Source organism: Hymenobacter nivis, from assembly GCF_006439025.1.
In the GTDB taxonomy this organism is placed as follows: Bacteria; Bacteroidota; Bacteroidia; order Cytophagales; family Hymenobacteraceae; genus Hymenobacter; species Hymenobacter nivis_A.
Genome location: NZ_RCYZ01000007.1, coordinates 1 through 56,413 on the forward strand (window position 1 = coordinate 1; position 56,413 = coordinate 56,413).

The 56,413-nt window shown below is 65.3% G+C and carries 49 protein-coding genes (1 of these 49 cut by a window edge); 17 read left to right on the forward strand and 32 right to left on the reverse strand.

Annotation, left to right across the window (positions count from 1 at the left end; all coding sequences use genetic code 11):
* From EAH73_RS15925 to EAH73_RS15950, 6 genes are all read right to left on the reverse strand, one after another.
* The coding region (locus tag EAH73_RS15925; RefSeq protein ID WP_140468316.1) for a DUF4249 family protein at positions 1-391 on the reverse strand (391 nt) is incomplete at its 3' end.
* Between the two features lie 43 nt (positions 392-434).
* Positions 435-1,571, reverse strand: coding sequence for a DUF4249 domain-containing protein (locus tag EAH73_RS15930; RefSeq protein ID WP_140468318.1), 1,137 nt, complete (start codon positions 1,569-1,571; stop codon positions 435-437).
* Between the two features lie 2 nt (positions 1,572-1,573).
* Positions 1,574-4,351: a carboxypeptidase-like regulatory domain-containing protein gene (locus tag EAH73_RS15935; RefSeq protein ID WP_140468320.1), complete on the reverse strand. Its 2,778-nt coding sequence runs from the start codon at positions 4,349-4,351 to the stop codon at positions 1,574-1,576.
* Between the two features lie 30 nt (positions 4,352-4,381).
* Positions 4,382-5,131: a hypothetical protein gene (locus EAH73_RS15940; RefSeq protein WP_140468321.1), complete on the reverse strand. Its 750-nt coding sequence runs from the start codon at positions 5,129-5,131 to the stop codon at positions 4,382-4,384.
* Positions 5,132-5,331: 200 nt separating this feature from the next.
* Entirely contained in the window at positions 5,332-5,922 is a 591-nt protein-coding gene (locus tag EAH73_RS15945; RefSeq protein WP_140468323.1) for a riboflavin synthase, read from the reverse strand.
* A 259-nt stretch (positions 5,923-6,181) separates the two neighbouring features.
* Positions 6,182-7,603, reverse strand: coding sequence for a sugar transferase (locus EAH73_RS15950; RefSeq protein WP_140468325.1), 1,422 nt, complete (start codon positions 7,601-7,603; stop codon positions 6,182-6,184).
* 123 nt (positions 7,604-7,726) lie between these two features.
* Here EAH73_RS15950 and EAH73_RS15955 point away from each other — a divergent pair, with 123 nt between their 5' ends.
* The 3 genes from EAH73_RS15955 (at position 7,727) to EAH73_RS23145 (ending at position 10,099) form a co-directional block, all read left to right on the forward strand.
* Positions 7,727-8,422, forward strand: coding sequence for a protein-L-isoaspartate(D-aspartate) O-methyltransferase (locus EAH73_RS15955; RefSeq protein WP_140468327.1), 696 nt, complete (start codon positions 7,727-7,729; stop codon positions 8,420-8,422).
* Positions 8,423-8,619: 197 nt separating this feature from the next.
* On the forward strand, positions 8,620-9,138 hold the full coding sequence (locus tag EAH73_RS15960) for an acyl-CoA thioesterase (protein ID WP_140468329.1): 519 nt from the start codon (positions 8,620-8,622) through the stop codon (positions 9,136-9,138).
* 31 nt (positions 9,139-9,169) lie between these two features.
* Positions 9,170-10,099 (forward strand): hypothetical protein, encoded by a 930-nt coding sequence (locus EAH73_RS23145; RefSeq protein WP_161599573.1) that lies wholly within the window; start codon positions 9,170-9,172, stop codon positions 10,097-10,099.
* Positions 10,100-10,244: 145 nt separating this feature from the next.
* On the opposite strand, the gene EAH73_RS15965 is transcribed toward EAH73_RS23145, so the two are convergent.
* The 8 genes from EAH73_RS15965 to alaS form a co-directional block, all read right to left on the reverse strand.
* Positions 10,245-11,369 (reverse strand): TlpA disulfide reductase family protein, encoded by a 1,125-nt coding sequence (locus tag EAH73_RS15965; protein WP_161599574.1) that lies wholly within the window; start codon positions 11,367-11,369, stop codon positions 10,245-10,247.
* A 129-nt stretch (positions 11,370-11,498) separates the two neighbouring features.
* Positions 11,499-12,956: an Asp-tRNA(Asn)/Glu-tRNA(Gln) amidotransferase subunit GatB gene (gene gatB / locus EAH73_RS15970; protein WP_140468333.1), complete on the reverse strand. Its 1,458-nt coding sequence runs from the start codon at positions 12,954-12,956 to the stop codon at positions 11,499-11,501.
* A 237-nt stretch (positions 12,957-13,193) separates the two neighbouring features.
* Complete coding sequence (locus EAH73_RS23990) at positions 13,194-14,825, reverse strand: OmpA family protein (RefSeq protein ID WP_140468335.1); 1,632 nt, start codon at positions 14,823-14,825, stop codon at positions 13,194-13,196.
* Between the two features lie 218 nt (positions 14,826-15,043).
* Positions 15,044-15,928, reverse strand: a complete 885-nt coding sequence (locus EAH73_RS15980) for an energy transducer TonB (protein ID WP_161599575.1) — start codon at positions 15,926-15,928, stop codon at positions 15,044-15,046.
* 480 nt (positions 15,929-16,408) lie between these two features.
* The gene (locus EAH73_RS15985) at positions 16,409-17,056 is read right to left on the reverse strand and encodes a gluconate 2-dehydrogenase subunit 3 family protein (protein ID WP_140468339.1); all 648 of its coding nucleotides are present in this window, start codon (positions 17,054-17,056) and stop codon (positions 16,409-16,411) included.
* 33 nt (positions 17,057-17,089) lie between these two features.
* Entirely contained in the window at positions 17,090-18,835 is a 1,746-nt protein-coding gene (locus EAH73_RS15990; RefSeq protein ID WP_140468341.1) for a GMC family oxidoreductase, read from the reverse strand.
* Positions 18,836-18,850: 15 nt separating this feature from the next.
* Positions 18,851-19,555 carry a DUF1080 domain-containing protein gene (locus EAH73_RS15995; protein ID WP_140468343.1) on the reverse strand — a complete coding sequence of 235 codons (705 nt, stop codon included), beginning with the start codon at positions 19,553-19,555 and terminating at the stop codon, positions 18,851-18,853.
* A 429-nt stretch (positions 19,556-19,984) separates the two neighbouring features.
* Positions 19,985-22,669: an alanine--tRNA ligase gene (gene alaS, locus EAH73_RS16000; RefSeq protein ID WP_140468345.1), complete on the reverse strand. Its 2,685-nt coding sequence runs from the start codon at positions 22,667-22,669 to the stop codon at positions 19,985-19,987.
* Between the two features lie 60 nt (positions 22,670-22,729).
* On the opposite strand from alaS, the gene EAH73_RS16005 reads away from it, so the two are divergent.
* The 3 genes from EAH73_RS16005 (at position 22,730) to EAH73_RS16015 (ending at position 25,383) form a co-directional block, all read left to right on the forward strand.
* The gene (locus EAH73_RS16005) at positions 22,730-23,083 is read left to right on the forward strand and encodes a MerR family transcriptional regulator (RefSeq protein ID WP_068232072.1); all 354 of its coding nucleotides are present in this window, start codon (positions 22,730-22,732) and stop codon (positions 23,081-23,083) included.
* A gap of 231 nt (positions 23,084-23,314) precedes the next feature.
* On the forward strand, positions 23,315-24,448 hold the full coding sequence (dprA, locus tag EAH73_RS16010; RefSeq protein WP_240047289.1) for a DNA-processing protein DprA: 1,134 nt from the start codon (positions 23,315-23,317) through the stop codon (positions 24,446-24,448).
* Positions 24,449-24,576: 128 nt separating this feature from the next.
* Positions 24,577-25,383, forward strand: coding sequence for an aminotransferase class IV (locus tag EAH73_RS16015; protein ID WP_140468347.1), 807 nt, complete (start codon positions 24,577-24,579; stop codon positions 25,381-25,383).
* Here EAH73_RS16015 and EAH73_RS16020 read toward each other — a convergent pair.
* From EAH73_RS16020 to EAH73_RS16040, 5 genes are all read right to left on the reverse strand, one after another.
* Positions 25,376-25,864: an energy transducer TonB gene (locus EAH73_RS16020; RefSeq protein ID WP_140468349.1), complete on the reverse strand. Its 489-nt coding sequence runs from the start codon at positions 25,862-25,864 to the stop codon at positions 25,376-25,378. The two genes, EAH73_RS16015 and EAH73_RS16020, sit on opposite strands and share 8 nt — an antisense overlap.
* 45 nt (positions 25,865-25,909) lie before the next feature.
* The gene (locus tag EAH73_RS16025) at positions 25,910-26,428 is read right to left on the reverse strand and encodes a hypothetical protein (protein WP_140468351.1); all 519 of its coding nucleotides are present in this window, start codon (positions 26,426-26,428) and stop codon (positions 25,910-25,912) included.
* 8 nt (positions 26,429-26,436) lie between these two features.
* Positions 26,437-27,231 carry a thymidylate synthase gene (locus tag EAH73_RS16030; RefSeq protein WP_140468353.1) on the reverse strand — a complete coding sequence of 265 codons (795 nt, stop codon included), beginning with the start codon at positions 27,229-27,231 and terminating at the stop codon, positions 26,437-26,439.
* Between the two features lie 155 nt (positions 27,232-27,386).
* Positions 27,387-28,496, reverse strand: coding sequence for a type I restriction endonuclease (locus EAH73_RS16035; protein WP_140468355.1), 1,110 nt, complete (start codon positions 28,494-28,496; stop codon positions 27,387-27,389).
* A gap of 156 nt (positions 28,497-28,652) precedes the next feature.
* On the reverse strand, positions 28,653-28,901 hold the full coding sequence (locus tag EAH73_RS16040) for a hypothetical protein (RefSeq protein WP_140468357.1): 249 nt from the start codon (positions 28,899-28,901) through the stop codon (positions 28,653-28,655).
* Between the two features lie 157 nt (positions 28,902-29,058).
* Between EAH73_RS16040 and EAH73_RS16045 the strand changes: the two genes are divergently transcribed.
* Positions 29,059-31,356: an efflux RND transporter permease subunit gene (locus EAH73_RS16045; protein WP_140468359.1), complete on the forward strand. Its 2,298-nt coding sequence runs from the start codon at positions 29,059-29,061 to the stop codon at positions 31,354-31,356.
* A gap of 83 nt (positions 31,357-31,439) precedes the next feature.
* Here the strand turns inward: EAH73_RS16045 and EAH73_RS16050 are convergent, their stop codons facing one another.
* The 3 genes from EAH73_RS16050 to EAH73_RS16060 all read right to left on the reverse strand — a co-directional run bounded on the left by EAH73_RS16050 (position 31,440) and on the right by EAH73_RS16060 (position 34,201).
* Entirely contained in the window at positions 31,440-32,297 is an 858-nt protein-coding gene (locus EAH73_RS16050) for a cupin-like domain-containing protein (RefSeq protein WP_140468361.1), read from the reverse strand.
* 151 nt (positions 32,298-32,448) lie between these two features.
* Positions 32,449-33,558, reverse strand: a complete 1,110-nt coding sequence (locus EAH73_RS16055; protein ID WP_140468362.1) for a Gfo/Idh/MocA family protein — start codon at positions 33,556-33,558, stop codon at positions 32,449-32,451.
* A 91-nt stretch (positions 33,559-33,649) separates the two neighbouring features.
* Positions 33,650-34,201 carry a 2OG-Fe(II) oxygenase gene (locus tag EAH73_RS16060; RefSeq protein WP_140468364.1) on the reverse strand — a complete coding sequence of 184 codons (552 nt, stop codon included), beginning with the start codon at positions 34,199-34,201 and terminating at the stop codon, positions 33,650-33,652.
* 123 nt (positions 34,202-34,324) lie between these two features.
* Here EAH73_RS16060 and EAH73_RS16065 point away from each other — a divergent pair, with 123 nt between their 5' ends.
* Both EAH73_RS16065 and EAH73_RS16070 read left to right on the forward strand, forming a co-directional pair.
* Positions 34,325-35,146, forward strand: coding sequence for an oxygenase MpaB family protein (locus EAH73_RS16065; RefSeq protein ID WP_140468366.1), 822 nt, complete (start codon positions 34,325-34,327; stop codon positions 35,144-35,146).
* Positions 35,147-35,355: 209 nt separating this feature from the next.
* Positions 35,356-35,988, forward strand: a complete 633-nt coding sequence (locus tag EAH73_RS16070; RefSeq protein WP_240047290.1) for a DUF1349 domain-containing protein — start codon at positions 35,356-35,358, stop codon at positions 35,986-35,988.
* A gap of 13 nt (positions 35,989-36,001) precedes the next feature.
* Here EAH73_RS16070 and EAH73_RS16075 read toward each other — a convergent pair whose 3' ends face one another.
* From EAH73_RS16075 to EAH73_RS23995, 3 genes are all read right to left on the reverse strand, one after another.
* The gene (locus EAH73_RS16075) at positions 36,002-36,562 is read right to left on the reverse strand and encodes a sugar O-acetyltransferase (protein ID WP_140468367.1); all 561 of its coding nucleotides are present in this window, start codon (positions 36,560-36,562) and stop codon (positions 36,002-36,004) included.
* Positions 36,563-36,707: 145 nt separating this feature from the next.
* Entirely contained in the window at positions 36,708-38,255 is a 1,548-nt protein-coding gene (locus EAH73_RS16080) for a M20/M25/M40 family metallo-hydrolase (protein ID WP_140468369.1), read from the reverse strand.
* A gap of 212 nt (positions 38,256-38,467) precedes the next feature.
* On the reverse strand, positions 38,468-40,543 hold the full coding sequence (locus EAH73_RS23995) for an alkaline phosphatase (protein ID WP_140468371.1): 2,076 nt from the start codon (positions 40,541-40,543) through the stop codon (positions 38,468-38,470).
* A 207-nt stretch (positions 40,544-40,750) separates the two neighbouring features.
* On the opposite strand from EAH73_RS23995, the gene EAH73_RS16090 reads away from it, so the two are divergent.
* Entirely contained in the window at positions 40,751-41,836 is a 1,086-nt protein-coding gene (locus EAH73_RS16090) for a hypothetical protein (protein ID WP_140468373.1), read from the forward strand.
* A gap of 170 nt (positions 41,837-42,006) precedes the next feature.
* On the opposite strand, the gene EAH73_RS16095 is transcribed toward EAH73_RS16090, so the two are convergent.
* On the reverse strand, positions 42,007-45,651 hold the full coding sequence (locus EAH73_RS16095; protein WP_140468375.1) for an AAA domain-containing protein: 3,645 nt from the start codon (positions 45,649-45,651) through the stop codon (positions 42,007-42,009).
* Positions 45,652-45,792: 141 nt separating this feature from the next.
* On the opposite strand from EAH73_RS16095, the gene EAH73_RS16100 reads away from it, so the two are divergent.
* The gene (locus EAH73_RS16100) at positions 45,793-46,341 is read left to right on the forward strand and encodes a hypothetical protein (RefSeq protein WP_140468377.1); all 549 of its coding nucleotides are present in this window, start codon (positions 45,793-45,795) and stop codon (positions 46,339-46,341) included.
* A gap of 13 nt (positions 46,342-46,354) precedes the next feature.
* Here the strand turns inward: EAH73_RS16100 and EAH73_RS16105 are convergent, their stop codons facing one another.
* Positions 46,355-46,768: a hypothetical protein gene (locus EAH73_RS16105; RefSeq protein WP_140468378.1), complete on the reverse strand. Its 414-nt coding sequence runs from the start codon at positions 46,766-46,768 to the stop codon at positions 46,355-46,357.
* A gap of 200 nt (positions 46,769-46,968) precedes the next feature.
* Here EAH73_RS16105 and EAH73_RS16110 point away from each other — a divergent pair, with 200 nt between their 5' ends.
* Positions 46,969-47,328 carry an Imm51 family immunity protein gene (locus tag EAH73_RS16110; protein ID WP_140468380.1) on the forward strand — a complete coding sequence of 120 codons (360 nt, stop codon included), beginning with the start codon at positions 46,969-46,971 and terminating at the stop codon, positions 47,326-47,328.
* A 95-nt stretch (positions 47,329-47,423) separates the two neighbouring features.
* On the opposite strand, the gene EAH73_RS16115 is transcribed toward EAH73_RS16110, so the two are convergent.
* Positions 47,424-48,578, reverse strand: a complete 1,155-nt coding sequence (locus EAH73_RS16115) for an L-dopachrome tautomerase-related protein (protein ID WP_161599576.1) — start codon at positions 48,576-48,578, stop codon at positions 47,424-47,426.
* A gap of 176 nt (positions 48,579-48,754) precedes the next feature.
* On the reverse strand, positions 48,755-49,411 hold the full coding sequence (locus tag EAH73_RS16120; RefSeq protein WP_140468384.1) for a hypothetical protein: 657 nt from the start codon (positions 49,409-49,411) through the stop codon (positions 48,755-48,757).
* Positions 49,412-49,650: 239 nt separating this feature from the next.
* Here EAH73_RS16120 and EAH73_RS16125 point away from each other — a divergent pair, with 239 nt between their 5' ends.
* The gene (locus EAH73_RS16125) at positions 49,651-51,633 is read left to right on the forward strand and encodes an AAA domain-containing protein (RefSeq protein ID WP_240047291.1); all 1,983 of its coding nucleotides are present in this window, start codon (positions 49,651-49,653) and stop codon (positions 51,631-51,633) included.
* 242 nt (positions 51,634-51,875) lie between these two features.
* Here EAH73_RS16125 and EAH73_RS16130 read toward each other — a convergent pair whose 3' ends face one another.
* Positions 51,876-52,301, reverse strand: coding sequence for a fasciclin domain-containing protein (locus EAH73_RS16130; protein WP_240047292.1), 426 nt, complete (start codon positions 52,299-52,301; stop codon positions 51,876-51,878).
* Between EAH73_RS16130 and EAH73_RS23740 the strand changes: the two genes are divergently transcribed.
* Positions 52,300-52,500 carry a hypothetical protein gene (locus EAH73_RS23740; RefSeq protein WP_240047293.1) on the forward strand — a complete coding sequence of 67 codons (201 nt, stop codon included), beginning with the start codon at positions 52,300-52,302 and terminating at the stop codon, positions 52,498-52,500. The genes EAH73_RS16130 and EAH73_RS23740 overlap by 2 nt on opposite strands.
* A 197-nt stretch (positions 52,501-52,697) precedes the next feature.
* On the opposite strand, the gene EAH73_RS16135 is transcribed toward EAH73_RS23740, so the two are convergent.
* Positions 52,698-53,882, reverse strand: a complete 1,185-nt coding sequence (locus EAH73_RS16135; RefSeq protein WP_140468387.1) for an SMP-30/gluconolactonase/LRE family protein — start codon at positions 53,880-53,882, stop codon at positions 52,698-52,700.
* Positions 53,883-54,322: 440 nt separating this feature from the next.
* Between EAH73_RS16135 and EAH73_RS16140 the strand changes: the two genes are divergently transcribed.
* Positions 54,323-54,838 carry a peptidylprolyl isomerase gene (locus EAH73_RS16140; RefSeq protein WP_140468389.1) on the forward strand — a complete coding sequence of 172 codons (516 nt, stop codon included), beginning with the start codon at positions 54,323-54,325 and terminating at the stop codon, positions 54,836-54,838.
* A 180-nt stretch (positions 54,839-55,018) separates the two neighbouring features.
* Here EAH73_RS16140 and EAH73_RS16145 read toward each other — a convergent pair whose 3' ends face one another.
* Complete coding sequence (locus EAH73_RS16145; protein ID WP_140468391.1) at positions 55,019-55,627, reverse strand: ACP phosphodiesterase; 609 nt, start codon at positions 55,625-55,627, stop codon at positions 55,019-55,021.
* Positions 55,628-55,739: 112 nt separating this feature from the next.
* On the opposite strand from EAH73_RS16145, the gene EAH73_RS16150 reads away from it, so the two are divergent.
* Positions 55,740-56,255, forward strand: a complete 516-nt coding sequence (locus EAH73_RS16150; protein WP_140468393.1) for a pyridoxamine 5'-phosphate oxidase family protein — start codon at positions 55,740-55,742, stop codon at positions 56,253-56,255.
* A 114-nt stretch (positions 56,256-56,369) separates the two neighbouring features.
* A protein-coding gene (locus EAH73_RS16155; protein WP_240047294.1) for a spheroidene monooxygenase crosses the window boundary here: on the forward strand, positions 56,370-56,413 show its 5' end (the start). 679 nt of this gene lie beyond the right edge of the window; 44 of the gene's 723 nt are visible here — the first part of the coding sequence; its start codon is at positions 56,370-56,372; the stop codon falls past the right edge of the window.

Here is a 56,413-nt window from a genome sequence, read left to right on the forward strand (position 1 = left end):
CTTTCAGCGGCACCAGGGCCGACTCGTAGGTGGCGCCCCCCGTGGCCGGGGCAATGCGCAGCTGGTACTGGCGCGCGGCGGGCAGCACCAGGCTGTCGGACACGTACCTGCCCGCCGCCCGCTCCACCAGCGCGTAGCGGGTGCCCGCCTCGTCGGCGATGAACAGCTTGGCCCCCCGCTCCACCGCCGGGGCCCCCGCCGCGGCCAGGCTGGCCGTGCGCGTGAGCAAAATCGTGGTCCGCCCGTTGCCGTTGATGAAGCCGTCCACGACCAAATAGCTGGCCGGCGCGTCCAGCACCTCCGGCGCGTAGGGCTCCACGCACCCGCCCAGGGCCCCCAGCAGGACCAGCCCAAACCAGCGGCGAAACAAGAAGAAAAGGCGGTAGTGCACGGGTATCAAAGAAAAGGGAATGAGATAGATGGGGCCGGGGCCGCTACCAAAAGCTGGGCTTCACGTTGCTGCCCCGCAGGCGGCAATCCACGCACTCGCGCGAGGAGGCCAGGACGGCGTCGGGGTTCCGGGTTCTGGAAATGGGCACCACGTTCGGGTCGTTGGCGATGCCCTTCAGCGTGTCGAACGCGCAGTTTGTGTAGGGGGTGTCGTATTGGTAAAAGTTGACGGGCGGCAGGTCGGCGCGGGTAATGAAAATGCGCTTGGCTTGCACGGTGTGGGCCCCCACGTAGCCCAGCACGGGCTCCTGGGGGCGGTCCACCCGGTGCACGTTGCCCGTGAGCTGCACCGGCAGCGGGTCGTTGACCGTGCCCACGGCCTCCGTGTTTTTGCGCAGCAGCTCGTAGTAGGCAAATTCCTCGGCCGTTTCCGCTACCTGGCTCACCAGCAGGCTGTAGCGAATCTTGAACCGCTCGTCGCGCCGCGGGAGGTGAAGCAGCTGCACGTCCGCGAGGGCGTCTTGGCTGAATTGGGCCGTGCTGCCCTGCTTGATGGAAGAGAGCCGGTTGGTGTGCCAGCAGGTATAAATGGGCGTGGTGCGGTCCACGATGTCGTCCTTCACCCGGTCGTACTCCAGAGACGACATAAAAGCAGAATTGAACTCCCAGGTTTCGGCCACGCCCCAGCGGTAGTAGCGCGTGGCCTGGGCGGGGTCGCGGGTGCTGAGCAGCAGCTGCACTTGCTCTTCCTGCACGCGCCAGCCCAGCTTGTCAATGGGCGGCGTCGCCTTAAGGGCCACCCGCGCCGACTCGTACACGGCGCCCCCCACCGCGGCGGCAATGCGCAGCTGGTACTGGCGCGCGGCGGGCAGCACCAGGCTGTCGGACTGGTAGTTGCCGCTGGTTTTTTCCGTCAGCGCGTAGCGCCCGCCCGCATCGTCCAGGATGAAAAGCTTGGCCCCCCGCTCGGCCGGCGGGGCCCCGGGGGCCGCCACGTTGGTGGTGCGCGCGAGCTGGATGCGGGTCACGCCGTTGCCGTTGATGAAGCCGTCCACGACCAAATAGCTGGCCGGCGCGTCCACCAAGTCCGGCGCGTAGGGCTCCACGCACCCGCCCAGGGCCCCCAGCAGGGCCAGCCGGGGGCCCCAGCGGGCAAACGAAGCGGCGGCGAAGCGGGCCATTATCAGAAGCGGAAATTGTAGGTGACGGTGGGAATGGGGGCCCCAAAAATGGACAGCTTGTAGCCTTTGATCTGGCCGTTCACCGTCTGAAAATACACCGAATACGGGTTGCGGCGGCCGGTGAGGTTGTACACGGCGGCCGTCCAGGAGCTGTGGGCCAGCTTCTTACTCTTGTGGTTGCCCTCGATGTTCACCGCGAAGTCCATGCGGAAGTAATCGGGCACCCGGTAGGCGTTGCGGTCGGAGTAGTACACGCGCACGGCCTGGTCCACCACGTACTTGGCCAGCGGCAGCGTGATGGGCCGGCCGGTGCTGTAGTTCACGTTCAGCGAGGTGCTGAAGCGCTGGCTGAAGCGGTAGTTGCCCACCAGCGTCACGTCGTGGGGCTTGTCGTAGTTGCTGGGGTACCAGTTGCCGTTGTTCACCACGTCGGTAGCCGTGTTCACCTGCACCAGCGAGCGGGCGTAAGTGTAGCTCAGCCAGCCGTTGATTTTGCCCTCCGTTTTGCGCAGCAGCACCTCCACGCCGTAGGCCCGGCCCACGGCGCTCACCAGGTCGGTTTCGAGGTGCGGGTTGAGCAGCAGCACCGCCCCGGGCTTGTAGTCGAGGAAGTCCTGGGTGCGCTTGTAGTAGCCTTCCACCGAAAACTCCACCGTGTTGCGTTTGAAGTTGTGGTAGTAGCCCAGCGACACCTGGTCGCCCACCTGGGGCCGGATGTAGTTGTCGCTCAGCTTCCAGCTGTCGGTCGGCGAGATCACCGTGGTATTGGTGAGCTGGTGGATGTACTGGCGCATGCGCGTCAGGCTAGCCTTCACCGAGGAGTGCGCCGTCAGCTCGTACAGCGCTGAGAACCGCCACTCGGGGCCCCCGTAGTGGGCCAGCACCTGGCCCGGGCCGTAGCTCACGGTACCGGTCTGGGTGCTTTCGCTGCGCGAGATGCCCTCTAGGTACTGGGCCACGGCCCGGGGCCCCAGCGCCTGAAACAGCGAGTAGCGCAGCCCCGCCTGCACCGAAAAGCGGGGGCTCACGTCGAAGCGTTCGGCGGCGTAGAGGGCACTTTCCACGGCCCGCTCGTGCTGGATGGTGGTGGGCAGCAGCAGCGACTCGGGGCTGCCGGGCTGCTGGGTGCCGGGCGCGGTATTATACAAAATGGACCCGCCCCCGAACTCCAGCGTGTGCTTGGGGTGCGGCAGGTAGGTGAAGTTGGCGTTCAGCGACGTTTGGTCGATGGCGTAGTTGAAGGTGGAGGCCGAACTCGCGTTGCGGGTGGTGGCCAGGTTGAAGCCGTAGCGGCTGTAGGCCCCCGTAACGGTGCTCTGCAAGCGGGACGAGTAGACGTGCCGCCACTTCATGCTGGCCGCCGTGTTGCGGTACTCGTACACGGTGTCGCTGGCCAGCCGGAAACGGTCGTGGCTCAGGTAGCCGCTGGCGTACAGCGAGTTCTTCGGGCTAAAGTCGTAGGTGAGGTAGGCGTTCAGGTCGTAGAACGAGGCCGCGCTCTGCTGCAAGGCGCTGTTGGGCACGCGCTGGAGCAGCCAATCGGAGTACGAGGCCCGGCCGCTAACGATGAACGAGCCCTTGCCGCCGGCCAGGGGCCCTTCCAGCGCCAGGCGGCTGGTGAGGGGCCCGATGCCGCCCGCCCCGCCGAAGGCCGTGCGCTTGCCCTCGCGCCCCACAATGTCGAGCACCGACGACAGGCGCCCGCCGTAACGCACCGGAATGGCGCTTTTGTACAATTCGACCGACTTAATGACGTCGGGGTTGAAGGCCGAGAAGAACCCGAACAAGTGCGCCGGGTTGTAGATGGTGGCGTCGTTGAAGAGCACCAGGTTTTGGTCGGTGCCGCCGCCGCGCACGCTCATGCCGGTGCTGCCCTCGCCCACGGTTTTCACGCCGGGCAGCGCCATCACCACCCGCAAAATGTCGGCCTCGCCGAACACCGTGGGCACCTGCTTGATGGTCTTGATGTCGAGCTTCTGCACGCCCATTTGCAGGCCGCGCACGTTGCGCTCCTTCTGCCCTTCCACTACCACTTCGGTGAGGGCGGCCGCGTCGGCGGCCACCTCCAGGTCGAGGCGGCCGCTGGCGCGCAGCCACACCTGGCGCCGGGTGCTGCGCACGCCCATGCCCCGGATGCTGACGTTGTAGCGGCCCACGGGCAGCGTGAGGGCGTAGCGGCCGTCGCGGTCGGTGGCCACGCCCACGCCCAGGGCTTCCACGTACACGGCCACCCCGATGGCCGGCTGGCCGGTGCCCGCCAGCCGCACCGTGCCCGCCAGCGTGGCCCGGGCCCCAGCCACGGCGGCCCCCGGGGGCCCTATTTCATAGAGCTTGAACTCCGACGTGCCCGCCGCGGCAGGCCGCCTGGGGGCCCCCGCCACGGCGGGAGCGTCGTCGGAATCGGGTTCCGCGGCCGGCGGGGCCGGCGCGTCGCCGGCCGGCAGCTGCGTTTGCAGCGGCGGACCGGCCGTCACGAACACGCGCCGGGTGGCCTCGTCGAGGGCGAAGTGCAGGCGCGCCCGCCCCAGCACCTGCGTGAGGGCGGCCACCAGCGGCAGCCGGTCGGCCTGCAAGTGCACCACCACGGTATCGGTGGCGGCGGGGTTGAAGAAAAAGCGGTAGGGCGTCTGGGCTTCCACGCGCTGGGCAAACTGCTCGAAGGGCAGGCCGCGGAAGTCGCCGCTTACCACCGGCGGGGCCGGCTGGGGCCCCTGGGCCCAGGCCACGGGGCTGCCCAGCAGTAGGCAACAGCACAAAAACAACGGGTAGCGTTTGTTCATAAAGCAGGAAAGGACCGGACGAAACCGCGGCTACGGCCGCAGCGAATAGTAGTAGCGCAGCGCGCGCTCGGCGGAGGCAACCCGCTCAGCGCTCGAAAATTTAAGGCCCTGCTGGCGGGCGTAGCGCTGCACTTCGGCCTGGTGGGTGGGCAGCAGGGCGAGCAGCTTTTTCAGGCTTGTGAGCTCGGCCGCAGCCGTGGCCGAACGGCCAAATAGTTGGTCGGTTTGCTGGTACTCCTGGGCCAGGTTCTGGCTGATGGTGACGCGCTGCACCTGCTTGCGGTGGCGGGCCAGCAGGCGCACAGGGCCGTCCACGAGCAGCTCGTAGAAGCCCGCGGGCAGGGCCCCGGCGGCCAGCGAATCGCCCCCGGCCACGCGCACAAAGCGGTGGGGCCCCAGCGTGAAGCCCGCCACCTTGCCCGCCACCAGCGCCACCGTGGCCCCCTCGCCGGGGTAAAGCAGCACGGGCTGGTCGCGCAGCAAGTCGTAGCGCATCAGCACATTATCGAACGCGCCGCCGCGGTACTGCACCGTGCCGGCCTGCGGCGCGGGGCCCCCAAAAAACTGGTGCCCCCGGGTGCCGGGGGTGGTGTAGTCCACGTATTCGGGCCCGTCGTAGAGCACCGCCCCGGTGTGCAGGGCGGCGCGGTAGGTGCGCCCCGCCGCCGCCACGGCAGCGGCCACCGCCGCCGAATCGGCCGCCGGGGGGCCCTGCTGCGCGGCCGCCGGCCGGCCCAGCAGGGCCCCCACGGCGGCCCCGCCCACCAGCCACCGGCGCATTGCACCGGGCTGGGTGGCGCCAAAAAGTACCTGTTTTGCCATCAAATGGCCCCTTCGCGCGTGTAGATTCGGTGAACGGGTAGCGCAATATAGCGCCGGCGCCCGTTGCGCCGCCTGCCGCCGCCGCCGCGCCGCCGTTTTCCCGCAAAAGGCCCATTTTTAGACTTCTACGGGCATGGGCGGCCGCCCCCTCGGGGCAGCTAGCGGCCCAGCAGCTTGGCCACGTACTTGCCCACGATGTCGAACTCCAAATTCACCACCTCGCCCACGCGCAGCTGGTGAAAGCCGGTGTGCTCGTAAGTGTACGGGATGATGGCCACGGCAAAGGCGTCGTCGGTGCTCTCGAAGCAGGTCAGGCTGGTGCCGTTGATGCAGATCGAGCCCTTCTCGACGGTGACGCGGCCGGGGCCCGGGGCGTGCCGGAACCGGAAAATCCAGGAGCCGTTCTGGTCCTCGATGCCCACGCACTCGGCCGTGGCGTCCACGTGGCCCTGCACGATGTGGCCGTCGAAGCGGCCATTGGCGGCCAGGCAGCGCTCCAAGTTAATTTTGCGGCCGGGGGCCCACTGGCCCAGGTTGGTCACGCGCAGGGTTTCGGCGATGGCCGTTACGACGTGGGTGCCGGCGGCTTCGTCCACGGCCACCACCGTCAGGCACACGCCGTCGTGGGCCACGCTCTGGTCAATTTTCAGCTCGCTCGCAAACGGCGACTGCACGGTGAACTGGCGGTTGGTGCCGTCGGCGGCAGTGGCCACGACGGTGCCCAGGGCTTCAATAATTCCGGTAAACATAGATCGCAGATTATGCAGATTAACCGTGATTTCGCTGATTCAGCGGTGATTGGCTGGCGCGGCTACGGTTGCATCAGTTGAAAGACGTAGGAAAGAATGGGGTTGGTAAAGGCAACAACAAAAATCGGGAGCGATGGGCTAAACCCGGGCGGTCCGGGAAATTTCCCGAAGGGCTTCGACGCCCCCCTCCCCCCGCACTCGACCACCGTCAAACCAATTTGAATCAGCGAAATCACGGTTAATCTGCATAATCTGCGATCTATTTACCCCGGCCTTCAAGGATAATTTTCAGCGTGTAGAGCATCACGCGGCAGTCCATGGCCAGGCTCATGTTTTCGATGTAGAGCACGTCGTACTTGAGGCGCTCGACCATCTGGGGCACGGTTTCGGCGTAGCCGTACTTCACCTGGCCAAGGCTGGTGAGGCCGGGGCGCACGCGGTGCAGGTGGCGGTAGTGGGGGGCTACCTGCACAATTTGGTCAATGAAAAACTGGCGCTCGGGCCGGGGCCCCACCACGCTCATGTCGCCGCGCACCACGTTCCAGAATTGGGGCAGCTCGTCGAGGCGCACCCGGCGCATGAAGCGGCCCCAGGGCGTCACGCGCGGGTCGTGGTCGGAGCTCAGCGAGGGCCCCTGGCGCTCGGAACCCAGGTACATCGAACGGAACTTGATGATGGCGAACGGCACCCCGTTTTTGCCGATGCGCTCCTGCCGGTAAAACACCGGGCCCGGCGACGAGAGCCGCACCATGCAGGCCGTGAAGGCGTACGCCCACCAGGCCAGCGCCATGAACGCCAGAGCCCCCACCACGTCGAACAAGCGCTTTGTGACCGCCTGCCAGGGCGGCAACAGGTCTTGCTTGATTTCGATGAGCGGCGTGCCGAACGAGTGGTTCACCTTCACCGAGCCGAGCAGGATCTGGTAGAGGTCGGGCAGGATGCTGATGCGCACGGCGCTGCCCTCCAGCAGGTTGAGGATTTCCTGGATGCGGCGGTGCTCGCTGGGCTCGATGGCGATGATGACCTCCTCGACGCGCAGGGCCCCCACCAGGGCGGGCAGCTCGCCGTAGGTGCCGCGGGCGGGCAGCGCGGCGGCCAGGGCAGCGTCGACGGGGCCGTGCTCGGGGGCCACGAAGCCCACCACGCGCAGGCCCAGGTGGCGGCCGCTGCGGGCCAGGTCGCGGGCCGTATCGAGCACCAGGGCGCTGCCCCCCACCAGCAGCGTGGGGAAGGAAATGGTGCCCCGCCGCACCAGGCCCTGCACGCTGCGCACGGCGGCGATGCGCAGCACGGCCGAAAACGAAAAGTGCAGCAGGAAGTAGCCCGCCAGCGTGCGGTAGTAGAGGCGGTAGTTGCCCACGCCTTCGTCGTCGAGCAGCAGGGCGAAGAAGAGCACGAGCACCCCCAGCGCCGACACCCGTAGCAGCCGCAGCACCTCGGCCAGGCGCGACTTGCGGAACACGTCGCGGTACTGCCCGGCCAAGGCGTAGAGGGCCGTCCAGGCCAGGCCGATGGCCAGGGCGGCCAGCGCCAGCGTGGCGGCGGCCTCCGGCGTGAAGCGGTAGCCCGCCAGCTCGTGCAGCAGGTACTTGCGCAGCCCAAAGAACGCCCCCCAGGCCAGCAGCGCCGCCAGAAAATCGGCAGCCACGAGCTTAACGTACTGAAGGCGGCGGAGGAGCACGGCGGAGCTTGCGGGTGTATTTTTGCGGGCTCAAAGCCCTGTGGGGCCCCAAAGGTAGCCCCGGCGGGGCCCACGGCCCAGCTACGCCGCCCCCGGCGCGGCCGGTTTTTCCGCGTTTTTCCCGTGCCGCTCCTCCCCTCCGATTCCGCTTCGCCCTCCCCCGCCGATACTTACCGCCACCGCGGCCAGCGCCGGGCCCTGGTGGCCGCCCTGCGCGGGCGGGGCATCCGCGACGAGCGGGTGCTGGCCGCGCTGGGGGCCGTGCCGCGCCACCTGTTTTTTGCCCCTGCCTTCGAGGCCCACGCCTACCACGACAAGGCCTTTCCCATCGGCGAGGGCCAAACCATCTCGCAGCCCTACACCGTGGCCTACCAGACCGAGCTGCTGGCCCTGGGGCCCCAGCACCGGGTGCTGGAGGTAGGCACCGGCTCGGGCTACCAGTGCGCCGTGCTGCTGCGCCTTACGCCCCACGTGCACAGCATCGAGCTGAACGCCACCCTGTTTGCTGCCACCCAGCGGCGGCTGGGGGCGCTATTGCCGCCTGAGGGGCCCGCCCCGCAATTGCGCTGCGGCGACGGCTCGCTGGGCTGGCCCGAGGCCGCGCCCTTCGACCGCATCCTCGTCACGGCCGGGGCCCCGGGGCTGCCGCCGGCCCTGCTGCGCCAGTTGGCCGTGGGCGGGCAATTGGTCATTCCGGTGGGCCCCGCCCACGAGCAGCGCATGGTGCGCGTGGTGCGCGAGGGCCCCGACGCCTTTGCCCGCGAAGACCTGGCCCCCGCCCGCTTCGTGCCCCTGCTCGGGGCCGGCGGCTGGCAGTAGTAGTTGGCTCGGGGCTGATGGCTTTGGGCTTCTTTTAGTAATTATTACACCAGCGCGTTTCTATTGTAACCCGGTTGGGCCGGGTACTTGGGGTGAGCGGCGGGGCCCCCGCGGAACCATTTTGGGGGCCCGGGGAGTGCGCCGGGCGCGGCTGCCCGATATTTGCGGTTTCCCTTCGCTATTTATCCCGCCGCTTTATGCGCAAGCAAAAACCCGTCGCCGACTCGTTCGTCATCATGACCGAGCTGGTGCTGCCCAACGACACCAACACGCTCAACAACCTGATGGGCGGCCGCATGATGCACCTGATGGACATCGCCGCCGCCATTGCCGCCCAGAAGCACTCCAACCGCATCGTGGTCACGGCTTCGGTCGACAACGTCTCGTTCCGCGACGCCATCCGGCTTGGCAACGTGGTCACGCTCCAGGCGCAGGTCACGCGCGCGTTTGCCTCCAGCATGGAGGTGCACATCGACGTGTGGGCCGAGGACATTCCCAACGGCACCAAGTTCAAAACCAACGAGGCGTTCTTCACCTTCGTGGCCGTCGACCAGTCGGGCCGGCCCATCGACGTGCCCGAGGCCGTGCCCGAAACCCCCGAGGAAATTGCCTTCTACGACGGGGCCCTGCGCCGCCGCCAGCTGCGCCTGGTGCTGGCCGGCCGCATGAAGCCCGCCGAAGCCCAGGAGCTCAAAGCCCTGTTTGAGCTGCAATAACCGCCGGCCTCCCCTCCTTTTGCCCCCGCCCATGTCCGCCGAAACCCTGGCTTTCCTCCAGAATTTCTACACCGACGTCACGCTCTACGTGCCCGCCGAGCCCACCCTGGGGCCCCCGGCCGCCGCGCCCGAAGCGAGCGGGGCCCCGGTACTGCCCCCGGCCCCGCCCGCCCCCGTGACGCCCGTGCCCCCGGCCCGGCTGCCCGCGGCCGCACTGGCTGCAATGGCCGCCGCCGAGGCCCCCACTGCCTTGGCCGATGCAGCTGCGCCTATTACTGAAGTGGTAATGCCAACTACTAAAGTGGTAATGCCTGCTACTGAGGTGGTAGCGCCGGTGGCACCGGCTGCCCCAGCCGTACCAGCTGAGCCGGTTTCGTCTGTAGTGGCAGTTACCGCGCCCGCTGCGCCTGTGGTGGCACCCATTGCGCCCGCGGCGGCACCCGCCGCTTCAATGGCACCCGTTGCCCCAGCACCCGCGCAACCGGCGGCGGCGCCAGGGGCCCCAGCGGCACCGGCACAACCGGCGGCTGGGGGCCCTGCGGCGGCCGTGCCACCGGCCCAACTCACGCCGTTTACCACGCTGGGCAGCCGGGCCGACGGGGTGGTGCTGCTGGTGCGCCTACCGCCCGACCAGTTCCACAAGCTGCACCGCAACGTGTTCCTCAACAAGATGTTGCAGGCCCTGGGGCTGGTAATGGCCGACGTGGTGCTGGTGAACGTGGAGTCGCACCTGCCGGTGGCGCTCGGCAGCCTGCGCCGCGAGCTGGCCGCTACGCAAATCGTGGCTTTTGGCCGCAACCTGCTCGACATTGCCGTGCGCAACACCCAGATTTACGAACCCGTGCAGTTCGCCGGGCAAAACCTCTCCTACCTGGCCGCCGCCGAAATCGAGATGGTGGAATATGACGTCAGCCTGAAAAAACGCCTCTGGCCGGGTCTGCAGCGCATGTTCCTAGGATAAGCTTTTAGGGCCCCGAGCCCGCCCCATGAGCGCAAAAAGGCCCGTCTGCTACCAGACGGGCCTTTTCTGTGATTGTAAGCGACAAAGCTGTTAAGAAGTCTGAAAATTCAAAAACGAGCGCTAACAGCTATCCACCAGAAGCTAATTATTTCAGCACTTCGGCCAGCTTGGCTTCCAGGGCGGGGCCGCGCAGGTTTTTGGCGATGATAACGCCGTTGGGGTCGAGCAGAAACGACTGCGGGATGGCCGTAACGCCGTAGGCGGCCCCGGCTACACTCTGCCAGCCGGCGAGGTCCGACACGTGGTTGGGCCAGAGCAGGCCGTCGGCGGCAATGGCCTTGGTCCAGCGGCCTTTCTCCTGGTCGAGCGACACGGAGAACACCGTGAAGCCTTTGCCCTTGTCCTTGAAGGTGTTATAAGCCTTCACCACGTTGGGGTTTTCCTGGCGGCAGGGGCCGCACCAGCTGGCCCAGAAATCTACCAGCACGTACTTGCCGCGCAGGCTGCTGAGGGCCAGCTTAGCGCCCTCGGGCGTAGGCAGGTTGATGTCGGGGGCCTTGGCCCCAGTGGCAGTGGCGCGCAGGGGTTCCAGCCGGGCCGTCAGCTCTTTGGTGAAAGGCGATTCGGGGTTGGCCTTGCGCTGCACGGCGGCGATGGAATCGGCAAACTGGAAGTTGTCCTCGGGGTTCAAGAACGCGCCGGCGGCGAAGCCCGTGGCTACGGCCGTGGGGTGGCGGCGCAGCACGCCCTTCACGCGGGCGGCGGTGCGCTCCTGCACCGTGGCGGCCTCGGCCTCAATGGCTTGGGTTGTGGCAGTGTTATTAGCCGACGCCGCCGCCGTGTAGCGGGCTTTGAGGTCGTCCATCTGCGTTTTGGTGCCTTCCATCACCTGCGTCAGCTCGCGCAGCACCTCGGCGTCGGGGCTGCCCTGCACGGTGTAGGTGGCGGGCAGGCGCTGGGCGTCGCCGGCCACGGCCACGCGGGTTTTGTCGTCGAGCAGCAACAGCACCTGGTTGGCGTCGTTTATTTTCAGCTGGTACAAGCCTGCCGTGGGAGCCGCGCCCTTGAAGGTGAACTTGCCCGCAGCGTCGGTTTTGGCCGAGGCGCGCTCCACGAACTGGTTCGATTGCAACTCAGCCAGGTGCAATTCGGTGCCGGCCGGGGCATTTTTCAGCTGGCCGGTGATTTCGTAGCCTGCCGCCGCCGAGGCGGGCTGGCAGGCATTGGCTCCGCCCAGGACGGCGGCGGCCAGCAACGTAGATTTTATCATCAGGTAACGCATGTAGAGCAGTGAGCAGTTAACGGTAAGCCATTAACAATTACTAGACCAGGAGATTCCCCTAACGGTCGTTAGCAAAAAAAAGGTCAGCCGTTGGGCCAAGGCTGGGGCCCCGGGGCCCTAGCCGGCGTCGAGGGCGGCGCGCAGCAGCTGGTTGGCCTGCTTGGGGTCGGCCTTGCCGCCGGTGAGCTTCATGAGCTCGCCCATGAACATGCCGGTGAGCGATTTTTTGCCGGCCCGGTACTCGGCTACTTTGGCCGGGTTGCCGGCCAGCACCTGGGCCACCAGGGCCCCCAGCTCGTCGCCGTCGGTTTTGCTAAGCAGGCCCAGGGCCTCGGCCGCGCCAGTGGCGTTGGCCGTAGGGTGCTCCAGTAGGTACGGGAATAACTGCTTGCTGGCCACCGAGTAATTGATCTTGTCCTCGTCAATCAGTTCAATGATGCCGGCAAGCTGCGCGGGGTCGAGCGGGAAGTCTTCCATCGCCAGGGCGCGCTCGTTGAGGTATGACTTCACGGGGCCCATCACCCAGTTGGCGGCGGCCTTGGCGTTGGGCGTGAGGCGGGCCAGGCCGTCGAAGTACTGGGCCACTTCCTTCTGGTCCACCAGCACCGAGGCGTCGTAGTCGCTCAGCCCCAGCTCGCCGGTGAAGCGGGCGTAGAGCTGCTGCGGCAGCGCCGGCAGCTCGGCCTGGATGCGGTGCAGCCAGGCATCGTCGATGACGAGCGGCGGCAGGTCGGGCTCGGGGAAGTAGCGGTAGTCGTTCATCGTCTCCTTGCTGCGCTGGCCGTTGGTGGTGCCGGTCACGGCGTCGAAGCCGCGGGTTTCGCTGGCCACTTCGCCGCCGGCCTCCACGATGGCAATCTGCCGCTCAATCTCGTGGGCGATGGCGCGCTGCACGTTGCGGAAGGAGTTCATGTTCTTCACTTCCACCTTCATGCCGAACTCCGGGGCCCCGTGCAGCATCACCGAAATGTTGGCGTCGCAGCGCAGCGAGCCTTCCTCCATGTTGCCGTCGCAGATGCCGAGGTACTCCACCAGCTTCTTGATTTCGGTGAGGTAGGCGTAGGCTTCGTCGCCGGTGCGGATGTCGGGCTCGCTCACAATCTCAATCAGCGGCACGCCGGCGCGGTTCAGGTCCACCAGGGTTTCGGTTTCGCCGGCCAAGTGCATGCTCTTGCCCGCGTCCTCCTCCAGGTGGATGCGCGTGACGCCGATGCGCTTTACCTGGTCGCCCACGCGCACGTCGAGGTGGCCGTCGTAGCAAATGGGGGTTTTGTCCTGCGTGATTTGGTAGCCCTTGGGCAGGTCGGGGTAAAAGTAGTTTTTGCGGGCAAACAGGTTGTCGCGCCGGATGTGGCAGTTGGTGGCCAGGCCCATTTTCATGGCGAAGTCCACGGCGGTGCGGTTCACCTTGGGCAAGGTGCCGGGGTGGCCGAGGGTGATGACCGAAAGGTTGGTGTTGGGGGCCACGCCGTACTCGTTCTCGTCGGACGAATACATTTTGCTGCGCGTAAGCAGCTGGGCGTGTACTTCCAGCCCAATCACGGGCTGGTACTTGGCAAGCAGGGCGTCGTCCATATAATACAGCTGATGAGCGGGCCGCGGCCAATGCCGCCGCAACCCGGCCGCAAGTTAAAACCGATTCGGGCCCCGGTTTTGTTCGGGCAGGGCCCCGGCGCGGGTTTGGGCCCCCCGGGGCCCCATTTTTCGCCCAGCGCTGTGGGCAGCTGCTACGGGCAGGGCCAAAAAAAAGCAGCCCGCTCAAACCGAGCGGGCTGCTTTAACCAAGGGAGCTGGGGCCGGGGCCCCGCGGCCTTACTCCTTAGCCGGAGCCTTTTTAGCAGCGGCCTTCTTCACCGGGGCCTTGCGGCTGCGGGGCGAGCCGGTGCCGGTGGTCTTCTTGCCGGGCAGCTTCTTGCCTTCGGCCTTCAGCTCGGTGATGGTGGGGGCAGCACCGTACTTCACTTCGGCGGCGTTGGTTTCGCCGGTGAGGTAGGGGTCGAAGTCCACGCGGCGGTTCTTAGCCTGGCCGGCGGCCGTTTTGTTGTCGGCAATCGGGTGGGTCTCACCGTAGCCGCGGGCTTCGATGCGCTCGGCAGGGATGCCTTTCTCCAGCATGTACTTGCGGGCGGCGGCGGCGCGCTCGTAGCTCAGGCGCAGGTTGTAGTTGTCATCGCCCTTGCTGTCGGTGTGGCCAGCGATGCTGAGCGAGTAGTCGGGGTACTCGTTCATGATCTGCACCATCTGCTCCAGCTTGGGGAACGACGAAGGCTTCAGGGTAGCCTTGTTGAAGTCGAAGTTGATGTACTTCGTGGCTTCGTTGAGCACCTTTTTGGTCTCGGCCTTCATCTCGGGGCAGCCCTTGTTGCTGGCGGGGCCGGCACGGTCGGGGCAGCGGTCTTCGTAGTCGGGCACGCCGTCGCCGTCGCGGTCAAGCGGGCAGCCGGTGGCGTCCACTTTCACCCCAGCAGGCGTGTTGGGGCACTTGTCGAGGTAGTCGGCCACGCCGTCGCCGTCAGCGTCGAGCGGGCAGCCGGTGGCGTCCACTTTCACGCCGGCCGGGGTGTTGGGGCACTTGTCGTCGCTGTCGGCCACGCCGTCACCGTCGGCGTCGGGGCAGCCCTGCAGAGCGGCCAGGCCCTTCACGTCGGGGCACTTGTCCTGGTAGTCGGCCACGCCGTCGCCATCGGTGTCGATGGGGCAGCCGTTTTCGTCCACTTTCACGCCAGCAGGCGTGTCGGGGCACTTGTCTTTGCGGTCAGATACGCCGTCGCCGTCGGTGTCTTTGGCTTTGCCCAAGCTAGCGGTGAGGCCGGCCGAGAACTGGAGATAACGGTCGTGGTTGTAGTAAAAGCCGGTGGCGTTGCTGGCCGAGCCGTCGAGCTTCTCATCGCCGGTGATGAGCATGTGCTCGCCCGCCTGGGCAAACAAGCTGAAGCCCGGCGTGATGCGGAAGTCTAGGCCAATGGCGCCGTGGGCGTCGAAGGACGTGAAGTCGAGGTGGTTGGCGGCCGCGGTGGGCGAAGCGTAGCGGTCGGAGTTGACGCGGGCCACGCCGGGCTGAATCAGGAAGTAGGGCCGGATAACGGCCTCGTCCTTCAGGGGCAGCTTGAACTTGAAGCCCAGGCCGTAGGTGCTGATGTTGGCGTAGAAGCGAGTGCCGTTGTTGGCAAACGCGCCCGTGGGCGACGGGAAGCGCAGCGTGGATTGGTTGGCCGAGAGGTTGATATCGAAGCCCTTGCTGATGTAGCGGCTCAGGGTGAGGCCCCCGCCGTAAGTATTGTTCTTGGCTTTGAAGTAGGTGTTGCCCATATCGCCCATGTACTGGAGCGTGGTGGCGTACCCGCTGATGCCAAACTTCCTATCGGCCGTCTGGGCCTGGCTGCGCGGAGCCGCGGCCAGTAGGCCCAAGCCCAGCAGTGTTGTCGTAGATAACAGGTGTTTCATAAAAAATGGTAAAAAATGAGGAATCTCCCCGTTGGTAGGCGCGTTAGCAGTGCGCAAATTTACAGCGCCCGGGCTGCGTAGCAGTGGCGACGTACGAAACGCTCCAAAAGGAAGTTTGACTGCCCCCGCCTTGGTAACCAAAAAATAACATGCGGGGCCCCGGGCCGGGCCGCCGGGCCGGGCAAAAAAGGCCCCAGCTGGGGCCCCGGGCCAGCCTTTTACAACCGCCGGCCCACGCTGAGGCCCCGCGCCGGCGCGACGTAGAACACCACCGGCACGCGGCAGGTGGCGCGCACGGTTTGGCCGTCGCGCTGGCCGGGCCGGAACCGCTTGGTGAGGCCGCGCACGGCGGCCAGCACCTTCTCGTCCAGCCACGGGGCCGACGAGCGGGCCACGTAGGGGTCGGCCACCTGGCCCTGCTCGGTGATGGTGAACACCACGTCGATCTGCCCCACCGGCAAGCGGCCCGCGCCCACCGCCACGGGCGGGGCCGCGCCCCACTCCCCGCCGCCGTAGCCCTTGCCCCACAGCAGCGCCCCCGCCGTGTCGAAGCGGTGCATCTCGGTGGCGGAGGGGCGCACGCGCCGCGTCACCTCGTAGTTGAGCAGCAGGGCCCCGCCGGGGTAGAGGGGCGGCTGCTCGTAGGGGAAGTACGGCACGGGGCGGCCGTCGGGGCTGTAGCAGGCCCCGAGCATGTTCTGGTCGGCCACGAACCGGTCGCGCCGCTTCAGGGTGCCGTCGGGGTAGTAGGCGAGCAGCTCGCCCTGGCGGCGGCCGCCTATGTATTCTTCCTTGGTGCAGAGCTGGCCGTTTTCGTACCAAGTAGTGCGGGTGCCGTGCACCAGGCCCCGGCCCAGGTCGAGGTAGGGCGTGTAGGCCTGCAGGGCCCCGGTGGCGGCGTAGCGGCGCACCACGGCGCGGCTGCTGTCGGTGCGCAGGGTTTCGATGCGGTAGGCGGCGCTGTCGGGGCCCTGCAGGGGGTGCTCGTCGGCGTCGAAGTAGGCCACCTCGGTGCGCGGAAACGCCGGCACTGCCTGGCCCCGCGCCGTGCCCCCCAGGCACGCGCTCAACAATACCAGCAGCAACAGGCGGAGGTTAGGCATCAGGCGGTCCGGGTAGAGGTTGGCCAGCAGAAAGGCGCAGGGGGCCCCGGGCTGGGGCCCCTGCCACCAAATATAAGCGCCAACGGCCTTTTGGCCAAGCCCTACGCCCGCCCGCCCCCCCCAGGCCCGGCGCCCCGGAACCAGTGCAATTCGGCGACTTTTCCGTTGCCGGGCCACGCTGGCGAAGGCCCGTAATCGCTGTTTGATCATTGGAGTTGATCCCTACTAGCGTTGTACAAAAAAGGCAGTCATGCAGAGCGCAGCGCAGCATCTTATCTGCGTCGTTGAACGATTGGCTTACTGCAGCAGGAAAGATGCTGCGCTGCGCTCTGCATGACCGCCTGATATTCTCGTTTTTTTAATTACCCACTCATGCACCGCTCCGCGCTCGACCACGCCCAAAGGCAAAGCCTCGGGCAAAAAAACAGGGCCCCTGGGGGCCCTGTTTTTTTGCCCGGGGGCCCTGTTTCGCGTTGGCCGCTAGGAGTCCGACGTCATGCCGTACTGCTTGAGCACGTCGGCGGGCACGCCGGTCCAGCGGTTGGGCGCGTTGCCCACGTAGCCGATGTCGGCCATGCCCATCTTGCTGGTGAAGAAGCCCGTGGCCGTGAGGTCGCGCATGCGGTTGAAGAACGTAACGCCCGGCTGCAGCTCGCGGGAGGCGCGCTTGGGGTAGGCAATTTTGGTCACCATTTCCAGCTGCTGGGCCGCGGCGCAGGCCACAAACGGCTGGCCGTAGTGCGTGGCGCACTGCAGATCGAGCCAACGCAGGCCGCCGCGCAGGGGCAGCTGGTGCTCGGGGATGTCCTTGGCAATGAACTCGATGAACTCGGGCACCTTGGCGTCGGAGGCACTCCCCGACTTCTCATCCTTGGGAATGATGATGTCGGCAAGCACCGTGATGGTGGCCATTTCGTGCGGCGTGAAAAACGTTTCGGCGTGCAGCTTTTTATCGCGGGCAATTTCGAAGGGCTGGTAGCCGGCCTCGTCGGCGGGCGCGCCGGCGGCGCCGGGGGCCCCGGGCGCCGCCGGGGCCTGGGCCGTGTCGGGGCGGCAGCTGCTGTCGAGCAGCAGGCCGGTGGCGAGGGCGCCCAGGCCGATGGCTTTTAAGGATTCGCGTCTTTTCATGGGAAGGAAGAAAAATCGGGCGCTGCGAAGTAATTACGAGATGTTCAGGCGCTTGCGCTGGTCCAGGATGTACTCGCTGGTGCGCATGGACAGGGCCAGGATGGTCCAGGTGGCGTTTTTATCGCCCTGCTGCACAAACGGCGACGCGTCCACGACGAACAGGTTGGGGCAGTCGTGGGCCTGGCTCCACTTGTTGAGGGCCGACTTCTTGGGGTCGTCACCCATGCGCACCGTGCCCACCTCGTGGATGATGCGGCCGGGGGCCTCCAGGCCGTAGTTGGTGTCGGCGCCCGGTATTTTGGAGGTGATGATGCCGCCCATCTCGTGCATGATGGACTGGAAGGTTTCCTGCATGTGCTTGGCCTGCTTGATTTCGGCATCCGTCCATTTGTAATGGAAGCGCAGCACCGGAATGCCGTACTTGTCCACCACGTCGGGGTCGATTTCGCAGTAGTTGTCTTCGCGCGCGATGGCCGTGCCGCGGCCCGCCATGCCCACCTGCGTGCCGTAGAAGCGGCGGTAATCGTCCTTCAGCCCGGCCCCGAAGCCGCCCGCCTCCTGGAGCTGGCCGTTGCGGCCGGGCACCAGGCCGTTCAGGTTTTGGATGCCCCGGCCGAAGCCGTAGGCCGGCATGTGCATGCCGCCGCCGTACTCGATGTGGTAGCCGCGGGGGAAGTCCAGCTTCTTGTTGTCCAGCCACCAAGGCGTGTAGATGTGCACGCTGCCCACTCCGTCCTCGTTGTAGCGCTTGCGGTCCATGAGCTGGGGCAGGAAGCCGCCCAGGCTGGCCCCGGTCGAGTCGTGCAGGTACTTGCCCACCACGCCGCTGCTGTTGGCCAAGCCGTTGGGGTGGCTCGGCGACTTGGAGTTGAGCAGCAGCCGGGCCGACTCGCCGGCGCTGGCTCCCAGAATCACGATTTTGGCGTTTACCTGGTACTCCTGCAAGTCGTCTTTGTCCACGTACGACACGCCGGTGGCCAGGCCGTTGGCCCCGGTCAGCACCTCGCGCACCATGGCGTTGGGGATAACCTTGAGGTTGCCGGTTTTCAGGGCCGGAATGACCAGGCACGACGAAGCCGAGAAGTCGCCGTACACCTTGCAGCTGCGCCCGCACTGGCCGCAGAAGAAGCAGGCCCCGCGGTCTTTGTTGCCGGGCAATGCCTCCGTCAGCACCGAGCCGCGGCCCGGAATCACCTTCACGCCCGCCTTGGCCGCGCCCTGCTTGATGAACAGCTCGTTGAGCCGGGGCTTGGGCGGCGGCAGGAAGATGCCGTCGGGCTCGTTGGGCAGGCCTTCCACCGTGCCGTACACCCCAATGAGGCGGTCCACTTTGTCGTAGAACGGCTTCACCTCGTCGTAGGTGATAGGCCAGTCGTCGGTGAGGCCGTCGATTTGATGGCTCTTGAAATCCAGGGGGCCCATGCGCAGCGAGATGCGGCCCCAGTGGTTGGTGCGCCCGCCCAGCATCCGGGCCCGGAACCAGTTGAACTCGGTCTTGTCCTTGGTGGTGTAGGGCTCGCCCTCGAGCTCCCAGCCGCCGTACGCGGCGTCGAACTCGCCAAAGGCCCGGGTGGTGGAGGCCCCCCGGCGCGGCGACTCGTAGGAAAACTTAAGCTGCAGGGCGTCCTTCACCGGGTCGAAAAACGGGCCCGCTTCCAGCATCAGCACCTTCAGGCCGGCGTGGGCCAGCACGTAGCCCGCCATGCCGCCCCCGGCCCCCGAGCCCACCACAATGGCGTCGTACACCGTCGCCGATTTCTTAATTTGAAAATTGCTCATGCGCAGTGGGCAGGCTTAAAGTTGCTCAATGGTGATGGCCCGGAAGGCGACCTCGTGGCCGTGGTCTTGCAGGGCGATGTGGCCCTTGGGGTAGGCGGCAAAGTGCTCCCAGGTTTTAAACTTGCTGTTTTCCAACAGGGCTTTCCATGCGGGGCTGCCCATTTGCACGTCCACTATTTTGGCCCCGTTGAGGAAGAAGGTAAGGTGGCCGTTCTGCTTGCGCAGCCGCACCCGGTTCCACTCGCCGGCGGGCTTGGCCACGTCCTGGGCGGGGGCCTGCATGTCGTAGAGCGAGCCGGCCAGGTGGGTGGCCTTCTTGTTGTCCTCGGCGCCCTTGTTGTCGAGCACCTGCATCTCGATGCCCGTGTCGTAGGTGGCCTTGAAAGCGGGGTCTTCGTGCACCCCGAAGATGATGCCGCTGTTGCCCGTCGGCGAAATTTTCCACTCCAGGGCCAGCTCGTAGTTTTCGTACTCGCCGTCCGTCACCAGGTCGCCCTGGCCGGGGGCCTGGGGGTTAAGCTGCAGGGCCCCGTCCACCACTTGCCAGGCCGGGGTGGCCGTGGGCTGGAGGTAGGTGTGCCAGCCCTTGGTGGTCTTGCCGTCGAACAGGGCCTGGGGCTTGGCCTTGGCCGTGGGCTTGGCGGGCGGCAGGTGGACGGATGCCGCAGACGCGTGCCCGAAAGCAGCCACAGCCAAGATGTTAAGCAGGATTTTTTTCATAAATACAGGACCCCGAGTTGGGTGAAAATGTGGTTTTGGAAGCCTAAATATAGACGCAAACGTTTTCCCCACCACCTCCCGCAATCGTTTTTGCTAAATCGATTAAGCTTAACTAGGCCCGGGGCCCCTGCCCCAACCCCCGTGCGGCCGTTAGCGCACGGCCAGTCCGCAGGTGCCGGCCGCCAGCCGGTACTGCCGGCACCGCGGCAGGCCCCCTACCCGCCGGATGCCGGGCCCCGCCACGGTGCACTACCCCCACCCGCCGCCAAGCCAAGCAGGTGGTGCCGCAGGGCCCCCAGTGGCGGGCACTTTGGGCGGCAGACTCCGTTCCAAAGTGCGCTTTTGTAACAACGAACGGGGCCCCGGGGCCGCGCCAGTACTGGCGCAGCCCCGGGGCCCCGTTCGTTGTTGGGTCCGAAGCCGGCTACGCTAGCGGGTGGCCTGCTCAACCAGGCCCTCGGCCTTGGCGATGGCCGCGGCCAGGCCCGCCAGGTTTTTGCCGCCAGCAGTGGCGAAAAACGGCTGGCCGCCGCCGCCGCCCTGAATTTCCTTGGCCAGCTCGCGCACCAGCGCGGTGGCGTTGAGCCGGCCGGCTTTGGCCAGCTCATCGTCGAGCATCACGGCCAGCTGCGGCTTGCCGTCGATTTCGGCGCCCAGCACCAGCACGAGGTTGGGCACGGCCTGGCGCAGGTTGAAGGCCAGGGTTTTGAGGCCCTCGGCGCTGGTGGCCTGCACCTGGGCGGCGAGGAAGCTCACGCCGTTCAGCGGCTTTACTTGGCCGGCCAGCTGGTCTTTCTGCTGGTTGATGCTTTGCTGGGCAAACTGCTCGATTTGCTTGCGCAGGGCCCCTATTTCCTCGGTCTGCTTTTCGAGCGAGGTGAGTAAGTGCTGGGGGTTGCCGAGGGCCTCGCGCACCTGCGCTAGCAGGTCGAGCTGCTGGTCCACGTAGGCTTCGGCGGTGCCGGCCGTCACGGCCTCGATGCGGCGCACGCCGGCGCCCACAGCGCTTTCGGCCACGATTTTGAAGTAGCCGATGCTGCCCGTGTTGGCCACGTGCAGGCCGCCGCACAGCTCCACCGAGTAGTCTTTGTCGAAGGTGATGACGCGCACAAACTCGCCGTACTTCTCGCCGAACAGGGCCATGGCCCCCAGGTTTTTGGCCTCGGCGATGGGCACGTTGCGGCGCTCGTCGAGCGGAATTTGCCGGCGGATTTGCTCGTTCACGAGCTGCTCAATCTCGCGCAACTGCCCTTCCGTCACCTTCGTGAAGTGCGAAAAGTCGAAGCGCAGCAGCTTGTCGTTCACCAGCGAGCCTTTCTGCTGCACATGGTCGCCGAGCACGCGGCGCAGGGCAGCTTGCAGCAAGTGGGTGGCCGTGTGGTTGTTGCGGACGAGCGTACGCCGTGCCGCGTCGGGCCGGGCCCGGAACGCAGCGGTCAGCTCCTGCGGCAGCTCCAGCACGGTGTGGATGATGAGGTCGTTCTCGCGCTTCGTGTCCAGCACGCGCAGCCGGTCCAGGTCGCTTTCCAGGTAGCCGGTGTCGCCGATCTGGCCGCCGCTTTCGGCGTAGAACGGCGTTTGGTCGAGCACCAGTTGGTATTCGGTTTTACCCTTCTTGTCTATTTTGCGGTAGCGCAGCAGGCGGGCCGTGGCCTCGTCCTGGTCGTAGCCCACAAACACGTTGGGGCCCTCGGCGTCGGCCACGGTCACCCAGTCGCTCTGCTCGGTTTCCTGGGCGTTGCGGCTGCGGTTTTTCTGCTGCGCCAGCGCCTGCTGGAAGCCGGCTTCGTCCACCGTCAGGCCCTTTTCGCGGGCAATCAGGGCCGTGAGGTCCAGCGGAAAGCCAAAGGTGTCGCTCAGCTCAAACGCCGTGGCGCCGTCGATGACGCCGCCGTTAGCGCGGGCGGCTTCCTCCAGCGCGTCGAGCCGGCGCAGGCCGGTTTCGAGCGTTTTCAGGAACGCAATTTCCTCTTCCTCAATCACCCGCGTCACGAATGCTTGCTGGGCCTTCAGCTCGGGGAAGATGCCGGCCATCTGGTCGGCCAGCACCGGCACGAGCTTGTAGAGGAAGGGCTGCTTCTGGTTCAGGCTCGAAAAGGCGTAGCGCACGGCCCGGCGCAGGATGCGGCGGATGACGTAGCCGGCCTTCACGTTGCTGGGCAGCTGGCCGTCGGCGATGGTGAAGGCGATGGCGCGGATGTGGTCGGCCAGCACCCGGATGGCGATGTCGGTTTTTTCGTTTTCGGTGGCCGGCTGGTCGTTCACCGTGGCCGGCGAGGTGCCGTGGTACTCAATGCCTACTTCCTTGGCAATGAATTGGATGAGCGGCTGGAATACGTCGGTGTCGTAGTTTGAGCGCACGCCCGACACGGCCATCATCAGGCGCTCGAATCCCATGCCCGTATCCACGCTCTGGGCGGGCAGCTTGATGAGCGATTTGTCGGCCAGGCGCTGGAACTCCATGAACACGTTGTTCCACACCTCCACCACCTGCGGGTGGTCGGCGTTTACCAGTTCGTGGCCGGGCTTAGCGGCGCGCTCCTCGGCGGTGCGCAGGTCCACGTGGATTTCGGTGCAGGGGCCGCAGGGGCCCGTGTCGCCCATCTCCCAGAAGTTGTCCTTCTTGTTGCCGGGCAGGATGCGGTCGTCGGTGGTGTACTGCCGCCACAGGGCCTGCGTTTCGGCGTCGGGGCCCAGGCCGTCGCCCTTGTCGCCCTCGAAATACGTGACGTAGAGCCGGTCTTTTTCGAGCTTGAACACGTCGGTTAGCAGCTCCCAGGCCCAGGCAATGGCGTCCTTCTTGAAGTAGTCGCCGAACGACCAGTTGCCCAGCATTTCGAACATGGTGTGGTGGTAGGTGTCGTAGCCCACCTCTTCCAAATCGTTGTGCTTGCCGCTCACGCGCAGGCACTTCTGCGTATCGGCGATGCGCTTGAAGGGCGCGGGGCGGTTGCCTAGGAAGTAGTCTTTGAACGGGGCCATGCCGCTGTTGATGAACAGCAGCGTGGGGTCGTCTTTCACCACCAGCGGGGCCGAGGGCACGATGTGGTGGCCCTTGGAGGCGAAGAAATCGAGGAATTGCTGGCGGACGTGCGCGGCGGTGGGGAGCGACATAGAGGAGCGGCCGAACGGGGATTTTTGGGTACTTTTCGGCTTAATCGCAAAGGTAACCCCATGCCCTATAAAGAGCGTACCATCGAAAAACAGTACTTTACCATCGGCGAGGTGGCCGCCCAGTTCAAGGTGGCCGAGTCGCTGGTGCGCTTCTGGGAAACCGAGTTCGACGAGCTGAAGCCGCGCCGCAGCAAGAAGGGCAACCGCCTCTACACGCCGCAGGACATCGACACGTTCCGCACCATTTTCCACCTCGTCAAGGAGCGCGGCTACACCATCCCCGGTGCCCGCGAAATGCTCAAGCAGAAGGGCCCCCAGCTCAAGGATAAAATCGACGCCGTGCAGGCCATCGAGCGCGTGCGAGCGTTTTTGGTGAGCCTGAAGAAGGAACTGGACGTGGCCCGGCCGGAGTAGCGCGGGGCTACTGCCCAGGCGGTTGGGGCCCCTGGCCATTCTATACGGTCGCTGCCAGGCCATTTGGCGGCGCAGGGCACCCAGACCGCCACGCGGAGCGCAACTAGAGGCACTCTCCCACCGACTAAATAAAATTAATTACTCTGTATAGATACTTCGCCGCAATCTGCACAAAAGCCTGATAATTAAGTTTCTCTATCAATATTTTATATCTCGGATTATCCCTTATTTATGCCCCAAACAATTACCGACGACTTATTCCACGAACTGGCATTAACGCTGATTCCCAGCATCGGCCCGCAGATTACCCGGCAGCTGATGAGCTACGGCGGCTCGGCCAAAAACGTGTTGCTGATGCCGCCAGGCAAGCTGCGGCGCATTCCCGGGGTGGGGCCTAAAATGGTGGCCAGCCTCACCGGCCCCGGGCGCGCCACAGCCCTCAGCCGCGCCGAGAAGGACCTGCGGCAGGCGGAGAGGGAGGGTGTAGAAATCCTATTTTACACCAGCAAGCGCTACCCGCACCGCCTCAAGCAAATCCCCGACGCGCCGGTCATCCTCTACTACCAGGGCCCCGCCGATCTGAACGCGCCCAAGAGCGTGGCCCTCGTCGGCACCCGGCAGTCCACGGAGTACGGGCGCGAGCAAACCGAACGCATCGTGCAAGGGTTGGTGCCGCACCAGCCACTGGTAGTGAGCGGCTTGGCGTATGGCATCGACATCCTGGCCCACCGCGCCGCTTTGCAGGAGGGCCTGCCCACTGTGGGCGTGATGGCCACTGGGCTCGACGTAATTTACCCCGCCGCGCACCGCAAAACGGCCGAAAAAATGCGCGAAGTGGGCGGCCTGCTCACCGAATTCCCGTTCGGCACGCCGCCCGACCGGTACAATTTTCCGCAGCGCAACCGCATCATTGCCGGCCTGGCCGACGGTACGGTGGTGGTGGAGGCGGCCATCAAGGGCGGGGCCCTCATCACCGCCGAGCTGGCCCTGAGCTACGACCGCGACGTACTGGCCGTGCCCGGCAACCTGGGCTCATTGGCTTCTGAGGGCTGCAATGCGCTGATTAAAAACAACAAAGCCGCCATTTACACCGAGCCCCGCGACCTGGAAATCACCCTCAACTGGGACGCGGCCTTGCACGCGGGCAAGTTCAAGCCTGCCCCCACCTACTCGCCCGACGATTTCACGGCCGACGAATTTGCGCTCATCGCCGTACTAGCCGCCACCGCCGGCCGCGAGGCCCAGATGGACGACCTCGCCTGGAAGGCCCAGCTGGCCATCCACGCCGTAGCCGTGCTGCTGCTGGGCCTGGAGTTTCGGGGCGTAGTGCGGGCCTTGCCGGGCAAGAAATTCGCGCTTGTCTGAACCACGGATTTATTGGATTTCTCGGATTGGTCGGATTTTGGGGACGATTCGCTCCGGCCGGCTGGCCGGCCTCTAGCGGCCCCAGCAACCCGCTTCCCTACTCCGCTTCACTGCCCCCATCGCCGCCCATGTTTCTGCTTCACAACGGCCACCTGGTGGCCGCCGAATCCTTCGCCCTACCCATGCCCAACCGCGGCTTGGCCTTCGGCGACGGCTTCTTCGAAACGCTGGTTTTCACCGAGAACTGCCTACGCTACGCCGCCGACCACCTCGCCCGGATGCAGCAAGCCGCCGCCGCGCTGCACCTGACGCTGCCAGCCGCGCTGGCCACGCCGAGGGCCCTATCCGCTACCCTGGGAGCCCTAGCCACCGCCAACGGCCTGCCCGCCGCCCGCCTGCGCCTGCAACTGTGGCGCGGCGGCGGCGGCCGCTACACCCCGCCCACCGCCGCCGCCGAGTGGCTGGCCACCGCCGAACCTTTCGCGCCCGACGAAACGCCGATTACGCAGGCTGGCTTCGCCCAAGAAACTCAGTCCCAGTTTTCGCCGCTCAGCTTCTGCAAGGGGCCCCAGGCGTGGCTCTACGTGCGCGCCGCCCACGAGCGCCAGCAGCGCGGCCTGGACGAAATCATCCTCTGCAACGCGGCCGGTCACGTGGCCGAAGCCGGCGCGGCGGCCATCTTCTGGCTGAAGAACGGCGTGCTTTTCACCCCCTCGCTCGCCAGCGGCTGCGTGGCGGGCGTGCGCCGGGCCCAGGTACTGCGGGCGGCCCAGGCGCAGGGCTTGGCGTGCCAGGAAGGGCTTTTTGCGCCGGAAGAATTATTGGCGGCCGACGCGGTTTTCACGGCAAACGTGGCGGCGGTGCGGGCGGTGCATAAAATTCAATTAATCAATTTTACTCCACTTAATGAAACGCTTTTCCAAACTATCACCTGATGAAATAATTAATAGGTATTGTGATTGTATCTGTTGCTCCGATTTTAGGTTCAAATTTCATGGTACTTATAGCTCGAATCGACTCAGCATCTAACGCTTCGACCGCTCCGTTTTGATTGTTAGCCGTTGTGCTGCGCCTTATAACATTCATTTTAATTGGCTGGCCATCCGGCGCTATAACTACGCGAACGAAGATTATACCCTCTACCCCATCTTTCTCTGCTATGAAAGGGTATTTTGCTTGGCTTTGAATAGTTCGCAGCAGCTGCTCCTGCGCAGTCTTGCTGGCTATTGAATCAGTATTGTACCAAAACCTGGGCAGCACCGCCAGGAGGGGTGGTTCCTTCTTTTTTACCGGTACGGGAGGTTTAGGGCTTTGTAAGTGGACCGCCATTCCCGGTGCAGCGTAAATCTCTCCTGTTCCTTGTGCCTTCGCTGAGAAACCGTAGCAGAACAAAAGGACTAACAGGTGGCGCTCCATGATACCAAGTTACGCCCACCGAAACATCCTGTCAAATACCCGCCCCTACTCCGCGATGAAGCGGATGGGCACGAGCAGCGAATCCTGGGTGGCCTTGGAGCGCACGAAGCGTAGGGCCCCCAGCACCCGCTGCGCCTCGGCGTCGAGGGCGCGGAGGGCGGCGGGTGGGTAGGCGCTTTCGGGCTGGGCCAGCTCGCGCTTGGTGACGCGCGGGGGCTGGCGCACCGAGCCGTCGGGCCGCACCTGCACGCTCACCAGCAGGCGTCCGGTGGGCAGCAGGGCATTGGGCTGGGCGGCCGTGGGCCGGGCCGCCTCCGGAAACTTGGCCTGCGCCGACACAAAATCGAAAAACTTGTTGCGGCCCGCCGCCTGCCGCTCCGGGTCGGGCTCGTGCCAGAAGCGCGGCAGCACGGGCGACACCAATTTGGCGGGCCCCGGCGCGGGCGGTGGCTCGCGGCGCTGCGGCAGCATGGGGAAGCCGGGGGCGGCGTATTGGGCGCGGGCGGGCCGGGCGGCCAGTAGCGCGCTTCCTGCCAGTAGTAGCCCAATTATCCAGTTTTTCATTCGATGCTTTATACGGCCACCGGGGCCTTAATGGCCGGCCACGGGTCGTAATTCTCCAGCTTAAAGTCGTCGTACTGGAAGCCAAAGATGTCGGTCACGGCCGGGTTAAGGCGCATTTGGGGCAGTGGGCGCGGGGCGCGGGTGAGCTGCAACTCGGCCTGTTCCAGGTGGTTACTGTACAAATGCGTGTCGCCGCCGGTCCAGATGAACTCGCCGGGTTGCAGGCCTGTCACCTGGGCTACCATCAGGGTGAGCAGCGCGTAGGACGCGATATTGAATGGCACGCCCAGGAATACGTCGGCCGAGCGCTGGTAGAGCTGGCACGAGAGCCGGCCGTCGGCCACGTAGAACTGGAACAGGGCGTGGCAGGCGGGCAGCTTCATGGCCGGCAGGTCGGCCACGTTCCAGGCCGACACCACCATGCGGCGCGAGTCGGGCGCGGTGCGGAGCTGGTGGATGATTTGGCTAATCTGGTCGATGTGGCCGCCGTGGCCGTCGGGCCACGAGCGCCACTGGTGGCCGTACACGGGGCCCAAATTGCCGTCGGCATCGGCCCACTCGTCCCAGATTTTTACGCCATGCTCTTTCAAGTATGCAATGTTGGTGTCGCCCTGCAAAAACCACAGCAATTCGTGGATAATGCTCTTCAGATGCACCTTTTTGGTGGTAACGAGCGGAAACCCCTCGGCCAGATTGAACCGCATCTGGGGCCCAAAAATCGACTTTGTACCCGTGCCGGTCCGGTCGGTTTTGATGGTGCCGTGGTCAAGGATTTGGCGAAGGAGGGCTTGGTATTGGTGCATGGAATGGGACGAGAAGCGTAGAGTATAAATGTGCTTAGTAGCCCTTGATTTAGGTAGTTCATCTAAAACGAGTAGCTCAAAGGTATCCCAAAGGCAAAAAAGCCACCTCTAACCGAGGTGGCTTTCCTTCTAAAGAAGTATCGCTATTATTAAGCCTACTGCCCCTCCTGGCCTTTGGATTCGTGGCGTTGAACTGCTGCCCGAATTCGAGAAGCCAACTCATACAGATTATCTAGCGAGGTAATATCCACTCGCTCACCGCCCTCTACATCAAACACTGTTACGTATTTCTTGCTACTGTTGAAATGAAGCCGGCAAATAGGCTTACGGTTATTATCATCCAGCAGAATACCACAATAAGAATGCACATCTCGCATTACTACCCGACTCACAGCTACTGTTTTACGCAGAATGGCACGCACAATCATGAAGCCTTCCGTTTCCTCCACAGTTGTTTCAATTTCTTTGTCAGCCGCTTCAGAAACTGCCGGTGGTTGTGCAAGCTCAGGCACTGCAATAGTTGGTATCTCAACCACTAAGGCGCTACTCGCGGTATCTAACATCGCCGACCGTAAGCGCATGGTTATCTTATCATTGAGAAACTGGTGAAACGAGCGATGCACCAAGATACTAAATTGCTCTTTCAGCTTCGGCGTAAGCGTACCGTCATAAATCTGCTTGGAAATGAAGTGGATAAATTCTGCTGAGGGCTGATTAAACTGCTCGTCAAAGTATTTTTTGAAAGCCCGCATGTATTTCAGATTGTAGGCAGCAAACAGCATATCATCAATGCTGAAATCAGCTTTGCTGAGCTTCTTAATTTCCGAAATATCGCTCTCCTGGAAATTGAATAAATCAAATTCCATAAATGGCCTTTCATCCATTTTATTGGCCTGTTCCAAGTCGGTAAACAGCTTGTAGTGAATTCCATTAGTCAAAATGGCAATCCGGGCCTCCGTTACGTGAAAGTAGCGAAACAGCTGGCTAGCGTGGTTAATATTCAAATCACCACCAACGTGTTTGCACTCAAACAGAATAATCGGCTTACCATCACGCATGATAGCGTAATCTATCTTTTCCCCTTTTTTGGTACCTATATCACAGATAAATTCGGGGACGACTTCTGTAGGGTCAAAAACATTGTAACCCAGTGCATTGATAAACGGCATTATTAGCGCCGTTTTGGTAGCTTCTTCTGTTTGAATATGCGCAATTTGTTTTTGAGCACGTGATGCTAAACTAGCAAGTTGGTCAGTAAGCTCCATCAATTGAAAGTGAATGAGTAATTGGTGTCGAAATATACTACCATATTGCACTATTTTAGGCTACCTATTCTTTGCTTTAATACGTAATCAACCTGAAATAAAAAGGGCCGCTCCTCATCGGGGCGGCCCTTTTTTATAAAACCGGCGAGCCGGTTCTTACATCGTTTTGGCCATCGGCTTGGCGGTGGCGGGGGCCCCGGCGGTTTTGGCGGCGGCCATTTTGGCGCGGCAGCAGGCGGGCATGCCGTCCATCTTGCCACCGGCGGTCATGCCTTTGGCGCACATGGCGGCGGTGGCGCCGGTGCAATTGTCTTTTTTGGCGGCAGCAGGCTTGCCGGGGCCCGAGTGGGCGAAGGCGGTGGTGCCGCTGGCAAACAGAGCGAGGGCGAGCAGGGTATTTTTCATGGCAGCAAATGAGAAATAAGTTGGCAGAAACAAAAGGAGGAAAGCGGGCGTTTTCGACCCGCCGCTACGCAAGATAGCACAAGCGGCCGACACTACGGCGCGGCCGGCCGGGGCCCCGTTTTCCTCCGCAAAACCTGGTTTTGCGCCTTGTTTTTTTATGTCCCTTCGCCGCTCCGCTTACTTCGCCCTGCTCGTGCTGGGGCTGCTCTCTGCCCTCAGTGCCTTCTACGTGGCCCAGCTGCGGTTCAACTACAATTTCAACGACTTCTACCCCGCCGGCGACTCCGACCTAGACTACTACCAGGGCTACACCCGGCGCTTCGGCAACGACAACGACTACCTGCTGCTGGGCCTGGAGGCCCCAAAGGGCCGCACCGTGTTCGACGCCGATTTCCTCGGCCGCGTCGATTCGCTCACGCGCCTGGCCCAGCGGCAGCGGCACGTGGTGGCCGTCACCTCCCCCACCACCCTCACCAACCCCGTGGTGGAGGGCCTGGGCTTCTTCAACCTGCCCTACCTGCGCCCGGCCGCCTACCGCGCCGACCCCGCCCAGCGGACCCGCGACTCCACCCTGATTTACCGCACGCCGGGCCTGGTGGGCAACGTGTTCAGCCCCAACGCCCGGGCCGTAGCCCTGGTGGTGCAAACCACGCCCGACCTTAAAAAGCCGCCCGGCGACTCGCTGCTGGCCGAATTGCGCGGGGGCCTCAAGCGCTACGGCTTCCCCGAGAGCAGCTACCACCTGGCGGGCCGCGCCGTGGCCCAGTCGGTGTTTGTGGACCGGCTCCAGCGCGAGCTCATCGTGTTCATGAGCCTCTCGGTGCTGCTCGTCACGGGGCTGCTGTGGTTCACGTTTCGCACCTGGTGGGGCGTGGTGCTACCGCTGGTGGTGGTGCTGGGGGCCATTTTGTGGGGCCTGGGCGTGATGGGGGCCTGCGGGGTGAGCATCGACCTGATGACGGCCCTGCTGCCGGTGATGATGTTCGTGGTGGGCACCTCCGACACGGTGCACATCATCACGCGCTACGTGGCCGAGCTGGGCTACGGGGCCAGCAAGAAAGACGCCCTGTGGGTCACGCTCAAGGAATCGGGCTTCGGTTCGGGGCTGTCGGCCCTCACCACCAGCCTGGGCTTTTTCACGCTGATGACCAGTTCCATCCGGCCCATCTACAACTTTGGGCTGTTCACGGGCATTGCCGTGCTGCTGGCCTTCGTGCTCAGCTTCACGCTGTTGCCGGCGCTGCTCACGCTCCTCAAGCGGCCGCAGCTGCGGGTGCCACGCAGCCAGGGCCACACCTGGGACGGCGTGCTGAGCCGCTTGTTCCGGCAGGTGCTGGCGCGGCGGCGGCTCATATTCGTGGTTAGCGGGCTGGTGGTGGCGGCCTCCATCGGGCTGGCCACGCGGGTGCACATCAACTCCATGCTGCTCGACGATTTGTCGAAGAGCGACCCCGTGCGGCAAGATTTTTTCTTTTTTGAGAAGCAATTCGCCGGCGTGCGGCCCTTCGAGCTGGAGCTGAAGCCGGCCCCCGGCCGCACCGTGTACGACCTGGCCGTGCTGCGCGAAACCGCCCGCATCGAGGACTACCTGCGGGGCCCCTATGGCCTGCGCTTCGCCGCCTCGCCCGTCACGCTCGTCAAGTCGGTGCGCAAGGCGCTGCACGGCGGCGGGCTCGAAGCCTACCGCCTGCCCGCCGATTCGGCCGAGCTGCGCGGGCTGCAAAGCAAGCTGCGCTTGTTCCGCAAGAAGCCCGAGTTTAGGGCCCTGGCGCTGCCCGACGGCAGCGCCGGCCGCCTCACCGGCCGCATGGCCGACGTGGGCAGCATCCGGGCCGACGCCCTGAACGCCGGGCTGCGCCAGTTCCTGCGCACTAGCATTGACTCCACGGTGCTGGGCACGCGCCTCACGGGCTCGTCGAACCTGATCGACAAGAACAACGAGAACCTGACGCTCAACATGATAACCGGCATGAGCATCGACATCCTCATGGTCACGCTCATCGTGCTGGCGCTGTTCAAGTCGTTCAAGATGACCATCATCGTGCTCATCCCCAACCTGGTGCCCATCCTCATCGTGGCCGGCGTGATGGGCCTGGCCGGCGTGAGCATGAAGGTGAGCACGAGCATCATCTTCACCATCGCCTTCGGCATCGCGGTGGACGATACCATCCACTTCATCAGTAAGTTGCGCCTCACCCTGGCCCACGAAACGTCCGTGTTCCGGGCCGTGCGCCACACCTACCTGCTGGCCGGCAAGGCCGTCATCGTCACATCGCTGATTCTGGTCGGCGGCTTCTCCACGCTGCTGTTTTCCTCGTTCGACGGCACGTTTTACGTGGGCTTCCTCATCGGCCTCACGCTTCTCTTCGGCGTCGTGGCCGAGCTCACACTGCTGCCGCTGCTCATTTTGTACTTCTACAAGCGCAAGCCAATCATCGAGAAGGTGCTGAATTAGGGCCCTGGGAAGAATACCCCGAACGCAACGGGGCCCTGGCAATGCATCGCCAGGGCCCCATTGCGTTCGGGATTCAGGCGTTTTTAATTGTCCCGAAATTTATTACCCGCCAGCTCACTCACCTGGCAAATGGAGCCCATGGCGTGCGCCAAGCCGTACATGGCCAGGGCCTTGGCTTTGTTTTTCCCCTTGTTGTAGTCGTAGGCGTCCTTCTTCCAGGCCTTGAAATTATGGCCGTTCAGCTGGTCAAAAATCAGGGAAATGTTGTGGCTCAGGGCCACGGTGGTGTGCCAGATGCCGTTGGGAATGAAGATGGTTTCGCCGGGCTTGAGCGTGACGCTGATGGGCGTGGCCTGCCGGTACTTGGGGTACTTTTCGTAGTCGGGCTTCAGGATGTTGATGGGCGAGATGAACCCGGAATCGTGCGGGTACAGCAGCGCCTCCTGGTCGCGCGGAAACACCACGAATTTCTTCTCACCGTAGAGCTGCGTAATCCAAGCGTTGGTGTGGAACATGTCCTTGTGCAAGGAATACTGGTTGCCCACGCCGCCGATGAACAAGTGGATGTTGTTGCCCAGCCGGCCGTAGGGGATCACCTTGCCCCTGAACCAGTTCGGGAAGGCGTAATTCATGTGCAGCGGCTCCACCATCGGCAGGAATTCGGCCAGCTGCTCAGGAATTTCGAACAGGATGGGGTACGGCGACGGGTGCTCGGGGGTGCTGTTGGCGGTGATGTCCAGGATTTCGCGCATCGCGTACACCCGGTCCTCGTGGGTGGTGGTGTAGTCGCCGAAACGCTCGCGGAAGAAGTCGGGCGTGAAGCTGTGCTCCGATTTCCAGCTGGCGGCCCCGTTCGTCAGCACCACCGGGATGCCGGGCTTGAGGTAGCGCTCCATAAAGTCGTCGTAGCTGAGCGACCCTAATTTTTCTATTTCCTGCATGGCTTTCACCTTTTAGCCGCTGGTACCAATCCCAACGTGCGAGTGAAAATAGAAATAATAGTTTTATTACGTGCATTTCGCTCGTAAACGGCGGCAAATCCTCCGCCAAGGGGCCCCACCGCTGGGCCAACGCCCCGGCCCCGGGCCCTGCTTACTTCGAGAGGTACACCGTTTTGCCCTCCTTGGCCGACTGCTTGGCGGCTTCCAGAATCTCCACCACAATCATGTTGGTGGGCAGCGACGAGAGCACGTCCTCCGGGGCCGTGCCGCGCACCACGGCCGCGAGGTAGGCAAACGGCTCGTCGTAGGGCGCGGGGGGCGCGGGGGCCGTCTGGTCCTGGGCGGGCTGCTTTTCGCTGAGCCGCACGCGCAGGTGGCTGCCATCCACCGTGAACACGGCGCCGGTTTGGCCATAAATCTCCATGTCCTTGCGCGCATACGGCCAGTTCCACGACGCCTGGATGACGCCCTCGGCCCCGGGGTAGTTCACGAGCACCGTGGCGTCGTCGTCCACCTTGGGGTACACGGCGGGCTTGAGCTGCCGCGTGACGGCCGTGACCGACGTGGGCCGGGCGCCGTGCATGAGCCAGGTGAGCAGGTCGGCGCCGTAGCAGCCGAAGTCCACTAGGGCCCCGCCGCCGTTTTGCACCGGGTCGGTCAGCCAGGCCAGGAATTCCGGGTTCACGTTGATTTCCTGGGGCCCCTGGTGGCCGTCGTGCACCACCACCTTGCGGATGGTACCGATGGCCTTGTCCTGGTCTACCAGCTGAAAAGCCTGGCGGTTAGAGCCGTACCAGGTGGTTTCGTAGTTGGTGAGCAGGTGGATGCGGTGCTTGGCGGCCAGTGCCGCCATCTGGCGGGCGTGGTCCACGCTCACGGCCAGCGGCTTCTCCACCATCACGTGCACGCCGCGGGGCGCGCAGGCCTGCACCACGGCCAGGTGCTCGTAGATGCTGCCAAAGGCCGTGACGGCCTCGGGCTTGGCTTTCTTCAGCATCTCGTCCAGCGAGCTGTACACCAGCGCCATGCTGAAGCCGTACTGCTTGGCGAGGCGCTCGGCCAGGGCCCTATTGGGCTCGGCGATGCCCACAATTTCGAGGTCGCCCCGCTTGGCGCGGCCCAGGATGCCGTGCACGTGGGCGTGGGTGAGGCCCGCCACGCCCACCCGCACGGGCCCGGCGGGCTTGGTTTGGGCCCCGGCGGGCGGGCCGGTGGCTAGCAAAAACAACAGGGAAAAGAGCGCAGCAAGGGTACGGAGCATGGGTTTAGGGCTTGGATGTTGGCGCGGAAAGGTAGCATTATTTCACGGCCACAGGCCCCCACTACACCAACCCGGCCCCGGCCCTGGGGCCCTACGCGGCCACCGTGCGGTACATCACGTCGGAACGCAGCACGTATTTCACGCCCTGCGTCACTTCGCTGCCTTCGTGGAACAAGCTGTGCAAGAAGATGAGCGCCATGCCCTGCCGGGGCCGAATGCGCAGGCCCCGAAACGTAGTGTCGCCGCCCTGGAAGTTGTCGTTCAAGTACACCATGAACGTGAAGTAGCTCGCCTCGACCTCGTTGCGGACGTAGCTCTCGTCGAAATGTCCCCGGAACTGGTGGCCGCGCTGGTATCGGTAGAACCGGAACAGTTCATTGAGGCCCAGAGCCTGGCTGTGGCCCAACTGCGCGGGCACAAACGGTTGGGCTTTTTGCCACAGCGCCTGGGCCAGGTCGTCGCTTGCGTGGAAAGCCCGGCTGTTGTTGCGGATGTCGGTGCGCACCCGGCTGCCACCGGCGGTGTTCACCTTGGCAAGCTCATAGCCAATTTTTTCGCTCAGCACGATGTTCTCCAGGCATTCCTGCCGGGTCATAAAATCCTCAACGGTAAAAATATTATCCGTTAACTGCGTGTATTTCATGATGCAAAGTAACTACTGGCTACCGCAAGGTCCGTTTTCGCAGCCTGCGAATAATTGCACCAGCAGCGAATAAGTATTCAGAAAGTTTCGGTTTAACTTTGTATTTCAAAGTTCTTTATAATTGTGAATACAACATATTTCGTTGCGCCGGGGTCCATCGTGCGCCGCATCTGGGGCACGGCCGATACGGTACTGTTCATCTTTGCCGGGGCCGCGGCCGAGTTTGCCCTCAACAAGGCCGTGGACTGGCTCTACTTCACCGGGCGGCTGCCGGCCGACCCGCTGGGCCGCTTGTTTTCGACGGTGGACTACGCCCGCCGCATCGTGTTTGCCGACCGCGCCGGGGCCGAGCGGGCCATCGACGCCATGGCCGCCATACACGCGGCGGTGGAGGCCAAGCGCGGCCGGCCCATCCCCGCCGGGGCCTACCGCGACGTGCTGTTCCTGCTCATCGCCTACTCCATTCGGGCCTTCGAGGTGCTGGAGCGGCCCCTCACGGGCCCCGAGCGCGAAGAAATTGTAGCCGTGTTTTGCCGCGTGGGGCAGCGCATGGGCATTCCCGGGCTGCCCACGGGCTACGCCGACTGGCAGGCCGCCCGCGCCGCACACCTGGCCGCGCACCTCGTCCCCAGCCCCTACACCGCCGACCTCTACCGTCAGTACCGCCGCCACCTGGGGCCCCTGCGCTACCCGCTGCTGCGGGCCGTGCAGGGCCTGGTGGTGCCGCCCACTGTGCGCGCGCTGCTGCACCTGGGCACTGGCGCGGCGGTGCGGCCGGCGCTGGCCGCGTACCGGCGCACCCGCCAGCTGGCCCTCAGCCAGTGGGCCAAAAGCACGTTGCTGCCCGCCGCCTACCGCGCCCGCATCCACGCCCTCGACGGGGCCCCGGCGGCCGAGGCGGCGCTGCCCCCGCCCACCGCGGCGCGGTGCCCAATGGGCCATTAGCGCTTGCGCCGCCCGCACCCCAGCCGGCCAGCCCAAGGCACTGGGGCAGCGCCCACGAGGCGCTGGTGCTGCGGCTTGCGCGGGGCGCAGCGCTGGCTGGCCCCGGCCCGGGGGCCCCGGCCGCTTCTAGTACCTTAGCGCGCTGCTCCCGGGCGGCTCCCTCGTTGCCGCGCCCGCAAGCACCCCAAGCCTTAATGCCCACAACTGCCATGAACACTCCCCTTCTACTGGCCGGCGCCCTGCTGCTGGGCCTGCCGGCTACGGCCCAAAACCTCGCCACCATGCATTGGCAAAACGCCCCGAAAAAATCAACCGTCACCGCCGCTAAGCTACAGGTGCAGGTAGACGGCGGCACCGATTTCTGGCGCGTGACGCACTACGGCTTTATCCGCGACAACGGCCACTTCTACTACCAGGAGCAGGAAGGCGACTTTCTGGCCAAGGTGAAGGTGGTGGGCCACTACCGGGACCTGTACGACCAGGCGGGCCTGATGGTGCGCCTCGACGAGAAAAACTGGATTAAAACCGGCATCGAGTACGTCAAGGGCGTGCAGAACGTGAGCGCCGTGGTCACCCGCGAGGTGTCGGACTGGTCGGTGGTGCCCCGCCAGGACAGCCCGGCCGCCGTGTGGCTGACGCTGCTGCGCAAGGGCGACTTCGTGGAAATTCAGTATTCGTTTGATAATAAGGACTTCAAGATGCTGCGCCTGGCCTACTTTCCGCCCACGCCAGGCCGCAAGGTGCAGATCGGCCTGATGTGCGCGGCCCCCGATGGCCAGGGCTTTCCCGTCGAGTTTGAGGATTTCGCGGTGACGCCCGTGCCGGCCGGCCCCAAAAAATAGCCCTTGGCCGCGCCTACTCGGCCGGCAGCGCCCGGATGACCCGGCAGGGGTTACCGGCCGCCAGCACGTTGGCGGGCACGTCGCGGGTCACCACGCTGCCCGCCCCGATGGTCGTGTTGTCGCCGATGCGCACGCCGGGGCACACCACGACCCCACCGCCCAACCACACGCGGCGGCCAATGGTGATGGGGGCCGCCAGCTCCGGCCCCTTGCTGCGCTCGGTGGCGCCCAGCGGGTGGCTGGCAGTGTAGAGCTGCACGCCCGGCCCCAGCAGCGTGTGGTCGCCGATGCGCACCGGGGCGCAGTCCAGGATGGTGCAGTTGTAGTTGAGAAACACGCGCTCGCCCAGGTAAATTTGGCTGCCGTAGTCGCAGAAAAACGGCGACAGCACGTCGCTGCCCGCCCCCAGGGCCCCCAGCAGCGCGGCCAGGTGGGCGGGGCGCGCCGGGTCGTCGGGCAGCAGGGCGTTGAGGTGTTGGAGTTGGCGGGCGGCCCGGTGGCGGCGCGCCAGCAGGTCCGGCGCCGATGCATCGTAGAGCTGGCCGGCCAGCATTTTTTCTAGTTCGGTGGGCATGGGGTGCGGCTGAGGCAGAGAGAAAACGACGTACGCGGCTAAAACACTTCCAGGTGGTGGTGCGCGGGGCGCGCTGGCCAGGGGGCCTTCGACCACGGCGAAGCAGGTTTCGAAACTAAAAAAGGGGCGCCGGGGCCCCAGCGGCTCAGGGCATGGTCATCACGGCGGCCATGGTTTCTATGCCGTCCCAGAGGTTGCCGAGGCGCAGGTTTTCGTTTTCGGCGTGCTGGTTGTTGTCGTAATTGGCGATGGGCACGGTGAGGGTGGTGGCCCCCAGCGCATCCTTGAAGGCGAAGAGCGGCAGGCTGCCGCCCGAGGTGGGCAGGCGCACCACCGGCGCGGCCACGGTGGTTTGCACGGCTGCCACCACGCGGCGGGCCAGGGGCAGGTCCATGGGCGTGCGCTGGGCGTTGTAGCCGGTTTCGGGCACCACTTGCACCAGGCGCGGGTGCTGGGCGCGCTCGGCGGCGGTGGGCGCGGCGCGCGTCACGAAGTAGCCTTGCTGCTCGAGGTGGCGCACCACTTTGGCCACTTGCCGCCGGGCGTCGTTGCCCAGCACGAGGCGCAAGTCCAGCACGGCCTCGGCGGTGGTGGGGATGACGTTGGCCGCCTGGGGCCCCACGTTGGCACTGCGCATGCCGTTGATGTTCAGCGAGGGCTGGTTGATGAGCGCGCTCAGCGACTGCCCCCGCCCGTCGGCCCGGGCGAAGCCCAGCCCCTGCCGGATGGCGGCGTCGTTGTTCGGAATCTGGCGCACGGCCTCCTGCTCGGCGGCCGTCAGCGGCACCACGTCGTCGTAGAAGCCGGTGATGGTGACGCGGCCGGTGCTGTCCTGCATCGAGCCCAGGAGCCGGGCCAGGGCCATGGCCGGGTTGGGGGCCCAGTTGCCGTAGTGTCCGCTGTGCAGCGGGCGCGTGGGCCCGTACACGGTCAGGGCCACGTTCACGTCGCCCCGGGCCCCGTACACCACCTGCTTGCGCCCCGACTGGTGCACAGGTCCGTCGCAGATGATCCACAGGTCGGACGCGAGCAGGGCCCGGTGCCGGCCCAACAGCTCGGCCAGATGGGGCGAGCCCCGCTCCTCTTCCCCCTCGAAGAAAAACTTGAGGTTGGCCGTGGGCTTCACGCCGCTTTCGGCCAGGGCCTGGTAGGCGGCCAGAATGGCCATCACCCCGCCCTTGTCGTCGGAGCTGCCGCGGGCGTACACGCGCCAGTCGGGGCTGAGGGGCGCGCCCGCCGCCGGCAGCGGCACCACCTGGCCGCCGGCGCTGAGGGCCCCCGTGGCCAGCACGGGCGCAAACGGGCTCAGGCCCGGGGCCCACTGGGCGGGGTTCACGGGCTGGCCGTCGTAGTGAGCATAAAAAACGAGCGTGCGCGTGGCCCCGGGCACGCGCACCTCGCCGAACACGGCCGGCGGCACGCCCGGCGTGGCCGCCCCCAGCAGCTGCACCCCGCCGATGCCGCGCTGGCGCATCATCTCGGCGATGGCGCCGGCCGTGCGGCGCAGCCCGGCCGAGTCGGCCGCCACGTTCGGAATGGCCAGCAGCTGGGTGAAATCGGCCAGCAGCGCGCGCTCGTGGCGCTGGCGGTACTGCCGCACTTTCTGCAGCACGGGCACGGGCGGGGCCCCGGCGGCCAGCAGCCCGGCCACCGCTGCGCCCAGCAGGGCCCCCAGCAAGTAGGTTTTCTTCATGCCCGCAAGTAAGCCTGGAAACTGCTACCCGTTCGGGCATAAGTACCAAGCAGGCCCGGCCCCGGCCCGCCGCCACCGGCCTGGCGTCGGGCCGGGGCTCACGTCGCTTCCGCCTTGCGCCGGCCACCTGGGGCCCCAAAATGCAAAAAGAGAAGCGGCAAGCCGCTCCTCTTTTTCAGTAACCTGTTCTGGCGCCGATTAAGCGCGGGGGGCTACAGCTTGATGGTTTTCTGGGATACCACCTGGCCGTTCACCGTTACGGCGGCCACGTAAAGGCCAGTGCGCAGGCGGGTGCCGTCCACGGCCACGGCGTGGGCCCCGGGGCCGAAGGACTGGCCGGTTACCACGGTTTGCACCTTCTGGCCGATTTCGTTGAACAGTTCCACCGTCACGGCGCCGGCCGTGGCCAGGGTGAAGGCCACCTGGAAGCGGTCGGCAAACGGCACGGGGCTCAGCTGCACGCTGGCCGTGGCCAGGGGCCCCGCGCTGGGGCCGCGGGTGCTGAGGGTGGTGGCGAACAGCGTGAGCTGCATGAAATCGGCCAGGATGGGCGTGATGGCCGTGTTGTCGAGCAGGCCGCGCCCGGTGATTTGCTGGGCGTGGGTGTTGGTGTTGTCTTCCGCGGCCACCCAAATATCCTGTGGGGTGTGGTTACCCACGGCGCCGGTTTGGGCGGTGCCGTTACCGTTGGTGAGCGGGTTGGAGGCGTAGGCCACCACGATGCGCTTGGCCGTGGCGGAGCTGGGCTGCGGGTAGGTTTTGCCCTGGAAGGTGGCCAGCGTGTAGTCAGGAAACCAGCCGTTGGCGCCGCCGTCGCCGCGCACCAGGTTGGTGGGGGTGGCGTAGCCGGCCTCGGTGGCCACCGACTTGCCGATCTGGCCGGCGTAGGTGCGGATTTTGGTGCCGTTGCCGCTGGCGTTGGCCTCGTCGTGCAGGCCCGTCACGGCAAAGCCGCCGCACTCGTGATCGGAGGTGCTAAAGATCAGGGTTTTGCCGCTGGTGGGCGTGGCCATCAGGGCCCGGCCCTCGGCCACGGCGTAGTCGAAGGCCAGCACTTCCTTGATCATGTAGTCGGAGCCGTACACGTCGGCGGTGCGCGCTGTGGCGGGCGTGGCCGTCACGCCGGCGTCGCCGCCCCCGGCGTAGGCCGGCCGGTCGGCATCCACTGCATACTGGTTGATGGTGCCGGTGCCGGCCACCACCGAAATGCCGCCCGTGTTGGAGTGCTCCAGGTGGTCGATGCGGCCGGCCTCCACCATCAGGAAGAAGCCCTTGCCGTTGCTTTTGGCCTGCAACACCTTGATGGCCATGGCCGTCATGTCGGCCAGCGAGGGCTCCCAGGCGGCGCTCGTCTGGCGGTCCTGCTCGTAGTTCACGTGCGAGGCGTTGAAGAGGCCGAGCAGCTTTTTGCCGCCCGGGCCGTACTGGGCCAGGTCGATGTTGAGCAGCGCGTCGCGGCTGTTCACGTACTGGTAGTTGCGCTGCTCCACGGCGTACTTCACTAAGTCCACGTCGTCGGCGCGGTTGCCGCGCAGCGTCACGGGCGCGCCGGCCGCGTTGGCAATGGGGGCCCCGGTGCGGTCCACCACGGCTTCGTAGGGGCTGGCCGCGGTGCGGGTGCGGGGCAGGAAGTGCCGGGCGCCGCCGCCGAGCACCACGTCTAGCTCCACGCCCACTTTAGGCGCGGGCAGCACCCAGTCGCGGGCGGCGGTGTAGCGGTAGGCGGCCGTGGGGCTGGAGTTGTAAATGGCCTCGTACTGGGCCTGGGTGGAGGCAATGTACTGGGCCGAGATGTAGTCCTCCAAGTCGCGGTACCAGATGTGGCTGGCAAAGGCGGCCGGCGTGGCGTGCGTGATGCGCGCCGTGCTCACCAGGCCCACCGCGTAGCCCTGCTTCTTGGCCGCTTCCAGGATGGTTTCGATGGCCGCGCCGCTGGAAGCGTTCAGCGAAATCACCTCGTTGTCCTGCTTGCCGGGCTTGCCGCAGGCGTACACCGAGGCGCCCGGGGCCGAATCCGTGATCCACGAGTTGAGCGAGTGCGTGGTCACGGTGGCGTTGTACTTCATCTTGTCCAGGTTCAGCACCTGGAAGCCGGCGTCGGTGGCGAAGCGCTTGCCGTCGCGCCCCTGGCCCAGGGCCATGCGGGTAGCCGTTTTGGGGGCCAGCCCGAAGCCGTCGCCGATGTAGAGGATGACGTTTTGGTTGGTGGACGCCGCCTGCGCGCGGGCCTCGTGCCGGGCCCCGGCGGCCAGCAGCAGGCCCCCAGCGAGTAAAAATCTGACCTTCATATAAACCGGAAAATGGTGGGAGAAGTGAATGAGCAACGGGTGAGGTTAGCCGCCCGCAAAAGTCCCCGCCCCCCGTGTGGCCGGCGTTACCGCCCCATCAACGCTTCATTACCAATTAAAAAAGTACCAGCCCGTATCTTAATATTGCCATAACCCGCCGCCTGAGGGCCCTCTCTACCTTTGCCGGACACGTTTTCTTGCGCGCCCATGCCCCTGCTCCGCCCCCTGCCCCGCCGCCACTTTTTGCTGGGGGCCCTGCTGGGCCTGCTGCTGCCGGGGGCCCCGCAGGTGGCCGCCGCCCGCCCCCGCCCGCCCTACGCCGTGGCGGGCCACGAGGCACCCGTGGCGCTGCTGCGCGCCGGCCGGGCCACCTACCTCGTCACGCAGCGCAGCGTGTTTCGGCTCGAAGGCCAGCAGTTCGTGCGCAAGTACCAGTCGGCCAGCCCCATCCAGTGCGCCGCCGCGGCCGACACCGTGCTGTGGCTGGGCACCCAGCAAGGGGCCCTGAGCCTGGGCCTGGGCCCGGCCGGCTTCCGCCCGCACCCGCTGGCGCTGCCCGGGGCGGCGGCCACGGCCCGCACCACGGCGCTGTTTCAAGACGCGCAAGGGGCCCTGTGGGCGGCGGCCGACGGCTACGGCGCGTTTCGCCGGGCCCCGGGCGGCGCCTTCGCGGCCGAGCTGAACACGCCGGCCGTGACGGCCGGCGCGGCCACGGCCGACGGCTCGGTGTGGCTGGGCACCAACGTGGGCCTGAGCCGCAAGCAGGGCACCGAGTGGACGCGCTACAACGAGGAAGGCGTGGCCAACCGCGAAATACCCGACAACCTGGTGGAGAAGCTGTTGCCCGACAACACTGGGGCCCTGTGGGTGGTGATGTCCGACGCCATCAGCGTGTTCGAACCCGCCGCCCCGGCCGCCGGCGAGGCCGAGGTGCCCACCGTCAAGTTCCTGGGCCGGCCGGGCAATGAAGTATTTGGCGTGGCCAGCGTGCCCGGCGCGGGCCGCGTGTTTGCCACGGCCATGGGCCTGCTGCTGCTGCCCGCCGCCCCGGCCGGGGCCCCCGCTGCTCCCGCCTCCCCCACCGACAAAGTGGCACCCCAGCGCCTACTGGTACCGCTGCCGGCCCTGCCCAATGCCACCACCTCCACTCCGCCCGTGCTGGTGCAAGTCGATGCCCAGCAGCGGGTATGGTTGGCCAGCGCCGACGAAGTGACGGTGCTCACTGCCAAAGAGTTCAGGAAGTTTGCGCAGCGGGTCCCAGCGGCCGCCAAGGGCCTGGCGAGCCGGCATTAGCTACAGTTACGGACCCAGTTCCCGCGCGGACAAGTCGGTTGGCGAACGAGGGTTCACCAGCACCTGCGGCGACCAGCCGCTTGCTCCTACAGTCCGAGTGGCTGGTCGGCGCGAGCTGTGTTTCTCGGCCGAGGCTAAATAGCACAGCTTGCGCCGACCGCATAACCACACTAGGACGTGGCAGCCTGGGGCCCCACCGTGGCGGCGGCTTCCATACGCGCCAGCAGGGCGGCGTGGTGGGGGGCCCGGCGTAGCACCTCTTCGTTACCGAGTAGGATGAGCTGCTGCCGGGCGCGCGTCACGGCCACGTTCAGCTTGCGGTCTACTTGGCCGGTTTCGTCGGGCGAGGCCATCAGTTCCAGCTGGTGCTCGTGGTGGCAGCAGAAGCTCACGATGATAACGTCGCGCTGCGATCCCTGGTAGCGCTCCACGGTATCGACGCTGACGTGCAGCAAGTTGGGCAGGTCCAGCTCAACGGCTAATTGGGCCAGGCGGGCGCGGATGCGGGCCGCCTGATTGCGGTAGCTGGCGATGATGCCCAGCGTGGTTTCGGCGCTGAAATCGGCCCCGTAGCCGCGGGCCACGGCGGCGGCGGCGCGGGCAGCCAGCTCGGCTTCCTGCGCCGATTCCTTCATCGACAAGTCCTCGGGCTGGCGGCGCGTGGGCACGAACACCAGCCGCTCATTGCGCACCCGCGCCAGGAACGCATCGGCCGGCGCGGGCCAGCTAGGGCGGCTGAGCGGCGCGTGCTGCCAGGGCAGCGGGCAGCGCAGCTGGCCCTCGTAGAAGTCGTCGTTCACCAGTGCGGCCAGGTCGGCGTGCATGCGGTACTGGTTGGCCAGGGTGCCGTGGGCGTGGGGCCAATGGGCCTCGGCGCGTCGAAACAGGCGCTCGAAGTACGAGTTGCGCAGGTTAGTGAGGCCCAGCTCGTCGCGAAGCAAGCCGGCCACTTCCGGGGCAATGGCGCTGGTGTCGGGGCCCTGGGCCACCACGGCGGGCAACTGGCGGTGGTCGCCGATGAGCACGAACTTGGGCACCTTAGCCAGCAGCGCCAGCATGGGGCCCTCCAGCACTTGGCTGGCCTCGTCCACCACGGCCAGGTCGAACTGCTTGAGCAAGAACAGCTCCGGCTTGCCCAGCAAGCTGGCCACCGTGCCCACGTAGAACGGGCAGCCCGTGAGCCGCGCCCGCACCGTCTGCCGGCTCGGGCAGTCCCGGATCATGTTATCCAGCAAATACGGCCGGTATGCCGGGGCCGTACCTAGCCGCGACCCGACCCGGATGAACGGCAGCCCGGCCGCCACCAGCTGCTCGCAAATCTCGTCCACGGCGCGGTTGGTGTAGGCGGCCAGCAGGGCCTGCTTGTCGTCCTGGTACAGCTGCACGGCCAGCTCCTTGAGCACGGCGCGCGTCTTGCCCGTGCCGGGCGGCCCGCAGAGCACAAACCAGTCGGGCGCGGCCAGGGCGCGGGCCACCACCTCGGGGGCGGCGGTGGCGGGCGGCGCGGCAGCGTCCCAGCCGTCGGGGCGGCGGGGGCCCAAGCGGGCCAGCAGGCGCTGGCGGCGCTCCGGGGCCAGGTGCAGGAAGGACGAGAGCCCCGCCCATTCCCGCCGAAACGTGTCGTAAGTGTCGGGCTCCAGGGCCCAGTGCGAGTGGCCGGCCAGGTAGCGCGGGGCCAGCCGGCGGTTGCGCACGCTCAGCACCACCGGGCCGTCGGCGGTGAGGTCTTCGGCCAGCACCACCTTCACCACCTGCGCGTCCAGCACGCTCAGCGCCTGGTTGTTGGCCAGCGGCTGCGAGCCATTGAGGTTTTCACCGGCAGGCGAAGCATCAGCCAGCGGATCAGCGTGCGCGGCCTTGCGGCGCGGGTAGAGGATGAGCGTGTCGCCGGCGCGGAAGTTGACTTCGCGGCCCCCGGCCGGGCGCCGAAAGATGAGGTGGGGCCCCAGGCCGTCGCGGGCGGTGTCAGGGGCGTTGCTGTGGTCCTCGCTCAACTCCAGGCCATCGAGCAGGCTGAAGTTCTGGTGCTTGCGGGCGGCGGGCAGCCGCCAGAGGCCGGCCTGGCCGCCGGCGTCGCCGGGGCGGGCGTCGTCGCCGAGCAGGGTCAGGCGCATTTCGCGGGCCACGAAGCGGGTCATTTCCAGGCAGTAAGCGCGCTCCACGGGGTCGGCGGCGGCCCAGGCGTGGGCCATTTTCTCGGCCTTGGCCTTGCCGAAGGGCGGCAGGGCGGCCAGGTTGGGGTGCAGCACGGGGGCCAGCAGCTGGGCCACGGCCCCAGGGCCCGTGGCGCGGGCTAGCAGCAACTCGGTGCCCACGAGCTGGTTGCGCGCCGACAGCAGCCGGTCCACCAGCTCGGCGTCCTGGTCCACGCGGCGCACGGGGGCCTGGTCGGGGGCAGCGTTGGAGTATAAGATGCTGGTGCGGCCCCGGCCGGCGGTGGCCCCGTCGGCCCCGAACACCGATTCGAGCAGCAGCCGGTAGAGCTGGGCCTGGGCGGCGTGGTTGCTCCAGGGCTCGCCGTGGGGCACTTTGGTCGAGCTTTTCAGTTCGATGATGTCGTAGCCGGTGGGGCTTTCATGCAGTAAGTCGAGCCGCCCCTGCAGGCCGTAGGTGGCCGATAGAAAGGACGGTTCCAAGAAGCAATCGGCCACGCGCAGCGGCTGCTGCTGGTAGCCGGTGCGGCTGCCCGCAATGAAGCCCTGGGCCCGGCTGGCCCGCAGCGTCTGGTAGTGCCGGCGCAGGTCGCCGAGCAGCTCGGGCACGCCGGTGCGCGTCTGGAAATCAGGCAGCGCGCTAATGGTCAGCGGGTTCGAGCGAAACAGCCGCCGCTTGAAGAAGCCTTCCAGGTCAAATTCTGCTGGCAGCGGTTGGGCATCAAGTATTAATTGCGGGTCCGTTGACGGCTGTTGGCTGTTCGCGGGGGCCAAAACGACGTTTTCTGCTTGATTACCGGCAACGGCCGCTGGGGCCCCAGCGGCCCATTCGTCCTGCCGGGCGGCGTGGCTCACTTCCTCGTCCAGCAGCATGTTCACCAGGTTGCCGACCACCAGCGGGCGCGAGGTTTCGTCGGGCAAAAAGGCGTTCAGCAGGGCCCATTCGGGGATGGTGCCGCTGGCCTGGGCGCACTCTGCAATGGTGGTCACGTTCACCAGGTAGTCGGGCTCAAGCACCACCCGGCGCGGACGGATGCGGCCGTCGGGCTGCGCCACGGGGCCCACCAGGTGCAGCACGGGGTGCAGGGCGCCGGCCAGCGGCAGCAGGTTCTCGTAGGCCGCGGGCAGGTCCACGCCGAAGGGCCCCGCGGGGCAGCCGTCGGCGGGCGCGCTCATTTCGGCGGTGAGCTGGCCGGTGGCCAGGTCGGCGTGCAGCACCTGCACCCGCCAGGCGGGCGCGGCGGCCAGGGGCTGCGCCCCGGGAGATTCGGTGCGGGCTTCGCCTTGCTCGTCAGCAGCTTGCAAGCCGCCAGCCGGCACGGGGCCCTCGTACGGGGCCCCGGTAAGGTGCTCCACCAAGCGGGCCACGGCCCCAAAGCCGGCCGCGGCCTCGGCGGGGGTGCCGGGGTAGCTTTCGTGCAGCACGAGGTTGGCGGTGAGGCGCAGGTTTTGGAGCTGGCGGCGCAGCAGCGGCGGCAGGCGGTGGTCGTAGGCCACGAGGCCGATGGCCTGGCTAAGGTCGGCGAAGGGGGCCTCGCGGCGGCGGCACTCGTCGCGCAGCACCTGTTCGAGGAGTTGGCGCAGCTTGGGCAGTTGGTCGGCGGGCGTGGCGGCGGGGGCCGTGGCCAGCGCGGTGAGGCGGGCGTAGTAAGATTCGGGCAAAACGGGCGGCGGATAGATACCTAAAGGTAGGGCCCCGGGGCGTTCGGATGGCCAGAAAAGCCGCCCGTGCGTATTGTTGCGCGTACTCGTTCCAATTACCCAGCTGCCGGGCCCCAAGGTTGCCCGCCGCTACTTCGCCCAATGACTGCTCCCGCTCGTTTGCTTTCCCTATTGCTATTGCTGGGGCCCCTGTGGGCCACCGCCCAAGCTACCCAGGCGCCCCCGGTGGCGCCCGCCTCGCCCCTGCCCCGCCTGCTGGCCGAGCGCCAGGTGCTCACGCGCCGCTACGCCGCCGCCCGGGCGCAGCGCAACAGCCTGTTTGGCCTCAGCGATAAGCCCTCCAAGAAGGACTTGCAGGCCGTGGTGGACGCCCTGCAAGGCATTGTGAACAAGGACGAGCAGATTGTGGCCGTGCTCAACCAAACGGCCCAGGCGGCCCAGAATACGGCCGCCACGCTGCAAAGCACCAGCCGCGACGACCGCAACGTGACAGCCGACCGCCTGGCCGAAATCCAAAACCAGCAGCTAAATGTGCAGGAGCGCGAGCGGCGCGCCCGGGCCCGCCAGCTCACCCTCGAAGACGACCTCGACGCGGCCCAGCAGGCCCGCCAGCGGCGCGACTGGACCATCCTGGGGCTGGGCCTGGCCTGCGTGGGCCTGTTTGCCTGGGGGCGCCGGCGGGGCCGGTAAGCGGGGCCCCGCGCTAGCCGGCCGGGGCCCGGGCGGCCAGCCAGGCGTTGGCCGCGCCCTCGTCCACGAAGCGGGCAAACTGCACGGGGCCGCCGGCCGCAGCACCCGGCAGGGCGTCGGGCAGGCTGCGGAGGTAGTCGGGCAGCACCAAAAAGCACACGTGCAGCGGGGCCCCCAGCGCCTGCTGCACCGCGGGCAGGAAATCGGTCGTTACCCACTCGGGGCCGTTGAGGCTGCGGTTGGTGCGGCGGCGCGAGTCGATGAGCCAGCAGCCACAGCCGTGGTGCAACGCAGCCTGGCGCAGGGCCGTGTAGCCGGCGTGCAGCTCGGCCTCCGTCACGGAGCGCAACCAGCGGCCGGTGAGCTGGCCAAGGTCGGGGCGGTACACCACGTGCAGGCAGGGGGTTGAAAACGGGTCTGGGAGCATGGGGCAAAGGCCGGGGCAAGGGCCGGCCGCAGGGCCTAAAGCTACACCGCCGGCCCTTCTCCCTGGCCGGCGCTGGGGGCCTGGGGCCCCGGCCGCTACCTTCGGCCGGCCAATGCTGCCCTGGGGCCCCGGGAGCCCCGCCCGAGGCCCCAGACGTAGCACCCACCCGCAGGGGCCACCCATATCCCCCTTTCCTTCTGATGACCAGCACGTTTCCTTTCGAAGTGGCCGCCGCCAAAACGACCACCAACCCCGCCCGCCAGTTCGCCATCGTGGCCCACGCCGGCAAGCTGGAGGACTACCACGACTTGTTCGAGGACTTCGGCTTCGTGGGCAACGGTGCCTCTTGGCGCGAACACCTCGAAACCATCGTCGAAGAATTCCAGCCCGAGCTGCTCGACCACCTGGAGTTCGACGAAACCGGCGACACCTTCCTAGCCTACGCCGACAGCCCGGCCACGGTGCGCGCCTTCCTGGCCTGCGTCCAACCCTACTTCGGCGACCTAGTCAAGCTGGAAAAATACTTCCAGCAAACCGACCCGGAGGACTTTTTCCAGTAGGGCCCCGGGGGCCCTAGCAGCGAGTTGAGTTAATAGAACGGTCAGACTGACCGCCTTTTTAAATCCGGATTTACTAATTCAGGTACCCCAATTAATTAATCGCGGAAGGGCTGGGCCCCGATGGGCATTTTGAAGAGTTGCACGGGGAAGGCCACCGTTTGCACACCTTTTTGCTGGCCGGCGGTGCGGTTGATTTGCGCGGCCGGAATCCAGAGGTTGCCGGTGTGGTCAATCCACAGGGCATCGGCCCAAATCAGGCGCGGGTCCTGCACAAGCACGCTGCTTTGGCCAGTAGGCGTCACTTTCAGGATGCGCTTTTCGTTGGCATCCGTCACGTACAGGTTGCCGGCAGCATCGATGGCGGTGCCACCGGTGGTGGGCGAGTTAAAGAAGTACGTCACCTTCTTCGCCAGGGCGTCGGATGTAATGTTCGGGTCGTCCAGGTACTGGGTCTCGACGCGGTACATGGGGCCCGCGGCCGACTGGAAATAGTAATACTTGCCGTCGGGCGATACTTCCATCTGATCGGCGTGCAGGGCCACGTCGTCGCCGTTGGGCTTCATCATTCTTTTGCCCTCGGCCCGCATTGGGCGGCGGGCGGTGGTGGTGGTATCGTCGTCGAGCAGGCGGCGGCCCTGGCCGGTTTTCTGGTTGAGCACGATCAGGCCCGGGGCCCCGGCATCGGTCACGTAAATCATATCCCCGTGAAAGCGCAGGTCGTCCACGAAGCTTTTGTCCTTGGCGTACTGGTCGAGCGGGATGGACTTGACCAGCTGGTTATTTCGGATGTCGAAGGCCAGCAGCTTGGGGCCGTGCGGCACGGGCTTGGCGTCCGATTTGGGCGTGCCCGTGTCCACCACCCACAGGTAGCCGTCGGGCCCGAAGCGCAACGAGTTGGCCCGCACGAACTTGCTGGCCGCCGCGGGGTCCTTGGGGCCCCAGCTGTTCCAGGCCCGGTTGGGGAAGGCCTGCACCGTGCCGTCGGCCTGCAGCTCGCCGATGCGCGTGCCCCGATTGCCCTCGTTGTGCGGGAATACTACAAATTTCCGGTTGTCGTCCGATACCGCCACGCCGTTCCAAATCGTGTCCGACGAGGCCACCGCCACCAGGCTTTTGGCGCTCTCGGAAGTGGGCACAGCGGGCGGCGCGGCCACGGCCACCTTCTCCGGCTTGTCGGGCTTGGAATCGGTGTTGCACGCGGCCAGCGAGAGCAGCGCGGCGGCGAAAAGAAGGGACGAGGAGGGGCGCACGGGAAATGTATTGGATGGGACATTCCTTACACGGCCGGTTGGGCCCCAGGTTGCCCGGCTCGTCCTAATTCTTATTTAGCCGTCCCTATTTACCGATAACCTGGACGCATGGGCCCATAAAAACGGGCCGCCCCGCGTAGGAAGCGACCCGTCGGGCTGCCCGATTGGCTCAGCAACTAGGATTTGGGCGGGGTGTAAGGAAACTTGCGGGAGGCGTTGCGCATCAAGGCGTTCACGATGGTTTCGGGCGAGCTGCCCACAGAGCCAGCGGCTACGAAATCGTATTTCCAGAGCAGCGCGCCAGCCCCGCCTTCGTGAATGTCCACTGTGATGTTGGCTTGGTTAGTGTTGCCCCAGGCCCCTACCAGCACGCCCAGCGCCACGGCCGCGCCATCACTCATCGGCTTAGAAGTCCGCACGCTGGTCGTGAGCACAGCGTCCACGCCCAGTGCATTCGCCAGGTCCTTCGGTGAGAGGGTGCGCATGTCCACGTCCGTGAGGTTGGCTTGGCGCAACATGGAATTGGTTAGGGCCACGTCTTGGAAAGTCACCGTGTAGTGCTGCTGTTGCTGGCGACGTAGCAGCCAGGAATAAATACGGTACTGGAAGTCCAGGGCGCTTTGCTGCTGCATGCGGAGCATTTGTTCCCCGCTGGTGTTGCGGGCCTGGTTGGGCCGCATGCCAATGCTGACGCTGGCCGGCAGGATGGCCACAGTTTTGTGGTTCGGTGCGTAAGACCGGAAGTCTTGCGCGAGGTAGATGCTGGGGCCGCACGACGAGCACAGCAACGCCAGGAAGAAAACAGCCGTTAGGCCCAGGGTACGAATGCGCATAAAGTAGAAGTTATTGAAATTGAATAAAAGAAAGGATATGACAGCTTGAGCGTAAAACTAGCGCGTATTTTATGATACAATTCAATGGATCCTGAATATATGCAAATAATCCTTTATTAAGCGCCAGCTGTGCCGCAACTTTCTCTGTTTGGCTGGGGGCCCTGTATTTTGCTGGTCCCATTTAGCCACTCATTTCCCCTTTTCGTTGTTACCACCCAACGAAATCAATCCGCTTTCTTTTGACCGAAACTACCCTCCCCCCCACCGACCCCTACGCCATCGAGAAAGAGCTTCGCCAGGTGCAGGCCCTGATGAAGCTGGAGCAGCAGGAAGACCTGGTGCAGTTCAAACTCAAAAACGCCAAGGCCAGCATTCAGGAGCGCCAGCAGCGCGGCCTCACTTGGTACCCGGTCACCATCACCAAGGAAGACGTGGGCTTCGGCGGCAAGGTGGTGCTGGAGCTTGAGCGCCCCGCCGGCCAGCAGGGCCTGCACCTGTTTCAGGTGGGCAAAAACGCCTCGCTCTTCGGCAACGTGCCCGGGCGCGCTGCCACCGACCGCCCCACCCTGAGCGGCGTGATTACCAGCGTGCGGCGCAACAAGCTGCTGCTGGCCACCACCAAGGAAGACCTGCCCGACTGGGTGACCGAGGGACACAAGCTGGGCATCGACCTCACCTTTGACGAGGTGAGCTACCGCGAGATGGACTTTGCCCTGGGCAAGGTGATGGGGGCCTACGGCGACCGCCTGGCCGAGCTGCGCGACATCCTGCTGGGCGCCAAGCCCGCCCGCTTCCGCGCCGAAAAGCCCGACGATATTTTCTACCCCAGCCCACTCAACGACTCGCAGCAGGCCGCCGTGCGCCACGTGCTGGCGGCCCACGACGTGGCCATCGTGCACGGCCCCCCCGGCACGGGCAAAACCACCACGCTGGTGCAGGCCATCCTGGAAACCATCCGGCGCGAGCGGCGCGTGCTGGTGTGCGCGCCCAGCAACACGGCCGTGGACTTGCTGACCGAAAAGCTGGCCGAGCGCGGCGTCAACGTCATCCGCATGGGCAACCCTTCGCGCGTGTCGGACCTACTCTTGGAGCACACGCTCGACGCCCAGGTGATGGCCCACAAGAGCTACAACGAGCTGCGCAGCATGCGCCAAACCGCCGAGCAGTACCGCGAAACGGCCAGCAAGCACGTGCGCAACTACGGCTACGAGGAGATGCAGCAGCGCCGCATGCTGAAGGAAGAAGCCAAAATGCTGCACCAGCAGGCCGACGACCTGGAGCGCTACATCACCGAAGACCTCTTGGAGCAGGTGCAGGTGATAACGTGCACGCTGGTCGGCGCTTCCAACCGCAACATTCGGCACCTCACCTACGAAACGGTGTTCATCGACGAGGCCGCCCAGGCCCTGGAGCCGGGCTGCTGGATTCCCATCAGCAAGGCCCAGCGCGTGGTGCTGGCCGGCGACCACCACCAGCTGCCGCCCACCGTGAAGAGCGAAAAGGCGGGGGCCCTGCGCGAAACGCTGTTCGAGAAAGCCATTAAGCGCCAGCCCGCGGCGGCCCGGATGCTGACGGTGCAATACCGCATGCACGAGCAGATCATGCAGTTCAGCTCCGACGAGTTTTACGACGGCCGCCTGACGGCCTACGCCACCGTGGCCCACGCCGGCCTGGAGGCCTACGACCTGCGCTTCGCCCCCGACCTGCCGGTGGAATTCCTCGACACGGCGGGCTTCGGCTTCACCGAAATCACCATCCCCGAGAGCCGCTCCACGGCCAACCCCGAGGAGGCCGACCTGCTCCTCAAGCGCCTGGCCCAGCTGCTGGAGCCCTACGACCCCGCCGACCACGAGGACGACCTGCTCAGCATCGGCGTCATTGCCCCCTACCGCGCCCAAATCAACTACTTGAAGGATGCGGTGGAGGAAAACGACGAGCTGAACGGCCTGATGGCCCACCGGATGCTGAGCATCGGCACCGTCGATTCGTTCCAGGGCCAGGAGCGCGACATCATCGCCATCAGCCTCACGCGCAGCAACAACCACGGCGAAATCGGCTTCCTCAGCGACGTGCGCCGCATGAACGTGGGCATGACCCGCGCCCGCCGCAAGCTGCTGCTTGTGGGCGACTCCAGCACGCTCAGCGCCAACCCGTTCTTTAAGCGCCTGCTGGCCTACATCGAAAGCATCGGCGGCTACCGCACGGCTTGGGAGCTGGCGTAAATAGTTGCTATGCCGGCGATTCAACCCGATAATCTTTGCCGACTCGCCATTCACTCACCCACCGGCGGCAGCCATTATCACAACTGAGTAAACCAAAAGCGCCCCCACGTGAATTATCACGTGGGGGCGCTTTTGTGTTGCTGTCCGGAACAGGAAGCTGTTGTAAGTGCTTGCAGTCTACTTTTTAAAATACTTAGAACAGCTGACAACAGAGGTTATCGGCTCAGCAAAACCGGAAGAATCTACTGGGGCATCAACACCTTGTTGATTACGTGCGTCACGCCATTGCTCGATTTCACATCAGCTTTGACGACGGTAGCACCGTTTACAGTCACGGTGGTACCCACAACGCTAACCTTCAGTTTTTTACCATCAACAGTGGTCAACTCCTGGCCATCCTTCAAATCGGCGGCCATCACGTTGCCCGGCACGACGTGGTACGTCAGAATGCTGGCCAGCTTTGCTTTGTTCTCGGGCTTCAGCAGGTTGTCCAACGTGCCGGCGGGCAAAGCGTCGAAAGCTTCGTTGGTGGGGGCGAATACCGTGTAAGGGCCACCGCTGGTAGCCTTATCGGCAAGGCCGGAGGCTTTCAAGGCGGCGGTGAGGGTGCTCATTTGCGGCACAGCGGTGGCATTTTCGGCCAGGTTTTTCCCGCTTGTGTCGTCCATGCCCATCTTGTTGTCACCACTCGTGGCCGGGTCGGTAGTTGTTGCCGGGGCGGTAGTCGTCGCCGTGGAATCCGTCGCTGCTGCGTCGGTAGTGGCAGTGGTGCTGGAGCAACCTGCGCCGCCAAATGCCAATGCTGAGGCGACAAATACGGTGGCCAAGGTGCGAAGTGAGGAGTTTGCCGAAATCATCTTTATGTAGAAAAAGTGAAGTTTTTAATTATCAGATTCATAAAACGGAGCACGGCACGTATTGTTTAGAAATTTATTCTTGGTGCAGCCCGTATGTAAACCAGCCACTTGCTAAATCACACTGACCAGCGGAAGCTAAATCGGAAGAAGCAAGTTGGTAGGCAATCAATCATTGCGCCTCTTAATGCTGCCGAATCAGCGGCCTACCTACGGCAGGTCAATCACCGATTCCGTGTGCGGGGCGTCCGATTTCGTGTTCACGAAGTGCTTGTTGGGATTGTCGTAGTTGGAGATGTACAGGCGCTTGCCTTTGAGCAGCACCTCGGCGGGCTGGTCGAGTTTGCCGCCGGCACCGTCGGTATCGGGGTTTTGGGCCAGCGTGCTTACACTGTTATTCTTTAGGTTGATGACGAAAATGGCGTTTTGCCGGGCCCCGGTCACGTAGGCTTTGTCGGTGGCACGGTCAATTATGAGGCCGTCGATGCAGGTAATCTTGTCGCCGGTCAGGGCCACGGCTTCCTGCTTGGCGAAGGTGCCGTCGGGCTTGAGGCTCACTTTGTAGAAGCTGCCGTCGCCGAACGAGCCGGTGTAGAGGTTGCCCTGGCTGTCGTAGTCGAGGCCGTCGGCGCCGTTGTCCACGCCGGTCTCGTTTACAGTAGTCGTGAACATGGCCAGCACGTGCGGGTCCTTGGTTTTGGGCTTGAGGTGCAGGGGCCCCCCGGGCTTCTTCAGCTCGCTGAGGGTGAAGCGCATGATGGCGCTGCCCTTGGTATTACCGGGCATATCCCACTGGCTGTCCGTCACATACAAGTTATTGCCCTTCCACACCACGCCGTTGGCCAGCGCAAAGCTGTCCACCACAGTTTCGATGGTGCCGGGCTGGCCGTTTTTCAGGTTGATGCGCATGAGGCGCGACACGTATTTCTTGCTGTTTTCGTACTGGTTTTCGGCGTAGTACACGTTGCCGTCGGGGCCAAAAGCCAGGTCCATCGGCGCGGCTTTTTGGGTGGTGGGCTCCACGGGCAGCTTGGCGGCGAAGGGCTTGTAGGTATTGCCCACAATCTCAACAATGGATGCGGGCTTGCTATTGTCGGCCAGGTTGGGAATGGAAAGCAACAGGCGGCCGCCGGGGCCCAAAGCGAGGCCGTCGGGCGTGTTGTGCGAATCGGGCAGCGTAAGCAGTAGCTGCGGGTTGCCAATGGTGGTAACCGAGCCGGCGGGCACGCCCATCGTGTCGGCCGAAGCCGTTTTCGAGGCTGCCGAGTCGGTTTGCACCACGGCTTCCTTGTTCACGGCCTGGTCCTGGGTTTGGGGCGGGTTGGACTGGCAGGCGGGCAGCAGTGCGCCGCCCAGCAGCAGGGCTGCCAGCGAGTTACGGGTTGAGTGGGACATCAAAAGGAATGGAAAGTGTTGGGCGGGGCCCCAGCGGTTAATTGGAAGCGGGTACGCACGGTTTTGGGGCTGGGTTGCTGGCCCGTCGCCGCCCAGCGGCCCGGCGTGGCCCTAGCGTTGAGGCTGGAGAACACTGGCCCAAAACTGCCCCTCCCGCAGGCTCCTCGCTAGCGCGCGCCGGTGGCGTGAGGCTCAGCGCAAACCTAAAAGCGGCGCTGGCGCAGTTTCGGGGTTCGTGGACGGTAGCGGGGATTTTGTAGTTTGCGCTGCCTACGCTGAAGCTGGTGGCAACGCCGCTGGGCTAATCCGGGCGCGTGGCTTGCGGCCGGTACGTTTTTTATCCTAAGCCGGGGCCCCGGCGCGGCGCGACCGGGCGGGCTTGCCTTTCTTTGCAGCGCCGTCCGGCGGACGGCTTTTATTCTCTTCCTACCCCCTTCCCAATGGCTGCCATCTCCCCCAACCAAGTCGTCACCATCACCTACGACCTGAGCGTGACCGACGAAAACCAGGAAAAAGTCCTCGTCGAATCGGCCGAGGCCGACGCGCCCATGGTCTTCATTTACGGCCAGAGCGGCCTGCCCGAAGAGTTTGAGCGCCAGCTCGACGGCAAGAATGCCGGCGACACGTTCCAGTTCAGCCTCACCCCCGAGCAGGCCTACGGCGAGTACGACGAGCAGGCGCTGGTCGAAATCCCGAAGGACGTGTTCCTCGTGGACGGCAAGCTCGACGACGAAATGCTGCAAGAGGGCAACTTCCTGCCCATGGCCGACAACGAAGGCAACCACATGCAAGCCAAGGTGGTAAGCATCGGCGAAAATGCCGTGCAGATGGACTTCAACCACCCCCTGGCCGGCATGGTGATGCACTTCGACGGCAAAGTAGCCGACGTGCGCCCCGCCACCGCCGAGGAGCTGGCCCACGGCCACGTGCACGGCGAAGGCGGCCACCAGCACTAAGCCCCTTGGAGCCCCCAGGGCCCCCAATGAATGCGCAAACGAGCGGCTCGCCAATGGCGGGCCGCTCGTTTTTTTGGGCGGTTTAGGGCCTTAGGTCTGTACCGCCAAGCTGTGCTTGGCCTTGCCCCCGGGGCCCTGGGGCAGCATAGGCAAGGCCAAGCACAGCTTGGCGGTACAGACCTAAGGCCCCGGGTAGCCGGCCGCGGCATAGGCTTGCAGCGCCGGGAAAAACTCTTGGAAATCGGCCTGGTACTCATCGTAGTCAGCCAGCAGCGTGGCCCCGCCCCGCTCCAGGCCCGAGCCGGGCGAGGCGCGGCGGCTGAGGCCGGTTAGGGCCCGGGCCACGCCCGCCACTTCGGCGTAGTGGCCCAGCCAGTCGTGCTGCACCAGGTGCGGGAAAAACTGCTGCACCCGGGCCGGAAACTCGGCCTGCCGGGCCCCCAGCTGGGCGTACACGCGGCGGGTGAAATCGGGCAGCGGCTCGGTTGAGAAATCGGCGAAGTTGCGGGCCAGAAAGTGGTCGAAAAACACGTCGCTTACCACGCCTGCGTACTTGCCGTGGCCGGCCAGGCGCAGGCGGGCCGTGGCGCGCCGCACCACCGGGTGCTGGTCGGTGAAGGCGTCGATGGCGCGGTGCTGGCGGATGCCGGCCTGCACGCCGGGCGCGTGGGCGTAGGCTTCGAGGCGGCGGCCGGGCACGGCATCGGCCACGAACTGGCCCACGAGGCGGTCGGCGTAGGCGGCGGCGTGGGGCGGGCCGGCGAGGAAAAGGTGGGCCAGGAAGTTCATTGGAGGGCGGAAGATAGGGCCCCCGGGGCCCCGGCGCCAACCCCGGCGGGCCGGGGGCCGTACAGAGAAGCCCGGCCCCACTGGCCGGTTTCCCTCCTAATTTTTCCTTCCCATGTCCGATACGAAAACGCCCGTCACCAACGACCTGAACAAGCTGTTTGATAAAATCAAGGATGTGCGCATGGCCATGCTCACCACCTTCGACGAGCAAAACAACCTGCACAGCCGCCCCATGGCCACCATCCGGCCCGAGGCCGACGGCTCGCTCCTGTTCCTCACCGACGCCCACTCGGCCAAGGTGTACGAACTCAACAAAGACAGCAAAGTGAACCTGAGCTACGCCGACCCGTCGGCCAACATCTACGTGTCGGTATCGGGAACGGCCAATGCCTACCGCGACGCCGAAAAGGCCGCCGAACTGTACACCGAGCCCATGCGCGCCTGGTTCCCGAAGGGCAAAGACGACCCGAACATCATGATCCTGAAGGTAACCATCACCCAAGGCGAATACTGGGACACGCCCAGCAGCGTGCTCAGCCAGGCCTTCGGCTACGCCCGCGCCGTGGTAACCGGCGAGGCCAGCAAGGACGATGACGTGAACCAGCACGCCCAGGTAATTGTAAAATAAGCGCCGGCTCCGGAACACCCGGGGCCCCGTTTGTTTAGGAAGGGTCGGAAGCAATTCCGGCCCTTTTTTGTGTCTTCTCAGCGCCGGGTTTTCACCGGCTCACGCCCCTCCGCCTTGCCCCTTACTACGCTCTCCCTCATCACCTTGCAGCCCGGCCA

Excerpts from the sequence above, each read along its gene's own strand:
- EAH73_RS15930 (WP_140468318.1), bottom strand. The coding sequence starts at position 1,571 with ATGGCCCGCTTCGCCGCCGCTTCGTTTGCCCGCTGGGGCCCCCGGCTG.
- EAH73_RS15935 (WP_140468320.1), bottom strand. The coding sequence starts at position 4,351 with ATGAACAAACGCTACCCGTTGTTTTTGTGCTGTTGCCTACTGCTGGGC.
- EAH73_RS15940 (WP_140468321.1), bottom strand. The coding sequence starts at position 5,131 with ATGCGCCGGTGGCTGGTGGGCGGGGCCGCCGTGGGGGCCCTGCTGGGC.
- EAH73_RS15945 (WP_140468323.1), bottom strand. The coding sequence starts at position 5,922 with ATGTTTACCGGAATTATTGAAGCCCTGGGCACCGTCGTGGCCACTGCC.
- EAH73_RS15960 (WP_140468329.1), top strand. The coding sequence starts at position 8,620 with ATGCGCAAGCAAAAACCCGTCGCCGACTCGTTCGTCATCATGACCGAG.
- EAH73_RS23145 (WP_161599573.1), top strand. The coding sequence starts at position 9,170 with ATGTCCGCCGAAACCCTGGCTTTCCTCCAGAATTTCTACACCGACGTC.
- EAH73_RS15965 (WP_161599574.1), bottom strand. The coding sequence starts at position 11,369 with ATGATAAAATCTACGTTGCTGGCCGCCGCCGTCCTGGGCGGAGCCAAT.
- gatB (WP_140468333.1), bottom strand. The coding sequence starts at position 12,956 with ATGGACGACGCCCTGCTTGCCAAGTACCAGCCCGTGATTGGGCTGGAA.
- EAH73_RS23990 (WP_140468335.1), bottom strand. The coding sequence starts at position 14,825 with ATGAAACACCTGTTATCTACGACAACACTGCTGGGCTTGGGCCTACTG.
- EAH73_RS15980 (WP_161599575.1), bottom strand. The coding sequence starts at position 15,928 with ATGCCTAACCTCCGCCTGTTGCTGCTGGTATTGTTGAGCGCGTGCCTG.
- EAH73_RS15985 (WP_140468339.1), bottom strand. The coding sequence starts at position 17,056 with ATGAAAAGACGCGAATCCTTAAAAGCCATCGGCCTGGGCGCCCTCGCC.
- EAH73_RS15990 (WP_140468341.1), bottom strand. The coding sequence starts at position 18,835 with ATGAGCAATTTTCAAATTAAGAAATCGGCGACGGTGTACGACGCCATT.
- EAH73_RS15995 (WP_140468343.1), bottom strand. The coding sequence starts at position 19,555 with ATGAAAAAAATCCTGCTTAACATCTTGGCTGTGGCTGCTTTCGGGCAC.
- alaS (WP_140468345.1), bottom strand. The coding sequence starts at position 22,669 with ATGTCGCTCCCCACCGCCGCGCACGTCCGCCAGCAATTCCTCGATTTC.
- EAH73_RS16005 (WP_068232072.1), top strand. The coding sequence starts at position 22,730 with ATGCCCTATAAAGAGCGTACCATCGAAAAACAGTACTTTACCATCGGC.
- dprA (WP_240047289.1), top strand. The coding sequence starts at position 23,315 with ATGCCCCAAACAATTACCGACGACTTATTCCACGAACTGGCATTAACG.
- EAH73_RS16015 (WP_140468347.1), top strand. The coding sequence starts at position 24,577 with ATGTTTCTGCTTCACAACGGCCACCTGGTGGCCGCCGAATCCTTCGCC.
- EAH73_RS16020 (WP_140468349.1), bottom strand. The coding sequence starts at position 25,864 with ATGGAGCGCCACCTGTTAGTCCTTTTGTTCTGCTACGGTTTCTCAGCG.
- EAH73_RS16025 (WP_140468351.1), bottom strand. The coding sequence starts at position 26,428 with ATGAAAAACTGGATAATTGGGCTACTACTGGCAGGAAGCGCGCTACTG.
- EAH73_RS16030 (WP_140468353.1), bottom strand. The coding sequence starts at position 27,231 with ATGCACCAATACCAAGCCCTCCTTCGCCAAATCCTTGACCACGGCACC.
- EAH73_RS16035 (WP_140468355.1), bottom strand. The coding sequence starts at position 28,496 with ATGGAGCTTACTGACCAACTTGCTAGTTTAGCATCACGTGCTCAAAAA.
- EAH73_RS16040 (WP_140468357.1), bottom strand. The coding sequence starts at position 28,901 with ATGAAAAATACCCTGCTCGCCCTCGCTCTGTTTGCCAGCGGCACCACC.
- EAH73_RS16045 (WP_140468359.1), top strand. The coding sequence starts at position 29,059 with ATGTCCCTTCGCCGCTCCGCTTACTTCGCCCTGCTCGTGCTGGGGCTG.
- EAH73_RS16050 (WP_140468361.1), bottom strand. The coding sequence starts at position 32,297 with ATGCAGGAAATAGAAAAATTAGGGTCGCTCAGCTACGACGACTTTATG.
- EAH73_RS16055 (WP_140468362.1), bottom strand. The coding sequence starts at position 33,558 with ATGCTCCGTACCCTTGCTGCGCTCTTTTCCCTGTTGTTTTTGCTAGCC.
- EAH73_RS16060 (WP_140468364.1), bottom strand. The coding sequence starts at position 34,201 with ATGAAATACACGCAGTTAACGGATAATATTTTTACCGTTGAGGATTTT.
- EAH73_RS16070 (WP_240047290.1), top strand. The coding sequence starts at position 35,356 with ATGAACACTCCCCTTCTACTGGCCGGCGCCCTGCTGCTGGGCCTGCCG.
- EAH73_RS16075 (WP_140468367.1), bottom strand. The coding sequence starts at position 36,562 with ATGCCCACCGAACTAGAAAAAATGCTGGCCGGCCAGCTCTACGATGCA.
- EAH73_RS16080 (WP_140468369.1), bottom strand. The coding sequence starts at position 38,255 with ATGAAGAAAACCTACTTGCTGGGGGCCCTGCTGGGCGCAGCGGTGGCC.
- EAH73_RS23995 (WP_140468371.1), bottom strand. The coding sequence starts at position 40,543 with ATGAAGGTCAGATTTTTACTCGCTGGGGGCCTGCTGCTGGCCGCCGGG.
- EAH73_RS16090 (WP_140468373.1), top strand. The coding sequence starts at position 40,751 with ATGCCCCTGCTCCGCCCCCTGCCCCGCCGCCACTTTTTGCTGGGGGCC.
- EAH73_RS16100 (WP_140468377.1), top strand. The coding sequence starts at position 45,793 with ATGACTGCTCCCGCTCGTTTGCTTTCCCTATTGCTATTGCTGGGGCCC.
- EAH73_RS16105 (WP_140468378.1), bottom strand. The coding sequence starts at position 46,768 with ATGCTCCCAGACCCGTTTTCAACCCCCTGCCTGCACGTGGTGTACCGC.
- EAH73_RS16110 (WP_140468380.1), top strand. The coding sequence starts at position 46,969 with ATGACCAGCACGTTTCCTTTCGAAGTGGCCGCCGCCAAAACGACCACC.
- EAH73_RS16120 (WP_140468384.1), bottom strand. The coding sequence starts at position 49,411 with ATGCGCATTCGTACCCTGGGCCTAACGGCTGTTTTCTTCCTGGCGTTG.
- EAH73_RS23740 (WP_240047293.1), top strand. The coding sequence starts at position 52,300 with ATGCCCATCTTGTTGTCACCACTCGTGGCCGGGTCGGTAGTTGTTGCC.
- EAH73_RS16130 (WP_240047292.1), bottom strand. The coding sequence starts at position 52,301 with ATGGACGACACAAGCGGGAAAAACCTGGCCGAAAATGCCACCGCTGTG.
- EAH73_RS16135 (WP_140468387.1), bottom strand. The coding sequence starts at position 53,882 with ATGTCCCACTCAACCCGTAACTCGCTGGCAGCCCTGCTGCTGGGCGGC.
- EAH73_RS16140 (WP_140468389.1), top strand. The coding sequence starts at position 54,323 with ATGGCTGCCATCTCCCCCAACCAAGTCGTCACCATCACCTACGACCTG.
- EAH73_RS16145 (WP_140468391.1), bottom strand. The coding sequence starts at position 55,627 with ATGAACTTCCTGGCCCACCTTTTCCTCGCCGGCCCGCCCCACGCCGCC.
- EAH73_RS16150 (WP_140468393.1), top strand. The coding sequence starts at position 55,740 with ATGTCCGATACGAAAACGCCCGTCACCAACGACCTGAACAAGCTGTTT.